The organism is Bradyrhizobium sp. 132 (assembly GCF_023074185.1).
GTDB lineage: Bacteria > Pseudomonadota > Alphaproteobacteria > Rhizobiales > Xanthobacteraceae > Bradyrhizobium.
On sequence record NZ_JADPKY010000112.1, the window covers coordinates 55,990 to 112,900 of the forward strand.

Below are 56,911 nucleotides of genomic sequence, written 5' to 3' on the forward strand. Positions count from 1 at the left end.
TGTCGTATCTGCGACATCATGAAGCGGCCGGTGTCGTGGGGGTAACCAATGTCGAACAGGTTCACGCAATACATTCTGGCGGCGATGGCTCTGGGCATCGTCATGGGCTCGGCGATCTACAATTTCATGCCGGATACGCGCGGGGACTGGGCCTCCTCCATCAATCTGATCGCAGTGATCTTCCTGCGCCTGATCAAGATGATCATCGCGCCGCTGGTGTTCGCGACCCTGGTCGGCGGCATCGCCCATATGGGCTCCGGCTCCAAGCTCGGCCGCATCTTCGCCAAGACCATGGGCTGGTTCGTCAGCGCGTCCTTCGTCTCGCTGATGCTCGGCCTCGTGATGGTCAATCTGCTTCAGCCCGGCGCCAATTTCCCCGGCACGCTGCCGGACAAGGGACAGTCTACGGGCTTGCCGGTCTCGGCGTTCTCGATCGAGAAATTCCTGACCCATCTGATCCCGACCTCGATCGCGGACGCGATGGCGCAGAACGAGATTCTCCAGATCGTGATCTTCGCCGTGTTCTTCTCGGTGGCGATGGGCTCGATGCCCGAGCGCTCCAAGCCGATCCTGGCGCTGATCGACGATATCGGCCACATCATGCTCAAGGTGACGAGCTATGTGATGCTGTTCGCGCCGATCGCGGTGTGGGCCGCCATCACCGCGACCGTGGCCAAGAACGGCCTGCTGGTGCTCTGGAAGCTCATCGTCTTCATGGGCGGCTTCTATCTCTCGCTCATGATCCTGTGGGGCATCCTCGTGGTGGTCGGCTTCATCGTGATCGGGCCGCGCTACAGCCATCTGCTGAAGCTGATCCGCGAGCCGCTGATGATCGCGTTCTCCACCGCGAGCTCGGAAGCGGCGTACCCGAAGACGCTGGAGGGGCTGAACAAGTTCGGCGCCTCCTCGCGAATATCGAGCTTCGTGCTGCCGCTCGGCTATTCCTTCAATCTTGACGGCACGATGATGTACTGCACCTTCGCCAGTATCTTCATCGCGCAGACCTATCATATCGAGATGTCGCTCTCGACGCAGCTTGCGATGCTGGCGACGCTGATGATCACCTCCAAGGGCGTCGCCGGTGTGCCGCGCGCCTCTCTCGTGGTGATCGCCTCGACGCTGTCGCAGTTCGGCATTCCCGAGGCGGGTCTGCTGATGATCATGGGCATCGACACCTTCCTCGACATGGGCCGCAGCGCCACCAATGTGATCGGCAACACGCTCGCGACCTCGGTCGTGGCGAAGTGGGAAGGCGAACTCGGCCCCGAGCACGAGCTTGGAGCGGGCGACGCCGTGCCGGGGGACATGATCCCCGGCGAAGTGCCTGCTATGGCCGGCCATTGACGGGAGGTGCATCATGCGCCCTTCAACGGTGATTTCGGGCGGCCTGTTGCTGACAGCGTGCCTGCTGGCAACGGGTGCCTCCGCCCAGACCGGCGGCAGCGAAGGGCTTAGCCCGACGCTGTCAGCCATCAAGAGCAGTCACACCGTGCGGCTCGGCTATCGCGAAAGCTCGCCGCCGTTCTCCTTCCTCGACCAGGCCAACCGGCCGATCGGCTACAGCCTCGAACTCTGCGAAGCTATCGTCGAGGAGATCGGCGTCGAGGTCGACGATCCCAATCTGAAGATCGGCTACGTCAAGGTCACCTCGGACGACCGCATCGACGCCGTGCTCCAGAACAAGATCGACCTGGAATGCGGCTCGACCACGGCCAATGCGGAGCGCGGCAAGCGCGTCGCCTTCTCGCCGCTGATGTTCGTCGCCGGTACCAAGCTGATGGTGCCGAAGGCATCAAGCGTCCAGTCGTTGACCGATCTGAAGGGCAAGACCATCGTGGTGACGAAGGGCACCACCAACGAGCAGGCGATCCAGGCGGCCGACAAGAAGTCCGCGTTGGGACTGACCATCGTTGTCGGTGCCGATCACGAACAGTCGTACCAGATGCTCGTCGACGGCAAGGCCGATGCCTTCGCGACCGACGATATCCTGCTGTCCGGCCTGATCGTGCGCCACAAGGCGCAGGACAGGTTCCGCGTCACCGGCGATTATTTGTCCTACGACCCCTACGGCATCATGTTCCGCAAGGGCGAACCGCAACTGACGGTCGTGGTCGATCGCACCTTCCGCAAGCTGGGGTCCAACCACGACCTCGTCCCGCTCTACAACAAATGGTTCACCGCCAGGCTTCCGACCGGCGAACGGCTGAACGTGCCGATCTCGCTGCAACTGGAGGAAGCCTTCAAGGCGATGGACGATTCCGCGAGCGCGAATAATTAGGGCATGTGCGACGAGCGCCGTGTCCCGCGAATGGAGAGAACCCCTCATCCGGCGCTTCGCGCCACCTTCTCCCACAACAAGGGGAGAAGGATTACAGCGCGCGGGGGCGCTCAGCGTTCGTCGCCAAACACCCGATCCAGCGCCGCATCATACGTCGCCTGCACCAACTCCGGATGCAGCTTCGCCAGCGCCTCCATCATCACGCCGGAATTGATCTCGAGCACGATCCACGCGCCATCGACACGGACCACGTCGATCGACGCGAAGCGGATGCCGATCGCGTTGGCTGCGTCGATGGCAAGTTTTCCGCAGGCCGCGCGGACCTCGCCATTCTGCGCCAGCACGGGCTTTGCGCCGGCATCGAGATTGTGCCGCCAATCCGAGCCACGCTGCTTGCTGTAGATCACACGGGGCACATCATCCAGCAGCACCACACGGACCTCCTCCTCGATCGCGACGTAGGGTGAGATCACGAGCCCGGCGCTCATCGAAAAAATCTCGCCAACCGCGTGGTCGAGCTCCGCCTGCGTCGCCACCCTGAAGACGGATCGTCCCGACGTCCCCTCGTTCGGCTTCACCACCACGCCCTGCGAATTGTCGCGAAGCAGCCCAAGCATTGCCTCCTGCCAGCCGGCGCCAACAACATTCATGCCCAGCTTCGGATTGAGGAAGAGGTGATGCGGAATGCAGGGCACGCCCACAAGCGTCAGCGCCTCGGCGGTCGCCGATTTGTCGTTGGCGATGCGATGCGCAATCGCGCTGTTGAGGCCAACGTCGTAGCCGAAGGCGAAGTGGTGCTGCGCGCCCCGGCGCATCGCGAGCAGCCAGCCGCCGGCGCGGACATCGAGCGCGATGCCATGGTTCGCGCAATAGCGCCTGATCGCCTGGACGAAGATCCGCTCGCCGCTCGCCGCCATGTGTCGGTCGCCAGTTTCCGTCGTTCCTGTCGCCAAAAGCCGCAAAAATGCGGGAAACGGCGCCAATCCAGGGTGAAAGTCAGAGCTATTCTTAATGAAATTATCGCGAGCGCGACGGAAATTAAGTGCTGCAATGAGGCCTTGGAAGGAAAAGAAATTGCCCTTCGCGCGTGCCCGGCAGCAGATTCACTAATGATGCGGCCATTTCCGCTGCAAACGCCGGTTTGACCGGCATCAATTGCATCCGGAACGAGGTTGATTATTGGTCTCAATGGCGTAGATCACACACGAGAAATCCTCCGCCATGGCAATGGTGTCCGCTCCGCTTTCAGGGGCCGGGCAATGCTTTTGCCCTAAAACCGCAATTATTCGGAATATCGAAAAATCATGAGCGCGTTTTACCGAGAGAAAGTTCTTTCCGTCCAGCATTGGACCGACACCCTGTTCAGCTTTCGCGCCACCCGCGATTCCGGCTTCCGCTTCCAGAACGGCCAGTTCGCGATGATCGGCCTCGAAATTGAGGGCCGCCCGCTGCTGCGCGCCTACAGCATGGCGAGCGCCAATCACGAGGAGGAGCTCGAGTTCTTCTCGATCAAGGTCCAGGACGGCCCGCTGACGTCGCGTCTCCAGAAGATCAGGGAAGGCGACACCATCCTGGTCGGCCGCAAGGCGACCGGCACGCTGATCACCGACAACCTCATCCCCGGCAAGCGGCTGATGCTGCTCTCGACCGGCACGGGCCTGGCGCCCTTCGCCAGCCTGATCAAGGACCCCGAGGTCTACGACCAGTTCGACAGCATCGTGCTGGTGCATGGCTGCCGTCAGGTCTCCGAGCTCGCCTATGGCGAGAGGCTCGTCGCCAGCCTTCGCGAGGACGAACTGTTCGGGGAGTTGCTCGCGGACAAGCTCATCTACTACCCGACCGTGACCCGCGAGCCCTTCAAGAACCGCGGCCGCATCACCGATCTCATCAGCTCCGAGCAGATCTTCAACGACATCGGCCAGGGCCCGCTCGACATCGCGACCGACCGCGTCATGATGTGCGGCAGCCCGGGGATGCTCGAAGAGCTGAAAGTGATGTTCGAGGGCCGCGACTTCGTCGAGGGCTCCGGCAACAAGCCCGGCCATTTCGTGATCGAAAAGGCGTTCGTCGAGCGGTAGGCCCTTTCGGTGTCGTCCTGGCTTTCGTCAGGACGAAGGCTATGGGTAAAGCGCCTTGACCGGTTAATGGTCCGTCCTCCCCAGCACTTCTGCTGCACTGCAAAAGTCCGCCCATCGGGCTGATTGATTTGTCTCCCCCGAATTCGCTAGCCTGAAACAAGGGCCGCGTCATATCCGTATGACGGGCGCGGGCGTATCGTATCGCCTCATGCTGGCGAGAGGATGGGAATCGTGGCCGACGACAACACAACGCAGGAATCGTCCAAGCACTTATCGCCCAAACGTCTGGCGCTGGCGGAAGAGGGGATCATGGAAACCCTGCTGCTGCCATTCTCCCCACGCTTCATCATCCTGACGATCTGCGCGGTGGTCACCGCGTTGCTGATCGGCATCGGCATCGCCGACCGCAAGATCTTCGACATCCTGCTGATCCCGATCCTGATCTTCGGCGCGTTGACGGCGCTTGGCGTCCGCGACCTGATGCAGAAGGGCCATGCGGTTCTGCGTAATTACCCGATCTCGGCGCATATCCGCTTCCTGCTCGAAGAGATTCGTCCGGAAATGCGGCAGTATTTCTTCGAGAGCGAGAAGGACGGCATGCCGTTCTCGCGCGACATCCGTGCGGTGGTCTATCAGCGCGCCAAGATGCAGCTCGACAAGCGTCCGTTCGGCACCCAGGAGGACGTCTACCGCGAGGGCTACGAGTGGATGCATCACTCGGTCTCGCCGAAGACGCATGCCGATGAGAAATTCCGCGTCACCATCGGCGGGCCGGATTGCGCGAAGCCCTATTCCGCTTCGGTGTTCAACATCTCGGCGATGAGTTTTGGCGCGCTCAGCCCGAACGCCGTGCGAGCGCTGAATGCCGGCGCCAGGAAGGGCGCCTTCGCGCATGACACCGGCGAGGGCGGCGTCAGTCCCTATCATCGCGAGATGGGCGGCGACATCATCTGGGAGATCGGCTCGGGTTATTTCGGCTGTCGCCATCTCGACGGCAGCTTCGATCCCGAGGCGTTCGCGCGCGTCGCGACCCAGGACCAGATCAAGATGGTCGAGCTCAAGATCAGCCAGGGCGCCAAGCCCGGCCATGGCGGCGTGCTGCCGGCGGCGAAGGTTTCGGAAGAGATTTCCAAGATCCGCGGCGTCGCGATGGGCGAGGATTGCATCTCGCCGGCTTCGCACCGCGCCTTCTCGACGCCAATAGGCATGATGCGGTTCATCGCCGAGATGCGCCGCCTCTCCGGCGGCAAGCCGACGGGATTCAAGCTCTGCATCGGCCATCCCTGGGAATTTCTGGCGATCTGCAAGGCCATGATCGAGACCGGCATCTATCCTGATTTCATCGTCGTCGACGGCAACGAGGGCGGCACCGGCGCGGCGCCGCTGGAGTTCATGGATCATCTGGGCATGCCGATGCGCGAAGGGATCAATTTCGTCCACAATGCGCTGATCGGCATCAATGCGCGCGACCGCATCAAGCTCGGCGCCTCCGGCAAGATCGCCACTGCGTTCGACATGGCGCGCGCCATGGCGATCGGTGCCGACTGGTGCAATTCGGCGCGCGGATTCATGTTCTCGCTCGGCTGCATCCAGTCGCTGAGCTGCCACACCGACCGCTGCCCGACCGGTGTCGCAACCCAGGATCCGACGCGTGCCCGCGCGCTCTATGTGCCGCTCAAGATCGACCGCGTGCACAACTACCACCATGCGACGCTGCACTCGCTGAGCGAGCTGATTGCCGCGGCCGGCCTTGAACATCCGCAGCAATTGCGCCCGATCCACTTCAGCCAGCGGACCTCGACGACCCAGGTGAAATCCTTCGCACAGCTCTACCCGTCGCTGCGCCCGGGTGAGTTGCTCGAAGGCACCGAAGACCCGCGCTTCCGGGACGCCTGGCAGATGGCGCGGACGGAGACGTTCCAGCCGGCGCAGTAGGCGCCGGTCCACCGCATGATACCGCCCCACGTCTGACCGCGCGTAAATTTCCCGGGAGCGAGGTTGCAGCTTAACGTCCGTGTCAGCTTCGGGTGTAAACTGGCTCCATGGACGAACGACGCGACAAGGCAAGGCATCGCGTGCTGAAGGCCGGGACGATCGAGTTCGGCGGCGGCGCGATCGACTGCACCGTCCGCAACCTGTCCGGTACCGGCGCCGCGCTCGACGTCTCCAGCCCCGTCGGCATCCCCGACCATTTCACCCTGTTCGTCCAGGTTGACGGCACGCATCTCGCCTGCACCGTGGTCTGGCGCAAGGAAAAGCGGATCGGCGTGAGGTTCGGGTGAGGGGTTCTCTCCGCGAGCGCTTCTCTTGTAATCGAGTTTCGCGGAGACAGGCAGCATCTTATCCTGTCTCGACTTCGCCGATCCGGCTCGCCAAAATCTTGTCGATCCGCCGCCCGTCGAGATCGATCACCTCGATGTGCCAGCCGCCGAGGTCGAAGGCGTCGCCGACATCAGGCAGCAGGTTGAACTGCTGCAGCACGAAGCCGGCGACCGTGTTGTAGCGGTGCGGCGGCAGTTCGATGCCGAGCAGCTCGCCGAACTCGTCGACCGGCATCCAGCCTGAGATCAGCAGTGAATCGTCCGCGCGCTTGACGTAGGCCGGTTCCGGCGGGCCTTCCTCGGAATGGAAGGCGCCGACGATCGATTCCAGAATGTCAGCCGTCGTCACGATGCCTTCGAAGGCGCCGTATTCGTCGTAGACGAGGCCAACATGCACCGGCGCAGCCTTCAGGATCGCGAGCACGTCGCGGGCATCCGCCGACGCGGGAATGCCCGGCGCCTCGCGAACCAGCGCGCGCAAATCCGGCGTGCGCTCGTTCATGTAGGCGACCAGCAGGTCCTTGGCCTGGAGCACGCCAATCGGCTTGTCACGGTCACCGTCGGACACGGGGAAGCGCGAATGCGGACTCTTCGCGATGGTCGCTTGAATGTTCTCCGGTGCATCGCGCAGGTCGATCTCGTTGACCTCCGTGCGCGGCGTCATGATTGCGCCGACCGGCCGGTCGCCAAGCCGCATCACGCCTGCGATCATTTCCTTTTCGCCCGATTCCAGCACGCCCGCGCTTTCGGCCTCGCTGACCAGATGATGGATCTCGTCCTCCGAGACCTTCTCCTCGGCCTTGCCGCCGCGGCCGAGTAGCGAGAGGATCAGCTTGCCGGAGAGATCGAGCAGGAAAACCAGCGGCAGCGAGACCCGCGCCAGAACGTGCATCGCGGGGGCGACCTTGACCGCGATGCTCTCGGGGTCGCGCAGCGCCACCTGCTTCGGCACCAGCTCGCCGACGATCAGGGTGGCGTAGGTGATGAGCGTGACCACGATGCCGACGCCGACGATGTCGGCAATCCCTGCGGACAAGCCGAGTTCGAGCAGCCATTGCGTCAGCCGCTGCCCGAGCGTCGCGCCCGAGAACGCGCCGGAGAGCACGCCGACCAGCGTGATGCCGATCTGCACCGTCGAGAGGAATTTGCCGGGATCGGCCGCGAGCGTCAGCGCCCGCTCGGCGCCGCGTACGCCCTTGGCGGCAAGTATGGACAGCCGTGCCGGGCGCGAGGAGACCACCGCCAGCTCGGACATGGAGAGCAAACCGTTGATGACGATCAGGACGACGACGATGGCGAGTTCGACGGAGAGCATTGACGTTCCGAGGTAATGGAGTGTGGCCAGACGGCGGCGCAAGCATTGATATAGGTATTCGGGGAAGAAATGCCGACGATTCTGTCGCATCCGGGCCGAGGGAACCTCTCGCGTCACTGAACGCTAGCGACGCCGGCACCCCGCGCAACTACGACCAACGACCATGTCGGCGAGCTCGCCAAGGCTGCCGGCCGGATCGGCGACGTGGTCGAGCTCATCAGCCAGATCGCGGGCCAGACCAATCTACTGGGACTCAACGCGACCATCGAGGCGGCGCGCGGCACCCAGCAGGTCTCCGCCAGCATCGTCGACGTGCAGCGCGGCGCGAGCCAGACCGGATCGGCCTCCTCCAACGTGCTTGCGTCAGCGAGGTCGCTGTCCGGCGAGAGCAGCCGCCTCAAGGTCGAGGTCGGAAAATTTCTCGACGCCATCCGCGCTGCATAGGAAACGCGTCGCGGGCAGCGCTCAGAACTCGCCGTGCAGCCGGCCCGAGAACACCGACACCGGCCCGCGATCGGCGTTGTAGGCGGGATTGACGATCAGCTGGTAGTCGGCGGTGAAGGTGAGATTCTTGTTCAGCGCGTAGGCGTAGTAGGTTTCGAGGATTCGTTCCCTGCGGTAGTTGAGCGCGCCGTCGCCGATGAGAACACCGAGGCCGCCGGCGGCCAGGAAGTCGCGATAATCCTGCGAGATGGCATTGACGGCGCCGCCGACGCCGATCACGTCATCGGGCCGGCCCCATTTCGTGCCCTTGATCGAAAGACCGCCGGACAGGCTGCGGTTGATATCGGTGAAGGCGAGCGTTTCGCTCTTGCCGTCATTCCAGCTCCAGCGGCCGAACAGCCCGACATCGTCCGTGATCGCCTGTTCGAGATTGACGACGTAGCCGACCTTGATGCGGCCGCGCCGGGTCTGGGCGATGTCGAGATTGAGCGCGGGATTGTCCAGCGTTTCGCGGAAGCTGCCCATATTGGCGCTGTCGAGCCAGCCCATGGTCCTGAGCTTGCCGGGTCGGCCGAACAGCGAGAAGCGCGTCTCGATCTCGACCACGTACTGGCCACGCTCCCCGGCCTTGGTGTCGAAATGATTTGAATTGGGCTCCGCCACCATCAGGAAATAACCGCCGCGCAGCGCCCATTGCTTCTGGTTGAACTCGGCGGTGACGCCGTAGGTGAGGCCGACCTTGTCGGCCGAATAGTCGAAGGCGCCCGGCGCCCACAGCGACCAGTTCATGAAGTCCTTGCGGGTGTCCTTGGCGTAGGCATTGCCGTCGAACACGTCGATCACCGCGAACTTGCCGGCCTGCACCGTGAGCCTGGAAACGTCGACCTTCTGCCCAAGCTGCAGCTGGCCGCTCGCGAGCTCTTCCTGCTCGCCGCCAAAGCCAAACGTCTGGCGCACGAACAGGCGCGAGGTGTTGTAATGCGGATAGGGAAAGTTCGACTTTTGCGCTTCGCCATTCGGAAAGCCCGCGGCGCCAACGGTGTCGTTCAATCCAAATCCCTGCAGCAGCTCGGGATTGTAATAGACCTCGCCACCGTCCCACAGCCGCGCGTTCAGGAACAGGCTGTTGCTCCACGTCGCCTTGGCCTGCGCCGACGGCGAGAGCGAGTTCGGCCCGGTGTAGAGAGCAGGGAACGACGGATAGCCTTGCGGCAGATAAGTGCTCTGGCCGTGAATCTCCCAGCGATCCGATTCAGTGTCGATCAGCGAACTGATCGCCGAACTCTTGGGGTTGTAGCTCGGCATGCCCGGCCAATCGACCTTGCGGTTGAGGCCGAGCCGGATCGACTGGAAATCGAGCGACGAGGAAGTGTACTGGGCGCCCGTGGAGAAGGCGACATTGGCGCTGTCGAAGCGGCTGTAGAGATATTCGACTCGCGCGCTCCAATGCGGCGCGAAGCCGTATTCGATGCCGGCACCGGCGATCCAGCCGGGCCGCGTGTTCAGGATTTTCGGGACGTCACCTGCGGCCGGCGTGTCGAAATAGCGCTCGCCCATCCATGCAAAGCCGCCGGTGGCATAGACCAGCCACGGACCACTGGTGTAGCCGAGGCGGCCGCGCAGGCTCGCGGTGTAGTCCCATTGCTGCGTGACGGTGTTGGCGGGTGTCGCCAGGAAGGAGACGATCGAGTTGGACGTGATGTAATTGGGAAACGAAAAATCGCCTTCGGCGCCCACCAGCCAGCCGGAGTTGAGCCGGTAATTGTAGCCGGCCTGCACGCCACCGATCATGCCGCTGAAGACGCCGCTGTCGTTGATCCCTGTGCCGTCGTTCAGCGCAAAGCGCGACGAACCCAGGCTATAGCCGGCGTGTGCACCGATATACAGGCCCGTCCAGTCGTAGACCGCCTTCAGCGCCGGCGCCTTCAGCGGCAGGTCGGCCGCGTTGCCGGTGGCGGGAAAAGCCAATACGCCCGAGGCAATCGCCGCGGCCGTCCGCAAGTACAGCTGTCGGTGACCCCTCAACGCCAAAACGCACGCCCCCAAACGCGAATGTGTCCCACCCGCCGCGATATCCCTGCCGATTCGCGGCGACCCTGTCATCAGGTCTTGGGTGCTCCCGCGATCGGACGAGATGATCTCGATCCGGCGCAGTTTCTTCCCAAGCCCCTGAGCCCGTTGCAAACCTTATTGCAATTAATTCGCAATAGCAACTGATGCGGATTGCCGCGGAGGATAGTTCGCACCTCGGTGTGACGGGACTGCAACAAATTCCCGAGGCCTGAAAACGGATGACCCCGCCCGGGGGGACATCCGGGCGGGGTCGGGGCACGACACGGGGTGGATGAGGCGCCCGTGTCGGACGCAGGATCCACGTGAGATCGGCCTCAGGTACTCAAATCAGTAGCAGCTACGAACGCGGCCAACGTACTGGCCGAAGGCGTTGTACCGGGCGACCCAGCCGCAGCGGTGATAGCCGTAATAGGGATCGTTGCTGGCGGCGATCGCGGTGCCGACGACGGCGGCGGTAGCGATACCCAGGCCGACACCGACGCCCCAGCCGAGCGGCTTGGCTTGCGCCTGCGAGGTGGTGGCCACGACGCTGCCGGTCAGGGTGAGCGCGGCGAAGGCAACTGCGAAAATCTTGGTCTTGATCGACATTTGAAACTCCATCCGGGTTGAGGCGGTCCGTTGTGGCCCGCGTGCCCAGTTGGACGGAGGCTCCTCGAATCCGGTTCGAAGGCCGCGAATTCAGTCGCGCAGTTCGAATCCTTCCTGAATGATTACAATGAGATACGAGCTAGCCGAGGGGGCCTTTGGCGAGCCTGTTCACGTCGAAGTTATCGACCTCGGCAAGCAGTTCGCAAAAGGCGCGGGCGCCCTGGTCGATCAGCTGCTCGCCCTTCGCGGCCACGGCCAGCGTCGCATTACCGACGGCACCGCTCGGGTGGAGATCCTGCGCCTGCCAGGCGAAGGGCGCGGGCCGCTGCGTCGACAGCCAGCGATATTGCTTCTCCAACGCGATGCTGCTCGCGGGGAAATCCGCGATTGCATCGGCGCGCACCTGATCGGGATAGCGCGCCAGCATGATCGAGGTCTCCACCGCGCCGCCATGAATGCCGTGGCGCACTTCGTCGGCCGGGAACAGCTTGTCCGCGGCTGACAGCCGCGACCACGACGTCGTCACCACCAGCAGCTTGTGATGCGCGCGAAGATCCTGAGCAATCAGCATCATCGCGGCGCTGTTGCCGCCGTGGCTGGTGATGATGACGAGCTTCTTCAATCCGCGCCGCGCGACGTCCTCGCCGATTCCTGTCCATCTCTTCAGCGCGATTTCGGTCGGCAGCGTCTGCGTGCCCGGATAGTCGATATGCTCGGTGGAAATCCCGACCGGCTCAACAGGCAGGAAAATCGCCGGAATGTTCGCGGGCAACAGCTCGTGCATGCGCGCGAGATAGGCGTCCGCAATCAGCACGTCGGTTGTGAGCGGCAGGTGCGGGCCGTGCTGCTCGGTCGCCGCCAGCGGCAGCACTGCGATCCAGCGCGACACGTCGGTGAGGCCAGCTTCGGACCAGCGGATATCGGTCCAGTCGCGGGAGGGCGTCATCAAGGTTTCTTTGGAGGTTTCTTTGCCCAAATTTGTCACGTAGTTTGGGGTTATGGAGGGGACGCGGACTCGGCCGGCTTGCGTCCCCGATTGCCTTGTTATCATGGGCCGGAACGATCGACGGAGTCCAATCATGCGTCTCATCCATCTCTGGCGAGCGTTAACGGGGGCCTTGGTGGCCGCATCTCTCGCGGCCCTGCCCGTGCGTGCCGAAACGCTCGACAAGGTCACCTTCGGCACCAATTGGGTTGCCGAGGCCGAGCATGGCGGCTTTTTCCAGGCCGTCGCCGACGGCACCTACGAGAAATACGGCCTCGACGTCACCATCGTCCCCGGCGGGCCCAACGAGAACAACCGGATGCTGCTGATCGCCGGCAAGATCGATTTCTTCATGGCCGCGAACACGCTGATGTCGTTCGACGCGGTCGCCAACAACGTCCCGGTCGTCACCATCGCCGCGGTGTTCCAGAAGGATCCGCAGGTGATGCTGACGCAGCCCGACGCCAAGGTCGCCAAGATCGAGGACCTCAAGCCGCTGACGCTGTTCGTCTCCAAGGAGGGCATGACCAGCTATTTCCAGTGGCTGAAGTCCGAATACGGTTTCAGCGAGAAGAACGTTCGCCCCTATAATTTCAATCCGCAGCCCTTCATCGCCAATCCCAAGAGCGCGATGCAGGGTTACGTCACCTCCGAGCCCTTCGCGGTCGAGAAGGCGGCCGGCTTCAAGCCCAATGTGCTGCTGCTCGCCGATTACGGCTTCAACACCTATTCGACCCTGATCGAGACCCGCCGCGACGTGGTCGAGAAGAAGCCCGACCTGGTGCAGCGCTTCGTCGACGCCTCCATGGTCGGCTGGTACAATTACATCTACCGCGACAATTCCGCGGGCAACGCCATGATCAAGAAGCTCAATCCGGAGATGACCGACGAACTGCTCGCCTATTCCGTCGCCAAGATGAAGGAATACGGCATCGTCGATTCCGGCGAGTCGCTGAAGAACGGCATCGGCGCGATGAGCGACGATCGCTACACCTCCTTCTTCAACAAGATGGTGAAGGCGGGTGTCGTGAAGCCGGACCTCGACTTCCGCAAATCCTATACGCTGCGCTTCGTCAACAAGGGCGTCGGCGTCGAGCTGCGCCCCAGCAAGCCGTAGCGCAAGGTCGATGTCGTCAGTCAAAACTACGGCGGGGGTCGAGACCGGCCTGACGGCCCTCGCCGTCAGCCTGCGCGGCGTGACGAAGGCCTATGACAACGGCGTGATGGCGCTCGGCCCGCTCGATCTTGCGGTACGCAAGGGCGAGTTCATCTCGCTGCTGGGACCGTCCGGTTGCGGCAAATCCACCGCGCTGCGGCTGATCGCGGAGCTCAGCGCGCCGTCGTCCGGGGTCGTGCGGTTGGCGCGTCAGGAGAGCAAGGCGCAGCCGGGCCATGTTCAGCCAGGTCATTTTCAGCCAGGTCACGGCATCGGCTTCGTGTTTCAGGAGCCGACCCTGATGCCCTGGACCAGCGTGCGCGAGAACGTGCGGCTGCCGCTGAGGCTCGCAGGCGTGCCGAAGGCGGACGCGCGCGCGCGCGCCGACGAGGCGCTGGCGAGCGTCGGGCTTGTTGATTTCGCCGAAGCCTTTCCGCGCGAACTCTCCGGCGGCATGAAGATGCGGGTGTCGCTGGCGCGTGCGCTCGTCACCGACCCTGATATCCTCCTGATGGATGAACCGTTCGCGGCGCTCGACGAAATCACGCGCTTCCGCCTCAACAACGATTTGCTTGCGCTGTGGCGCAGGCTCGGCAAGACCGTCATCTTCGTGACCCATTCAGTGTTCGAATCTGTCTATCTGTCGCAGCGCGTGGTGGTCATGTCGGCGCGGCCGGGCCGCATCCAGGCCGACATCCGCATCGAGACGGTCGAGCCGCGCGGCGAGGGGTTTCGCACCTCGGCTGCCTATTCCGATTATTGCCGGACCGTGTCGGCCGCGCTGGCGCCATCCTATTCAGGGCAGTCGACGCTATGAATGCGCAAGCGACCGTCGCGGCAAAGCCGTCCGGCGCAAAACGCGCGTTGCGTTTCGTGCTGCCCGTCATCGTATTCGCGGCGGGACTCCTCGCCTGGGAACTCGTGGTCCGCATCAAGGACATCCCGCCTTACGTGCTGCCGGCGCCCTCGGTCATTTTTTTGACGCTGATCAAGGACTGGGCGGTGCTGTCACAATCGCTCGCCGCAACGTTGCTGACCACGCTTGAAGGTTTTGTGGCAGCCAGCATCGGCGGCATCGCGATGGCGCTGCTGTTCAACCAGTCCAAATGGGTGGAAGCTTCACTGTTCCCCTATGCCGTAGTGCTTCAGGTCACGCCGGTCATCGCGATTGCGCCACTGCTGCTGATCTATCTGGAGCAGCAGACCGCGGTCGTGGTCTGCGCCTTCATCGTCGCCTTTTTCCCGGTGCTGTCGAACACCACGCTTGGGCTCAATTCGGTCGATCGCAACCTCGCCGGCCTGTTCCAGCTCTATGGCGCCTCGCCACAGCAGACCCTGCGCTTTCTCAAGCTGCCAGCGGCGCTGCCCTATATTCTCGGCGGCCTGCGCATTGCCGGCGGCCTGTCGCTGATCGGCGCGGTCGTGGCCGAGATCGCGGCAGGAACGGCCGGAGCCGGCTCCGGGCTCGCCTACAGGATCGCCGAATCCGGCTACCGGTTGAACATACCCCGCATGTTCGCAGCGCTGCTGTTGCTGTCGCTGGCCGGGATTGTCATCTATGGGGTGCTGGCGCTAGTTTCGCACCTCGTTTTACGGCGCTGGCATGAGAGCGCGCTTGGAAAGGACAACTGATGACCACCGGTTCGATTTCGTCCGAAAAGATCGACCTTCTGATTTATGGGCCGGTCCGGCCGATCCTCGAGAACGGGTTTTCCGATCATTTCGTCGTGCACAAGGCGGAGACGCGGGGCGATCTCGAGCGGCTGACGCCGGCGATCCGCGAAAAGATCCGCGGCGTGGCGGTGACCTATCACACCGTGCGCGCCGACAAGGATTCGCTGTCGCAATTGCCCAAGATCGAGATGGTGGCGAGCTTCGGCGTCGGCTACGACCACATCGACTCCAAATACGCCGCCGAGCACAACATCATCGTCACCAACACGCCCGACGTGCTGACCGAGGAGGTCGCCGACGTCGCCATGGGCCTTCTGATCTCCACCGTGCGTGAGTTCATCAAGGCCGACCGTTATGTGCGCTCCGGCCTCTGGCAGACCCAGAACTATCCGCTCAGCGTCGGCTCGCTGCGCGACCGCAAGGTCGGCATCGTCGGCATGGGCCGGATCGGACAGGCGATCGCGCGCCGGCTCGATGCCTCGCTGGTGCCGGTGGTCTATCACACCCGCAATCCGTCCAAGGAGGTCTCCTACAAGCACTACCCTGACCTGATCGAGATGGCGAAGGCGGTGGACACGCTGATGGTGATCGTCCCCGGTGGCGCCAGCACCAACAAGATGATCAACGCCGAGGTATTGAAGGCGCTCGGACCGCGCGGTGTGCTGGTCAACGTCGCGCGCGGCTCCGTGATCGACGAACCGGCGCTGGTCCAGGCGCTCAAGTCCGGCACCATTCTGGCGGCCGGTCTCGACGTGTTCGCGGCCGAACCCACCGTGCCGGACGAGCTCAAGACCATGCAGAACGTCGTGCTGTTGCCGCATATCGGCTCGGCCTCTGTGGTGACGCGCAACGCGATGGACCAGCTCGTGGTTGACAACCTCAAATCCTGGTTCGCCGGCAAGGCGCCGTTGACGTCGGTTGCGGAGACGCCGTTCAAGGGACGCTGATGAACGCGCTTCGCCTCGCTGCGTGGGTGGTGGCGGCGCTTGTCGCCGCCTCGACGCTCGCGCAGGCGCAGGATACGACGACCCTGAAGAAGGAAATGGTCGGGCAGTGGGAGCTCTCGACCACCGAGCGCAGCAAGACCTGCGTGATCACGATGAAGGGCGAGGCAGCCGGGCAGGGTTTCAAGCTCGAGCTGGAGCCGGCCTGCAAGGCCGCGCTGCCCTTCACCAAGGGCATCGTCGCCTGGAGCGTCAGGGGTCTCGACATCGTCCGTATGCAGGATGCGAGCGGTGAAGCCGTGATCGACTTCACCGAGGTCGAGGCCGGTATCTTCGAGGGCCTGCGGCAAGGCGAGGGCGTTTACATCCTGCAAGACCTCGCCGCCGCCCGCTCGATGGCGAAGTCGATGGACCAGATGATCGGCGACTGGTCGATGGTGCGGAGCAACGGCCAGCCGGTCTGCGCGCTGACGCTGACCAACACGGAAGCCGGGCCCGACAATTTCCAGGTCTTCCTCAAGCCGAAATGCGACGCGGCCATCGCGCAGTTCAACCCCACGCAATGGCGGCTCGAGCGCGGTCAGATCATTTTGATGTCGAAGGCCGGCGACGCCTGGCAGTTCGAGGCCGACGACAACGCGCAATGGCGGCGCGTTCCCGATACCGCCGATCCCCTGATCATGCTGCGTCAGTAGGCGCCGCGAAATGCGACCTCATCCTGAGGGCCCGCCATAGGCGGGCGTCTCGAAGGATGACCGCAGGTTACGTCGTCGCCTTCGGCGGCGGCGCGGTGCCTTGGGCCCACTTCTCCAGCTTGCCGAGCACGCCCCAGGCCGTGAGTGCCAGGGAGATCGGCATCGCGAACTGGCCGAGGCCAGGCACGGCGGACACGATCGTCCCGAGCAGCCCGGCAATACCGCCCGCGTTGGGGCTCGCCGTCACCGAAGAGAGCAGCGCCGTGATCAGCGAGCCGCCGATGCCGAGCGCAGTCTTCTTGCCGTCGAGCATCTTGCCGATGGTGTCGCCGAGCGCGCCGTTGACCTGGCCGAGGACGGGCTTGCCGTCCTTGTTGAGCAAGGTACTGAGCAGGTCGACGACCTGCTTCAACTGATTGACGGGGGCGGGGCTGGTCGGGGTGACTGGTCCTGGCATGGGAGCTGTCTTGTTGACGAGGGAAAGGAGCCGTTCGAACAGGCTGATCGGATCGTTGGTGGCGGGCAGCGTGTTGCCCGATGTCGTCGTTCCCGGCGTCACACCGCCGGCCGGTGGCCGCAGCAATTGTGCGAGGTCCTCAAGCCGCTTCATGATCTGGGACACATCGCCGGTCGGTCCGGTGGGGTCCGACTGCGCCGTGCGCGTGAGAGCGGCGACCGTGGCGCCGTCGAGAAGTCCGGTATCCCTCAGGCCGTTCCGCTGCTGAAACTGCGAGACCGCGGTCTTCGTCTTCGGTCCACTGATGCCGTCCTCGTCGAGCGGCGGATTGGCGCCGAGCTTGTTGAGCGCCTGCTGCATGAGAACGATCGTCGATGCCGAGTCGTCCTCCGGTTCCACGCGGCTCGCGAATTGCGGGTTGCCGTCGAGCGTGATCGAGGAATCGAGCGACATCATCGCATGCAGGATCACGGCGGTGCCGAGCTGGGAATCGACGTGGTTCGAATCGAACACATGGTCGCGGACGAACTTGCCGGCCCTTGCCTCGGGCGGGCCATACAATGTCGAACCACCATAAAGATAGGGCGAATTGCAGCCCTTGGCGTGATAGCCGAAGCCGTTGAACGCCTCGAGCCGGAACAGAATCCGCGCGATACCCCAGTCGTGAGCGCCGACGAAATTTTCGATTCTGAATGCATCCACGGCGCCGTCCACGAACGTGGCAAACGGACCGCGCCCTTTCGGAACGACGGTCGTGGCGCGATGAAGCGTTTCCCCGTTGCCGAGATAGGTGTCGAAATCGAAATTGGACTCGCGGTAATGACAGAGGGCAGCGAAATACCAGGGGACGCCGGTCAGCCGCTCGACCTGCTGATAGGTCGCCTTGCCGTTAATGGCCTTGCGTGCGACCCCGTTCGCGTCGGAGAGGCGTGGAGGCCGGATCTCGAGATTGGCCCAATTCCGCTCGTATTCGCTTTTCAAACTCTCGAATGAGACCATTTTCCGCTCCTACAATGAATGAATTATCGCAACTCCGTGTCAGTCCAAGTGAACCAGGTGCCGTGATCAGGGCGTGACGGCAGCGTGATCTCCCAAATCTGGCAGGCCGCCGGCGCGGCGCGTGTGAACTGGGTTACAGCCTCGCCGGGAAAATGAGCGGCGGCACCGGGATCGACGCGGTCGCCCCCGAGGGAACCGGCAGGGATCCTCCTCCGTTAGCGGCGCGAGGCAGTCCCGCAAGGAGCCCTGCATGACCAAGCGCGTCCTCGCGATCGGCATCGAGCCCGGCAATGCGGACTACAGCGCATTCCCGCAGCTCACGCCGGAACTCGTGCGCGACTACATCGATGCGCAGCTGCTGCGCCTGCGCGATCTCGGTTACGAGGTCACGAGCTGCCTGATCGACCTCGATGCCGCGGCGGAAGCCGGCGTCACGGCGGCGCTGCGCGACGAGAGCTTCGACTGCATCGTGATCGGCGCGGGCCTGCGCGAGCCGAAGGAGCGCCTGCTGCTGTTCGAGAAGGTGCTCAACCTCGTCCACCGCCTGGCGCCTGACGCCGCGATCTGTTTCAACACCACGCCCGCCGACACCGCCGAGGCCGTGCAGCGCTGGGTCGATGCTTGAGATGAATCGGCAAGCCCGTGCATCGCAAGCGGCATCATTAAAGCCGCCGTTGCGCTACGCCTCCGGCGCCACCGCATGACGTGATGAGGCGCGGCGTCGGCAATTTGTCTGGCCCGAATCCGCTTCCGGCGCTATGACTCGCCTGGCCACAGGGGAGGGCGAGCATGCTTCGAGGTCTTCGTATTGGAAGTTTCGCAATCGCGGCATGTCTGACGGTCGCGATGGCGATGCCGGTCCACGAGGCGGCGGCGCAGGACGCAATTGGCGGTGCCATCCTCGGCGGCGTCGGTGGAGCGATCGTGGGTGGCGCGCTCGGCGGGGGCCGTGGAGCCGCCATCGGCGCCGTCGTCGGTGCCGGCACGGGCGCTGCGATCGCCTCCGAGGGCGAACGCCGCCGCTCCGGCTACTACGCCTATCAGCGCGGTTGCTACATGCAGCGCCGGGACGGCTCCTACGTCCCGGTCGATCCCCGATACTGCTACTGAGATCGAGACGAGCTGTCGCGCCTCAACTTTTCGCCGCTGACTCCGGCATGATCTGGAGCAGCGGCTCCGGCCGGATCGAGACCTGGCCGGCGAACGGCCGGTCGTGCGCGGCGATCAAGAGAACCGAGGTCGCGACGCCGGTCGCGAACAGGCCCATCGCGATCGCCGATCCCAGCCGGTTGTCGCAATGGACGAGGCCGATCACGAGCAGCGCGCAGGCCGCCTGGAGATACAGGCACCACCATTTGACCGAATTCACCGCGGCGAGGCTGACGATGATCCGCTGCCGCCGCGCATCCAGCGCCTGCTGGAGCGCGCTGATGATCTCGTGCTGCACGGTCTCCTGATTCCGGCCCTGCGGCGCCATCGCGACGACGAGCTGCAAGGCTTCGGCGAGCGCGGGCGGCGTCACCTTCAGCGACGCCTCCTGATGCGCCATCATCGGCCATTCCACCGTGACGGCCTGCTCGACATAGTCGCGCACCAGGCCGCGCAGCCTTGTCTCCTGCTCTGCCGGTAGGCCGGCGGCGAGCAGCACGGCGCTTCGCAGCGCGCTGGCCTCACGGCTCACCGCGGCGCCGGCGCGGTCGCTGTCGCCCCAGACCTGCGCCGCGGTAAAGGCGACGAACAGGCCGAAGATGATGCCGAGCACCGGCAGCATGCCCGGTGAGATCGCCTTCAGCGATTTCGCGCGCTCCCCCGTTGCGACAAGCGCGACGGCCGCGAAGATGGCCATCGCCACCAGATAGGTGAAACCGAAGACCACCAGCGCCATCCAGGGCAGTGGCAGATTGTGCAGCCAATCGCTCATGCTGTCCTTGTCATGTGATTCGATAGCCTAGATCAACCGCAGCCCACGCAGGCTGGCATGGCCGCCTCGGCCCACGATGATGTGGTCGTGCACGGCGATACCGAGCGGCTTTGCGATGTCGATGATTGCCTTCGTCATCTGGATGTCGGCCTGCGACGGCGAGGGATCGCCGGAGGGGTGGTTGTGGACCAGGATCAGCGCGGTCGCGGATAATTCCAGCGCGCGCTTGATCACCTCGCGCGGATAGACCGGGGTGTGGTCGACGGTGCCGGTCTGCTGCACCTCGTCGGCGATGAGCTGGTTGCGCTTGTCGAGGAACAGCAGGCGGAATTGCTCCTTGTCGGCAAACGCCATGCTGGTGCGGCAATAGTCGATCACCTCGTTCCAGGACGACAGCGCGTTGCGGTTGTTGACCTCGCCCTTGGCGACGCGGTGCGATGCCGCCGCGATCAGCTTGAGCTGGTGGATCGCGGGCTCGCCGACGCCGTCAACCTCGCGCAGGCGCGCCACCGGGGCATGGACGACTTCGGCGAACGAGCCGAATGTCTTGATGAGCGTCTTCGCCAGCGGCTTGGTGTCGCGCCGCGGCAGCGCCGGAAACAGCGCCATTTCCAGCAGCTCGTAGTCGCTGAGCGCATCCGCACCGGCGCTGTAGAAGCGCTCGCGCAGCCGCTCGCGATGGCCGAGATAGTGCGGCGCTTCCTCCGGCTTGCTCTTGTCGTGGTCTGACTTGGCGGGCATCGGCCGCCAGCATTGCCGCGGACCAGCGCTTTTGCAACCGTCAATTGCGGGACGGCGCGCAGGCCCTGGCATCTGGCTTTGAAGATGGTGACTCAGCCCGCCGGTCTCCTGGCGCCGTGCGCTGGTGCGGGCACCGTGACCGCCACCACACCGGCGAGAATGAACAGCATTCCGGCAAGACTGGACCAGGTAAATTGCTCGCCGAGCCATGCGGTACCGAGCGCCACCGCGAAACCGGCGCGCAGATAGCTTCCGCTTGTCGTGCCGAGCGGACCGAGCGTGTGGATCAGCCGGAAATAGATCACCATCGCGAAAGCCGTGCAGACCACCGCGAGCGCGATCACCGCCGCGATCGCCTGCACCGGCGGCGGCGGCAGTGTCCACGGCTGTTCGAGAGCGGCGGCGATCGGGAGCATGAGAAGCGCCGCGCAACTCATGGCTCCGGCCGCCGTGACGATCGCGGGACGGCCCGAGAAGCGCTGCCCCCATATCGGTGCGAGCGCATAGCAGAGGCTCGCGCACAGTACCGCTGCCTGGCCCAGCGGAGCGGCCGTGCCGATCCCCGCAAACGCATCGGTACCTATGGTCACGGCGACGCCCGCGAGACCGAGACCGACGCCGATGATCTTCTGGCCGTTGACGGTCAGCCGCCCGCGCATGGTCATCATCGCGATCGCGAGCACAAACATCGGCGGGGTTGCATTGAGTACGCCGGCGAGACCGCTTGCGATATGTGCCTCGCCCCAGCTGATCAGGGTGAAGGGCAGCGCACTTTGCAGTAGCCCTTGCACGAAGAGGGCCGCCCAGTCCGATCCTCGGCGGGGAAGGGCGTGTCCCTGCGCGAGAGCGATCAGGATCAGGATAATGGCCGCGATCGTCACCCGCGCGGCGACCATCGTGAAGGGCGGAATCGTCTGGATCGCGACCTTGATCAGCGTGAACGAGCTGCCCCAGATCAGCGAGAGCAGCAGCAGGAGCCCGATCTCCAGCGCGAGAGTGGTCTTGCTTCGCGTCGTTTGTTGCCCTTGCATGCTCATGCGATTTGCTCCTGAAGCGATCGACACCATGATCCGGAGCGCCGGGAGAGGCTGGCTGAATTCGGACCTCATCGCCCGATCGAGTCCGATTTCAGCTACTCGGCGTGCAGCGCGGGCATTATTATCGCGCAATGGCGACAGGCTCGGCGCATCGGCAAACGCTGCCACCGCATCTCGACTGGGAAACCTGCGATCGGGCTCGGCTGGCCCGTGCGCGCGCTTTCGACGGACTGTTCTTCTCCAGTGTCCGCTCGACGCGCATCTATTGCCGGCCGGTCTGTCCGGTTCGTCCTGCTCGCTCCGAGAACGTCACCTTCTATGCGACAGCTGCCGCCGCCGAGCGGGCCGGTTTTCGCCCGTGCCTCCGCTGCCGGCCGGAAACGGCGCCGGGGTCGCCGGCCTGGATGGGAACGGCGAGCACCGTGGCGCGCGGGATGCGTCTGATCCATGACGGTTTTCTGGATGAGGCGTCAATGACGGAGCTCGCAGAAGCCCTTGGCGTCGGGCCGCGCCACCTGCTTCGCCTGTTCATGCGCCACGCCGGGGCGAGCCCGAGCGAGATCGCAGCGACGCGGCGGTGCAGGAAGCCAAGCGCTTGATCGACCAGACCAGCATGACATTGGCGGAGATCGCCTTCGCCGCAGGTTTCGGCAGCGTTCGCAGATTCAACGATGCCTTTGCCGCGACCTACAAGCGGCGGCCGTCGTCATTCCGCCGGCCGCGATAGGCGCGCGTCGGCGCTTGCGCCGCCATCACCCGATCTGCTTCTCGCCGTGCCGCTCGGACAGCGTAAAAATCTCGACGCCTGTCGCGGTGACGCCGACCGAATGCTCGAACTGCGCCGACAGCGAGCGGTCGCGGGTCACCGCGGTCCAGCCGTCCGAGAGGATCTTCACATGCGGCTTGCCGAGATTGATCATCGGCTCGATGGTGAAGAACATGCCCGGCTTGAGCTGCACGCCTTCGCCCGGCCGGCCGATATGGATGATGTTCGGCTCGTCGTGGAACATGCGCCCGAGGCCATGGCCGCAGAAATCGCGCACCACGCTCATGGCCTGCGGCTCGACGAAGCTCTGGATGGCGTGGCCGATGTCGCCGGTGGTGGCGCCGGGCTTCACCGCGGCGATGCCCCGCATCATGGCCTCATACGTCACTTCGATCAGCCGTTCGGCCTTGCGCGCGATCGGGCCGACCGCATACATGCGGCTGGAATCGCCATACCAGCCGTCGACGATGAAGGTGACGTCGATGTTGACGATGTCGCCCTCTTTCAACGGACGGTCGCCGGGCATGCCGTGGCAGACCACGTGGTTGAGCGAGGTGCAGGTCGAGTAGCGGTAGCCGCGATACATCAGCGTCGCCGGATAGGCATTGTTGCTGAAGGCGAAGTCGCGGACGAACTGGTCGATGCGCTCGGTCGGCACGCCGGGCCCGACGATGTCGGTGAGCTCGTCGAGGCACTTCGCCACCAGCGCTCCCGCCTTGCGCATGCCGGCAAAGGCGCTCGGTCCGTGCAGCTTGATCTGTCCGGTCTTGCGCAGGGAGGTATCGGAAGCTTCGACGTAACTCATGCGGGCGCTATCTTCTGGGGTGGGCTCGATATCGGCGGAAAGGCTTGATTTCACGCTCCAATTTAATGATTGCGAGCCTTCATGCAAGTCAGACGTGCCTGCCTTGCGCCCGTAAGCGGGCCTAATTCGGGACTTCTACGGTGGTTTCCACCGGCAGGGCGCCGCCGCGGATGCGGATTTCGCGGACGGGATAGGGAACCCGGATGCCCTCGCGCTTGAAGGCGTCCCACAGTGACAGCATCACGTCGCTCTTGACGTTGTCCATGCCGTCGGGGTCGGCGATCCAGAAGGTCAGCGAGAACTTCATCCCGGCTTCCGCGAACTCGGTCAGGATAGAATTCGGCGGCTTGCCCTTCTGCGCGCGGGGATGAGCGGCCGCGGTCTCGGCGGCGAGCTTGCAGACCAGCCGCGGGTCGGCGTCGTAATTGGTGCCGAAGGCGATCTTCACCAGCGTGTTCTTGTCGGTGTAGGTCCAGTTGACGACCTTCTGCGTCACCAGATCCTCGTTGGGGACCAGGAATTCGCGGCCGTCGCCGGCGGCGACGGAAATATAGCGCGTCTTCATCGCGCTGATCCGCCCGGTGTTGTCGCCGATGGTGACGAGGTCGCCGGGCTTCACCGATTTGTCGGCGAGCAGGATGATCCCCGAGATGAAATTGGCCACGATCTTCTGCAGGCCGATACCGATGCCGACGCCGACCGCGCCGGAGAACACCGCGAGCGCGGAGAGGTCGATGCCGACCGCGCCGAGCGCAATGACAATTGCGATGGCCAGAAGTCCGATGCGGATGATCTTGATCAGCAGCACCTGCACCGACGGGGTCAAATCGGTGGTCGAATTGATCCGGCTCTCGGCGAAATTGCTGGCGATATTGGTGGCCCAGAGCGCGATGAGCAGCAGCGCGCCGGCCTTGATCACCAGCAGCGGCGTCAGCCGCAGGCCGCCGAGCACGATGGCGAAGGAATCCAGCAAATCCACCGTCGCATTGAGCTGGCCGAGGATGGAGAGCGCGGCGACAAACCAAGCCGTGATCGACACCAGCTTGACGATGAAGGCGTTGCGCAGCATCGAGGTCAGCAGCCGGATCGCGAGCCAGGCCAGCCCGAGCTTGGCGGCGACCATCAGCAGATAGCTGCGGCTCGGCCAGGTCGCGTGATACATCACCACGCGGGAGATGATCACCAGCAGGGTGAACACCGCCGTCGAGGCGCTGCTCACCATGACGCGGGCGAAGTGCCGGAGCGGCAGCGGCCAGTGCATCGCCAGCGATGTCATGTCGACGCGGTGGCGAACCCCGGCTTCCGCGGCATAGGCGATGCCGGCCGCAGCCAGGATCAGGCCGAATTGCAGGTAGAACCAGGGTGAGGAGATCTCCGCCCCGACGCTGCGTGCGGTGGTCTGCACGAACTCCATGAAGTCTTTGAGGTCCATGTCCATCGGTCTCGTCGGGAAGCGGGCGGGAGGATTTGATTCGAGGGCGCCGCAGAATCCCACAAAGGGAGCGGCCGGGCCACCGATACACCGCTAAGTGAAGTGCGTTAAGGCCGCAAAATACGGGCAGATTGCCGCGAGCGGGAGAAAATGGGTTGGCGCGGGAGTCCGCCGACGATAAGGATGCCATTCCAGCGAATTCGTACCCGGAAGGTGGATGGCCTCCCTCGACTCTGTCAGCCTCGCCATATTGCTCGGCGCCGTCCTGGTGTTGGCCGGCATCCTGTCGAGCCTGCTTGCACTGCGCTTCGGCGCGCCCTTGCTGCTCGTCTTTCTTGCCATCGGCATGCTCGCGGGCGATTCCGGCCCCGGCCAGCTTCAGTTCGACGACGTCCGCACCACCTATCTGGTCGGCTCGGTGGCGCTTGCCCTGATCCTGTTCGACGGCGGCCTGAAGACGCGCTTTGCCAGCATCCGCACCGTGCTCGCGCCATCCGTGGTGCTCGCCACCGTCGGCGTGCTTCTGACTGCGCTGATCACGGCGCCGTTCGCCAAATACGCACTCGATCTCAACTGGACGGAGTCGCTGCTGGTCGGCGCCGTGGTGGCCTCGACTGATGCCGCCGCTGTGTTCCTGCTGGTGCATACCCAGGGCCTGCGCCTGCGCCCGCGTGTCGGCGCGACGCTGGAAGTGGAATCCGGCACCAACGATCCCTTCGCGATCTTCCTCACCTTGATGCTGGTCGAATACATCTCCCTCGGAACGGGCACGGCCGGGCATGTGATGATGGAGTTCTTGCTGGAGGCGGTGCTGGGCGCCGTCGTCGGCTTCCTCGGCGGACGTCTGGTCGTCGTCGCGCTCAACCAGGTGGCGCTGCCGCAGGGCCTGCATGCGCCGTTTGTCACGACTGCGGCGCTCGTCATCTTCGGTGGCTCGCAGATCATGCATGCCTCGGGTTTTCTCGCGGTCTATCTCGCCGGCATCATCATCGGCAACCGGCCGACCCGTGCGCATAATTCGGTGGTGGCGTTCCTGGATGCTGCGACCTGGCTGGCGCAGATCGTGATGTTCGTGCTGCTCGGCCTGCTGGTCTCGCCGAGCCGGCTTGGCGCCAGCGTGCTGCCGGCGGTCGGGATCGCCTTCGTGCTGATGCTGGTGGCGCGGCCGATCGCGGTGTTCGTGTGCCTGGCGCCGTTCCGCTTCAACTGGCGCGAGAAGATCTTCATCGCCTGGACCGGCCTGCGCGGTGCGGTCGCGATCTTCCTGGCCTCGATCCCGATGCTGGTCGGGCTGACGAAAGCATATCTCTATTTCGACGTCGCCTTTGTTGTCGTCATCATCTCGCTGCTGCTGCAAGGCTGGACGCTGGCGCCGGCCGCGCGCAAGCTTCATGTCGCGCTGCCGCGCGCCGAGCGCGGCCCGCGCCGCGTCGAGCTCGATCTGCCCGGCCAGCTCGAGCAGCAACTCGTCGGCTATCCGGTGCGGCCCAAGAGCCTGTATTTCCGCCGCGGCCTGATCCCGTCCTGGTCCAAGCCGACGCTGGTGATCCGCAACGAGAACATTTTGACGCCGGTTGAAGCCGAGCCGATCGCGCCGGGCGACTACATCTATCTGCTGGCGCCGCCGGAAAAGGCCGAATCGCTCGACCGCTTCTTCGTCGACATGCAGCCGAGCTCGGCGCCGGACCCGCATCTGCTCGGCGACTTCATGGTCTCCGGCGAGCACACGCTCGCCGAGCTCGCGGAGATCTACGGCGTGAAGGCCGGCGAAGACGAGAGCAAGCTGACTTTGGCCGATTATTTCGACGTCCATCTCGACCGCGCGCCGAAAGAGGGCGCCGAGCTCGCGCTGGATCCGATCGTGCTCGTCGCGCGCTCCATCTCCGGCGGCCGAGTCAACGTCGTTGGCCTGCGCCTGCCGGAAGACGAGGAAGCGCCCGCGCCGCTGACGCGCAGGCAAGCGCTGCGCCGCAAGCTAGCGGAGCTGTGGACCTCGGTGGCGGGGGTCTAGTCATCTCGTTGTCACTCCGGAGCGCGCGCTAGCGCGAACCCGGTGTGACGAAAATGAGGAGCCGCCACCAAATCGCCGCAACCGCCAAAGATTTGCGCCTTCGTGATCCCTGTGTCCGGAACGCTCCGCGACGCCGCTCGTTCTTAGCCGCGTAAACGTATCTGACAGGAGCAACCTATGCGAAATCTCATCTTGCCGGCCGTCGTCGCGATCGGTCTCGGATCGGCGGCCCCGGCGGTGGCCTATGACACCGGCGATCAGATCTCGATGCAGGCCGCGCTCGACGTCGCGAGCGATATTGGTGTCATGACCATTTCGCAAACCGAGTTCGCCGGCGACGAATGGCAGATCGAAGGCCGTGACAGTGTCGGCCGCTGGATGGAAGTCGATGTGGACGCCCGAACGGGCGAGGTGCGCAACGTCGATCGCGGCTGGTAGACGGGCTGTAAGTTAGAGCGAGGCGGTTCGTCGAAACGCGATCGCCTCGTCGCTACGTCAGCACCTTCACCCCACCAAACGACGTCACCCGCCCCTGCTTCAGCATCACGATCTGCGTGGCGAGCTGGCGCAGCTCGGCGACGTCGTGGCTGACATAGACCATGGGGATATTGGCCTCGTCGCGCAGCCGCACCAGATAGGGCAGGATCTCGAGCTTGCGGCCCTCGTCGAGCGCGCCGAGCGGCTCGTCGAGCAGCAGCAGGCGCGGCTTCGACAGCAGCGCGCGGCCGAGCGCGACGCGCTGGCGTTCGCCGCCGGAGAGTTTTCCGGGGCGGCGATCAAGCAGCGCACCGATGTCGAGCAGGTCGATGACGCGCGTGTGCTGGGCCGGGTCGGACGCAAGGCCGCTCATGCGCCGGCCGTAATCGAGGTTTTGCGCCACATTGAGATGCGGAAACAGCCGCGCGTCCTGGAACACATAGCCGATGCGGCGGCGATAGGTCGGCACATGAATGCCGGCCGCGGTGTCGTCGACGGTCTCGCCGTCGATCACGATGGTGCCGCGATCCGGACGCAACAGCCCTGCGATCATGTTGACCAGCGAGCTCTTGCCCGCGCCGGAGGCGCCGAACAGTCCGATGACGCGGCCCTCGCTGGTGAAGGACGCGGACAGCGAGAACTCGCCGAGCTGCTTTTCGATGTCGACGCGCAGCATGGTCAATTCCCGTGCAGGCGCTGCGTGGCGCGGCGGGCGAACCACTCGGCGGCGATTAACGCGCCGAGCGCGAGCACGATCGAGACGATCACCAGCCGCCCCGCGGCCGCGTCGCCGTCAGGCGTCTGGATCAGCGAATAGATCGCGGACGAAATCGTCTGGGTCTCGCCGGGAATGTTGGAAACGAAGGTGATGGTGGCCCCGAACTCGCCGATCGCTTTGGCAAAGCCAAGCACCATGCCGGCGAGGACGCCGGGCAGCGCCAGCGGCAGCGTCACCGTGAAGAACACTTTCCACGGTGCCGCGCCGAGCGTTTCGGCGGCCTGTTCGAGCCGGCTGTCGATCGCCTCGATCGACAGCCGTATCGGGCGCACCAACAGTGGGAACGACATCAGGCCGCAGGCGAGCGCAGCGCCGGTCCAGCGAAAGGCGAAGACGATGCCGAGCGTATCGGCGAGGAAGCCGCCAACGAGGCCGCGGCGTCCAAACGTCAGCAAGAGCAGATAGCCGGTGACAACAGGCGGCAGCACCAGCGGCAGATGCACCAGCGCATCGAGCACCGACTTGCCCCAGAAATCACGCCGCGCGAGCAGCCACGCCAGCGCAATGCCGAACGGCGTTGCGACCAGCGTTGCGACGATCGCGACCCTGAGCGAGAGCAGGATCGCCGTCCATTCGGCGGGAGAAATCTCGGACATCAAGTCGCAGATATCACGTCGGAGATACTAAGTCGTGGGGCTGACTAGGTACTTGAAGCCGTATTTCTCCAAAATGGTCTTGGCAGCGGTCGAGCGCAGGAAGGCGAGGTAGTCACTGGTCTCGCCCTTCGCGACCGTGGTCGCAGCAACCGGATAGATGATCGCGGGGTGCGAGTCCGCCGGAAAGGTGCCGACGATCTTCACGCCTGGCTCGACCTTGGCATCGGTGGAATAGACGATGCCGAGATTAGCCTCGCCGCGGGCCACCAGCGTCAGCGCGGCGCGCACGCTCTCGGCCATCGCGAATTTCGGCTCGGCGGCCTGCCACGCCCCGAGCTTCTCCAGCGCCGCCTTGGCATACTTTCCAACCGGCACCGACTTGACGTCACCGGTCGCGATCCTGCCGTCGCCGGCGAGTTTTGCGAGGTCGAAGCCTTGCGCGATGGTGACGTTGTCGATCTTGGAATCCTTCGGCGCGATCAGCACGATGCTGTTGCCGAGCAGATTGACCCGGGTCGGCTCGTTGATGGCCTTCTTGCTTGTCGCGTAGTCCATCCAATCGGTATCGGCGGAGACGAACATATCGGCCGGCGCGCCCTGCTCGATCTGCTTGGCGAGCACCGAGCTCGCGGCATAGCTGACGCTGAACTTGACGCCGGTTTTTGCGGTGTAGGCGGCATCGACCTCGTCGAGCGCGTTCTTCATCGAGGCGGCGGCGAACACGGTGATGGTCTTGTGCTCGGCGGCGGCAGGCGAAAGGCTCGCGGTCAGAACGAGCAAAACCGAAAAAAGCGCGGAAAGGCGGGACATCGAAAGCGCTCCATGCGCACGCTCAGGGCACGTGAGGCGGCGCGCGCAAGACGGCGTTGGTTGAGTCAGGCTGCGACCGGCGGAAGCGCTGTTCCGGCAAGCCCGCCGGACTTACGGTCCGGCAAGCGATCGCTGGTGCGACCATAACAGGCTGGCGAAACAGGTCAAAGCCGACGTTTGGTCCGATCCAGCTCCGATCCCGCAAGGCGAGGAGGACAGCCGGCTAAGGCTTCGCGTCCCTCGCATGCAGCACCACTTTGCAGGCCGCCGGCATCTGCGCCAGCGTCATCGGCGGTTTCGGCTTCGGTGGCTCCGGCGGCGGCTTGGGGTGCAGCACGCCATCGCTGAACCAGTAAGCGAGATCGGAGGGCTTGCAGCCCTCGTCCTCGGATTGCGAGGACTGGCCTTCGCATTCGCCCGCGCCCGCCGGGCAGCGCATGCGGATATGGAAGTGATAGTCGTGGCCCCACCACGGCCGTATCTTCGACAGCCAGGAACGGTCGCCCTTGGCCTCACGGCACAGCGCCTTCTTGATCGCGGCATTGACGAAGATGCGCTGCACCGCCGGCTCCCGCGCCGCGTCTCGCAGCACCAGCACATGGCCTGGCGTGAACACTTTTGGATCGATGTCGAGCCGGTCCTGCCGCACCATCATCACCGCCGACATCTCCTCACGCTCCTCGCGCGACAAACGTCGGTCCGGCATCGGCGTCAGCCAGATATCGGCGTCGAGGCCGATCTGGTGACTGGCATGGCCTGACAGCGCCGGCCCGCCGCGCGGCTGGCCGATGTCGCCGACCAAAATGCCCGGCCATCCCGCGTCCTTGTGCACCCTGGCCGCGAGGCGCTTGATCAGCGCGATCATCGCGGGGTGACCGTAGCTGCGGTTACGCGACAGTCGCATCACCTGCCAATTGTCGCCGTTGAGCGGCATCTGCTCGGCGCCGCCGATGCAGCCCTTGACGTAGGAGCCGATGACATGGGCCGGTCCCCTCGACGGCAGCAGCTTTCGCGCGAACAGCTCCCTGGCGCCGATACTGGGATCGTTGGGATTGGTGAGCGGCGGCAGCGGTTTCGGGGTCACGCTGCCTTTGTCCTGGGCCAGCGCGTCGCCGGCGGCCAGGAGCGTCATGACGAGCAGGAGGGGGGTGAGGCGGCGGGGACTCATGCTGGCAACCTTATAACCCAACACCGCGTCGGGGTTAAGAAACAGTCGTTCGGCCAAAATATCGTCCGAAAGTCGCAGTTCCCCGCGCGGAGCCGGTCGTTTTTAACGGCGCGATAACCCTCTCATGCATTGGCCAAAATTCGTGCGGAGGACGCATACTCACTCCGCTCTGCATGCAATCGCGCGCGATCCCGGAAATAATTCAAGGCAGCGCGTAATTTTTGCGCCATCTCGTTCTCCAATGGCGACGATGCGATGCGCTTGGCGCGCCCGTCGGCGCTGCCGCGCCTTGTAAACGGGCAATAACGGCTGACTTCTTGTGGCTGCCAGTCCGTGCGTCCAACCGTCGAACTACCCAAGATTACCTTTTTTTCAGACACTTGCTCCACACCTTGCGGTCGCTGAGTGCGACTGGGACGAGTGAAGTTGAGTTCGGGGTCTCGAAAACCAAAAAAGCGGAAGGGGAGCGTGCTTGGCAGGCTCGGCCTGCACCCGCGCAAGCCGCGTTTTGCGCGCGCGCCTCATCCTCCGTCCGAACGCGACGAGGTTCTGCGCAGCCGCGCCGAGGCGGAAGCCGCGATCGCGGAAGCGCGCAAATCCCATGAGCGTCTGCGTCAGGCCATCGAGATCCTGCCGCAGGGCATCGTATTTCTCGATGCCGAGGGCCGCTACGTCCTCTGGAACAAGCAATACGCCGAGATCTACAGCAAGACCGCCGATCTGTTCGAAGAAGGCGCGCGTCTCGAAGACACGCTGCGCATTGGTGTCGCCCGCGGCGACTATCCCGAGGCTGCCGGCCACGAGGAAGACTGGATCGCCGAGCGGCTGCAAAAACTCTATCAGCCCGGCGCGCGCCACGAGCAGAAGCTGGCGGACGGTCGCGTCATCCTGATCGACGAGCGGCTGACCGGCGACGGCGGCGTCGTCGGCCTGCGCGTCGATATCACCGAGTTGAAGCAGCGCGAGGCCTCGTTCCGCCTGCTGTTCGACGGCAATCCCGTCCCCATGATCGTCTGCGCGCTGGACGATGAGCGTATCCTCAGCGTCAACGATGCGGCGGTCGCCCATTACGGCTACAGCCGCGCCGAGTTCGAGCGGCTGACAATCCGCTCCCTGCAGGCTTTCGAGAGCGAGCCGCCCTGGACCTCAGATCCGACCGGCGAGGAGCAGGCCGGGCGCACCTGGAAGCACGTCAAGGCCGACGGCGCGCTGATCGATCTTGCGATCTATTCCCGCGAACTGAGCTATGCCGAGCGGCCCGCGGTGCTGCTCGCGCTGATGGACATCACCGAGCGCAAACGCGCCGAGGCGCGGCTCGCCTTCATGGCGCAGCATGACGGCCTGACCGGCCTGCCCAACCGCAGTTTGCTGCGCCAGCAGGTCGACGAGATACTGCTGCACACCCGCCGCAGCACCGACAAGGTCGCGCTGCTGATGCTGGGGCTCGACAATTTCAAGGCGGTCAACGACGCGCTGGGACACGCGGTCGGCGACAAGCTCTTGCGCGGAGTCGGCAAGCGGCTGCGCTCGACCTTGCGCGAGGAAGACGCGCTGGCCCGGCTGAACTCGGACGAGTTCGCGATCGTGCAGAGCGGCCTGACGCGCCCCGAGGACGCGGTGTTGCTGGCGAAGCGCCTGCTTGAAGCCATCGCCGATCCCTATCTGCTCGACGGCCATTCCGTGGTGATCGGCGCTTCCATCGGCATCGCGATGGCGCCGGGCGACGGCGATGATTCCGAGAAGCTGCTCAAGAGCGCCGGCATGGCACTGTCGCGCGCCAAGCTGGATGCGCGCGGCACGTTTGCGTTCTTCGAGGCCGCGCTCGACGCCAAAGCGCAGGGCCGGCGCAAGATCGAGGTCGAGCTGCGCGACGCGATCCAGAGCGACGTGCTGCGTCCGTACTACCAGCCGCTGATCGACCTCCAGAGCGGCCGCATCACCGGCTTCGAGGCGTTGGTGCGCTGGCCGCATGCCGATCGCGGCATGGTCTCGCCGGCCGAGTTCATTCCGGTGGCGGAAGAAACCGGGCTGATCAACCCGCTCGGTGGCTTGATGCTGCGCCGGGCGTGCCTGGACGCCGCGACTTGGCCCGACGACGTCCGCGTCGCCGTCAATCTGTCGCCGCTGCAGTTCCGCAGCGGCAATCTGCTTTCGGTGGTGACGGACGCGCTGAAGCATTCCGGCCTGCCGCCGCGGCGGCTCGAGCTCGAGATCACCGAGACGCTGCTTTTGGAGAAGAGCGCCCAGGTGCTGGCGACGCTGCATGCGCTGCGCGCGCTCGGCGTACGCATCTCGATGGACGATTTCGGCACCGGCTATTCCAGCCTCAGCTATTTGCGCAGCTTCCCCTTCGACAAGATCAAGATCGACCAATCCTTCGTGCGCGATCTCGGCGCCAACCGCGAGGCCCAGGCGATCATCCGCTCCATCGTCAGCCTCGGCAAGGGGCTCGGCGTCATCATCACCGCCGAGGGTGTCGAGACCGAAGCCGAGCTGAGCTGCCTCCGGGCCGAAGGCTGCGACGAGGGTCAGGGTTTTCTGTTCAGCAAGGCCCGGCCGAACGCCGAGATCGTCAGCCTGCTGGCCGCGCAGCGCGGCATCGACGGATTGGACGAGGACGCCGCGCTGGTGGCGTGATGCTGCAGTCTGATACGGTCGAACCTTGAGCCGTCCGCCGGCGTCTTATGGCTGGATCGGACGAGCGGATGCGACATTGCCATCGCCTCTGACGCCTCAACCCTGACGCCCGGACCGCGCTACGCCCGCTTCTCGCGGCGGCTGAAAGCCATTCTGCTCGACTGGATGCTGGCGATGGCCCTGCTGTTCGGCGCCTTGACGGTGGCGAGCAACGTGCAGAACGACACTTTGTGAGCTAGGCGGCGCCGCGCAGGCCCGCGAGGAAGGTGTCGACGCTCTGCCGGAGCGCGGAGGCGTGCTGGCCGAGTTCACCCGAAGCAACCATGACATTGCTGGCCAGTGCGCGCGACTGGTCGGCGGACTGGCTCGCGCCGGCGACATTGGCCGAGACGTCGGTGGTGCCGGCGGACGCCTGCTGCACGCTGCGGGCGATCTCCCGCGTCGCCGAGCCCTGCTCTTCGACTGCAGCGGCGATGGTGGTGGTAATGCCGCTGATCTCGCGGATGGTGTCGCTGATCCCTGAAATCGCCGTGACGCAATTGCCGGTCGCGGCCTGGATCGCGGTCACCTGGCTTGCGATCTCGTCGGTGGCCTTCGCGGTCTGGCTGGCGAGCCCCTTTACCTCGGCGGCGACCACCGCGAAGCCGCGGCCGGCTTCGCCCGCACGCGCCGCCTCGATCGTGGCGTTGAGCGCCAGCAGATTGGTCTGGCTTGCGATCTCGCTGATCAGCCGCAGCACGTCGCCGATGCGCTCGGCTGCGGCGGCGAGGCTCGTGACCATCGCCGTCGTTTCGGTGGCCTTGACCACCGCGCCGCTCGCGACCTGACTGGAATGGGTGACCTGGCGACCGATCTCGTTCACCGATGAGGCCAGCTCCTCGGTCGCCGCAGCGACCGCATTGACGCTGGTCGAGGCCTCCTCGGAGGCTGTCGCCGCGGCGGAAGCACGCTGCGAGGTGCCGTTGACGCTCGTGGTGATCTCGCCGGCGACGTGTTGCATGCCTTCGGTCGCCTTTGCGACGGCCGACACCACGCCCTTGACGTCGGCCTCAAAACGATCAGCCATCTGGCGCTGCAGCGCCTGTTTCTCCATTTCTGCCCGGGCCTTGTCGGCCTCCTGCGCCTCGCGCATTGCCTCTGCCTCAAGCATGTTGCGGCGGAACACGTCAACCGCCTTGGCCATGGTGCCAAGCTCGTCCCGGCGTTCGCTCCCGGGAATGGTGACGCTGGTATCGCCGCTCGATAGCCGGTTCATGACCGCGGTGATCGCGGCAAGCGGCCGCGACAGGCCGCGGCCGAGCAGGAACGCCAGCACGATGGCGGCAGCGAGGATCGCGACCGTGCCGAGGATCAGATTGCGTTCCGCGGCCGCGAAAGCGGCCTCGTATTCCGTCGTGTCCTTGATGATTTCAAGGACGCCGACCGGCGCGCCGGCGTAGTTCTTGATCGGCCCGGCGTAGACGGCGACTGGATGACCGTCGAGCTCGGCTTCGCGCAGCAGCGGCGCGCCGTCGATCGCGGCTTTCAATTCGTCGGGCTTGGCGACCGCGTTCTCGCCGAAGGTGGACGACAGCTTGTTCAAATTCTTGCCGTCGACGGAGTAGACGGCAAGGTCGATGCCGAAGCGCTTTTTGGCGCGGTCGACGAATTCCTTGCCGAAGGCGGCGCCGACGTCGACATTGGCCAGGTTCTTGCCGTCGCGCACGATCGGCGTCATGCCGAAGATGCCGAGCGCTTCGCGGCCCGGCTCGACGCCGACGATCTGCCGGCCGGTCTTGAGCGCCTCGACCACGGTGGCGCGGCGGGCGGAAACGTCGTCGCCGAAAGTCTTGGGCGCGTGGACGCGGACGAAGGAGATCGCCGGCGGAAGCTGGAAGGTGATCAGCGGGATGCCCTGCGCCTTCAGCGCCTTGTTGGCGTCGCCGAGCAGCGTGAGGAGACTGTCGCGGTCGCCCTTGGCGATGGCATCGCCGACCGGCGGCAGGGCCGCGATCACGGTGGAGACTGCCAGCGCGGCACGTCCTTCATAGTCGATCGCGGCGATCACGCTTTCATATTGCAGCTTGAGCTGCTGATCGAGCGCGAGCCGCGTCAGCGCCCGCTGCTGGCTGATCGAGAAGCCGGAGAGAATGGCGCAGGCCACCGCAACGGTGAGCGCGATGGCGAGAATCAGGCGGGCGGCAATCGACTTGAGTTTGAACATCGAAAATTCCCAGGCATTTCCAAATCTTGCTTTTGCGGAAGGTCCCAGAAATTGCTTAACAACAAGGCCGGCACGTCCTCCGTGTTTCAACGGATTCGTTGCCATCCTTTTGCATGACTCAATGCAGTGAGCGCATGGAGCATTGGTCATTCGTCATAGCGCGAGACAAAGCGCCGCAGCTTCATTCGCCTGAGACTATCGGTTTTCGGCAAGGATCGCCTTGCCGACGTCCTCGTAATGCGTGTCGCGCGCCTGGATCTGCTGGGCGATGGCGTGCATGTCGCGAAACCGCCGCTCGAACGGATTGCCGCGGAATACCGCGGTCGCACCCGCCATGTGATAGGCGGTGTCGACCACGCGCGCCGATTGATGGATGGTCCAGGTCGCAGCCAGCCTGACGGCGCCGCGATGTGCCGTGCTGAACTCGCCGCTCGCGCTGAGATCGCGCCACATCGCATTCGCCGTTGCATAGAGATAGGCGCGCGCGGCGCGCAAATCGCCCTCGGTGCGGCCGATCAGGCCCTGGACCGCCTGGTTGTCGCGCATGGTGTGTGCGGCCAGCGACTGATGCTTTCCACGTGCCAGCGCGATTGCCGCATCCAGCGTCGCGCGCGCCACGCCGAGCGAGACCGCGGCAAAGCCGAGGCTGAAGGTCGAGCCGGTGCCGATCCTGTAGAGCGGGCCGGTCTCGCGCAGCGCGGACGGCACGTCACGAAACGCCGTGAAACGCTCGGGGATGAAGAGGTCGCTCACCTCGTACGCGTCGGTGCCGGTCCCGGCGAGCCCGATCGCCTGCCAAACGTCATGAAGCGTCGCGCTCGCCACCGGAAACAAAATAGTCCGCACCTCCGGCGAGCCATCGGCATTCTTGCGCGGCGTCCCGTCAGCACCGACGATGCGGACATGCGCCCCCAGCCAGCTCGCCTGCCGCGAGCCCGAGGCAAAGTCCCAGCGCGCCGTGACGCGGTAGCCGCCCTCGACCGCCCGCGCCTCATGTGCAATCGCGCCCCAGGCGAGGATGCCGGGGCCCGCGTTGAAGATCTCCCGCGCGGTATCGTGATCGAGCGAAGCTGCGATCATGGCGCAGACCGTGCACTGGCCGAGACACCAGGCCGTGGAGGCATCCGCCTTCGCGATCTCCTCCAGCATCTGCATGAAGGCTTCCGGTGCAGCTTCAGCGCCGCCGAGGCTTTGCGGCAGCAGTGCGCGGTAGAGCCCGTTCTCGATCAGTGCCGAGACGACGGGAGCGGTCAGCCGCCGCGTCCGCTCGATCGCGTCAGCTTCGCCCGAAATGAGCGGCGCAAGTGCGCGGGCACGTTCGACGAGGCCAACTCCGGGAGTTGCGTTCATGCGCGTTTTCCTCGCCCATTCTGCCGTGAGCGGTAAGACGCGATGGTGGTCTATTTGGCAGGGAGGATCAAGGTGGTGCGGTTGTCATTTCGGGGCGCGCGATCGCGCGAAGTGTCTTGCGTCCCGATCTTGATGGCGTGGACCGGACTTAGCACGGGTCATCGAGCACTCGCTCCATGATGATCGTGCGTTCGTCACCATAGTAGCTATCGCGTACGGCATTGAACCCGAGTCGTGCGTAGAAAGTTTCGGCGGTGACCGAGGAAGGAACGGTCAACGCGGGAATGTTCCGTTCGCGCGCCGTACGCTCGATCTGGGCCATCAGCAGCTTGCCGACACCTTGGGCCTGAACGTCGGGAGCGACGAAGACCGTGCGGACGACGCTTCCGTCAAGGCTTGCCGTTCCGACGAGGCGGCTGCCGATGATGGCGACAAAGACAGTACGTTTCCCGATCAGCTTCCGTACGGCGCCTGGACTGAAACTGCGCTCGACCCTCCCTATGATCTCGTCGGTATAGTCTTTCGGATTGGTTTCGCGCAGCGCCCGCAAGATGACCGCGCTGATGGCAGCGGCGTCATCGTCAAGCGCAGGCCTGATTTTGCATTCCATGAACCGCTCCGCTGAAGCCCTTGAGAATGACTGACGCCTGCGTCCCAGATTGGCAATCAGCTTGTCGCGCAACCAGAGTTGATGCTACCGTCTGTAGCACAATCTTGGGAGGCCGCCCACGGGGCACGTCATGAAGGAGCCAACCCGCCGCGGTGTTCGGCCTGCCGCAGCTTCCACAAGCGTCGAGGAGCAGGCCGAGCCAAAGCTCCATGACGCACCCATGAGCGATATCATCAATGCTTTGACCAGTGGACGGGCCACCGCTACGGCGCTGGCCAAAACCTATCTGGCGCGCATTGATGCCTACGACCGTGGTGGGCCCATGCTCAACTCCGTGCGCGAGCTCAATCCCGACGCGCTCATGATCGCCCGCAAGTTAGATGGCATCGTGCCATCGGCCAAGCGGCCGCTGGCTGGCGTACCGATCCTAGTGAAAGACAACATCGCGACCGGCGACAGGCAGCCGACGACAGCCGGCTCGCTGGCGCTGGAGGGGGCGCGCGCGAGGGACGATGCCACGATTGTCAAGCTGCTGCGGGACGCCGGCGCGGTGATCCTGGGCAAGGCAAACCTGACGGAGTTCGCCAACATCCTCGCGATCGACATGCCCTCGGGCTATTCGTCGCTGGGCGGTCAGGTCAGGAATCCCTACGTACCGGCGCTCGCCGACGATCACGGTATCCCGCTCGTGGACCCGGGCGGATCGAGCTCGGGTTCGGCGGTCGCCGTGGCGGCAGGTCTGTGTGCAGCCTCTATTGGCACCGAGACCTCCGGCTCCCTGCTGCATCCGGCGAGCCGGAATGGCCTCGTCACCGTGAAGCCGACGGTCGGACTGATCAGCCGAGCCGGCATCGTGCCGATCTCGCACAGCCAGGACACAGCGGGGCCGATGACGCGCACCGTGCGAGACGCCGCGATGCTGCTGAACGTGCTGGCCGCAAAGGACCCGCTCGATCCGGTGACGGAGCGGCAGCGCAGGCCGGCCGATTACACCGCCGATCTCGCGCGGGATGCGTTAAAGGGTGCGCGCATCGGTGTGCCGAGCGACCCCGCCGACCCGCTGAACGATTGCTACTACGGCAAGTTGCCACCCGACGGGACCAAGCTGATGGCCGACGTGATCATGGTGCTGGAGGATCTCGGCGCCGTCATTGTGCGCGCCAGCATGCCGACCGCCGGCTGGATGAACGGACCAGGCACGATCATGGCCGTGCTCAATCGCAATCCGCTGAGCGCCAACAAGGGCAATCCGGTCGCGCAGCGGATCGTCTTCCTCTACGAGCTGAAGCATGACGTCAATCTCTATCTGAGGGATTGGGCGATCGAGACCGACATCAAGACGATCGCCGACATCGTGGCCTTCAACGACGATAACGCCGAAAAGGCGCTGCGTTTCGGCCAGGACCTGTTGCTCGCCGCCAACGCGACCAGGGGCGATCTCAGCGAGCGCGAATACAAATCCGCACGCGCCATGGATCTGCTCACCGCCAGGACGCGCGGCATGGATGCCTACATGAACCAGCACAAGCTTGATGCTGTCCTATTCCCCGGCGCTATGGGCGCCCCGATCGCTGCCAAAGCAGGTTATCCCAGCGTCATGGTGCCTGGAGGCTTCGTCTCGGGGGCCGACGACAAGGACACGCCGGACTATCCGCTCGGCGTCACCTTCGCCGGCCGTGCCTGGAGCGAGCACAAGCTGCTACGTCTGGCCTACGCGTTCGAGCAGGCGTCACGGACGCACAAGCCGCCCCCCGGCCTACCCGGCCTTTAGCTGGGGCCAGCAGGCAACTTAAGCCGTCTCCGATGTAGCGCGTAGGACGGGGAGAGCGAACGCGAAGCCCATCAAGCTTCAGCCTTACGATCGGATCGAGCTAACAAGAATCACTGCTCCGCATCAGGGTAACGGGTTTTGCCAGGGCTCAACCCATCCGGCGAGCTTGATGCGGTGAGTCCGACTTGACCCAGCCGAGCAACATCATGCTTCCATCAATGGACTGCTTTCGGCCGCGCACCTGGCTTATGGTGCGTACCGAAGCGTTCGACCATTGTGGCGCTGGCCTGGTTGAGCCCGATGATTTCGACTTCGGCGCCGTGGCGACGAAGCTTGAGAACGATGTCATCCAGTGCTCCGATGGCAGTGATGTCCCAGAAATGCGCGTCGCTGACGTCGATTCGGACCCGGCTCGGTACATCGAGATAGTCGAAGGCATCGACGAGACTGTTGGAGGAGGCGAAAAACACCTGCCCTGTCACGAAGTAAGTGATTTCGCGTCCGTCTTCGGATAGCTCCGTTTCGATCCCGAGCAGGCGTGCCACCTTGCCGGCGAAGAACACGCCGCTGAGTACGACGCCCGTGAGCACGCCCATCGACAGATCGCCGGTCGCCACAACCACGACGACGGTGGCCAACATCACAACGCTCGAACTTAGGGGATGGGACCGCAGGTTAAGGAGGGACGACCAGTTGAACGTGCTGATCGAGACCATGATCATCACGGCCACGAGCGCGGCCATCGGGATCTGCTTCACCCACTCGCCAAGGACAACGATCAGGAACAGCAGGAAGGCGCCGGCGAAGAACGTTGATAGACGGGTGCGCGCGCCGGCGGTGACGTTGATGACCGATTGCCCGATCATGGCGCATCCGCCCATTGCACCGAGGAAGCCGGTGACGAAGTTGGCGACGCCCTGGCCTACGCATTCCCGGTTCTTATTGCTGCCGGTATCGGTCATGTCGTCGACGATCGAAGCCGTCAGAAGCGATTCCAGCAGCCCGACCGCAGCCATCGCCAGCGAGTACGGCAGGATGATCCTCAGGGTCTCCAGATTGAAGGGGACTTGGGGGATCGCGAAGAACGGAAGGCTGGACGGCAATTCGCCCATGTCGCCGACGGTACGCAGCTTGATCCCGGACCACAGCGTAAACGCGGTCAGTACGATGATGCTGACCAGGGCGGACGGCACTCGTTTGGTGACGTAAGGGAACAGATAGATGATGGCCAAGCCCGCGCTGACCATGGCGTAGGTTTCCCAGCCGACGTGCGTCAATTGCGGCAACTGAGCCAGGAAAATGAGAATGGCCAAGGCGTTTACAAATCCGGTCATGACCGAGCGGGACACGAACTTCATGAGCAGACCAAGCCGCGCGGCCCCTGCGGCGATCTGAATCAGTCCCATCAGCACCGTCGCGGCGAACAGGTACTGAAGGCCGTGATCGCGGACCAGGGTGATCATCAGCACCGCGGTCGATGCCGTCGCTGCGGAGATCATCGCCGGCCTGCCGCCGACGACGGCAGTCACGCAGGCGATCGAGAATGAGGCGTAAAGGCCCACCTTCGGGTCGACGCCCGCGACAATCGAAAAACCGATGGCCTCCGGAATGAGCGCCAACGCGACGAGAACACCGGAGAGCAGGTCCGTGGAAACGTTTGTCAGCCACTCGCGGCGGAACGTTTGGTAGAACGTCATTTTGCTGAAACCAATAAGACCAGCGAGGCGACGGGCGGCGCCCGGTCGGCCTAAAGTTAAGCTTCGATGTCGCTACGCTGAGAGTTTCCGGGGGATGGGCGCCCGGCCGAGCCACCCGATAAACTCGGGTCCGACGAGCGCTCTCAGTACGATTGCCGCGACGCAACAGCAAGCCAGATCTTGTCGGACGCTAGACGTTCGCCATCGGGAGCAATTCCAGCTTCGCGGATGATTTTTCCAACAGCCGGGCGTGCGCTGCCCGCCGAGCATCATTCCGGTAGTTTTGAAAGTCCGCTTCGGACGTGAAGCTGACGATGTGGATCTCGATGGTGCCGTCCGGATTGCGAAGACGACGCTCCAGAGATCCATTGAACTCAGGCAACAGCGGCAGGACGGCATCCTCGTAGGCTCGAAACGCTTCGACGCCCGCTGGAGGTATCCGGGCTATGAGCACAAACGTGACGGGGGTCGTTTGATAGGACATCACCGTCTGCCGACTGCACCCGCTACCATGATGCCATCATGCCCCTGTTTTGCCCGACAAGTCAAACCGGTTTCGTAAAAATCGAAAAGCGCAACGCCAACAATGGGTCGGCTACTGTGCATGGGGTTGTTTTCGCGTTTTTAATTGTCCAGCCCAAACGTTCCGGACCGGACCTGCCCGACCCCCCGCCTCAGCTATCCACCTTCAGCGCGGCAATGAAGGCTTCCTGCGGGATGTCGACCTTGCCGAACTGCCGCATCTTCTTCTTGCCTTCCTTCTGCTTCTCCAGAAGTTTTCGCTTACGGGTGATGTCGCCGCCATAGCACTTTGCTGTGACGTCCTTGCGCAGGGCGCGAACGGTTTCGCGCGCGATCACCTTGCCGCCGATCGCCGCCTGGATCGGAATCTGGAACATGTGCGGCGGGATCAGCTCCTTCATCTTCTCGACCATGGCGCGGCCGCGCCCCTCCGCGCGGGTGCGGTGGACCAGCATCGAGAGCGCATCGACCGGCTCGTTGTTGACCAGGATCTGCATCTTGACGAGATCGGCCGGCTTATAGTCGGTGAGATGATAGTCGAACGAGGCGTAGCCCTTGGAGACCGATTTCAGGCGGTCGTAGAAGTCGAACACGACTTCGTTGAGCGGCAGATCGTATTTCACCATGGCGCGAGAGCCGACGTAGGTCAGCTCCTTCTGCGAGCCGCGGCGGTCCTGGCACAGCTTCAGCACGCTGCCGAGATATTCGTCGGGGGTGAGGATCGTGGCCTCGATCCAGGGCTCCTGGATCTCCGCGATCTTGACCACATCAGGCATGTCGATGGGATTGTGAATCTCGATCTCGGTGCCGTCGTTGAGCTTCATCTTGTAGATGACGCTCGGCGCGGTTGCGATCAGATTGAGGTCGAACTCGCGCGACAGCCGCTCCTGGATGATCTCGAGGTGCAACAGGCCGAGGAAGCCGCAGCGGAAGCCGAAGCCGAGTGCGGCCGAGGTTTCCATTTCGAACGAGAAGCTGGCGTCGTTCAGCCGCAGCTTGCCCATCGCGGCGCGCAGCGTTTCGAAGTCGTCGGCATCGACCGGAAAAAGGCCGCAGAACACCACCGGAATCGCAGGCTTGAAGCCCGGCAGCATTTCGGTGATTGGCTTTCTGTCGTCGGTGATGGTGTCGCCGACGCGGGTGTCGGCAACCTCCTTGATCGCCGCGGTGATGAAGCCGATCTCGCCGGGGCCGAGCTCGTCGACCTGCGTCATCTTCGGGGTGAAGAAGCCGACGCGTTCGACGTCATAGGCAGCCCCCGTGCCCATCATGCGGATGCGGCCGCCCTTCTTCATCACGCCGTCGACGACGCGGATCAGCACGACCACGCCGAGATAGACGTCGTACCAGCTGTCGACCAGCAACGCCTTCAGCGTGGCGTCGCGATCGCCCTTCGGCGGTGGCAGGCGGGTGACGATCGCTTCGAGCACGTCGGGAACGCCGAGGCCCGTCTTGGCTGAGATCATCACGGCGTCCGAGGCGTCGATGCCGATCACGTCTTCGATCTGCTGCCTGATCTTCTCGGGTTCGGCGGCGGGAAGGTCGACCTTGTTCAGGACCGGCACGATCTCATGACCGGCGTCGAGCGCGTGGTAGACGTTGGCAAGCGTCTGCGCTTCCACGCCCTGGCTGGCGTCGACCACCAGCAGGGAACCCTCGCACGCCGCCAGCGACCGCGAGACTTCGTAGGCGAAGTCGACATGGCCCGGCGTGTCCATCAGGTTGAAGATGTAATCCTTGCCGTCCTTGGCGTGGTATTTCAGCCGAACCGTCTGCGCCTTGATAGTGATGCCGCGCTCGCGCTCGATGTCCATGGAATCGAGCACCTGTTCCTTCCCGGCCATTTCGCGGTCGGTGAGGCCGCCGGTGATCTGGATCAGACGGTCGGCCAGCGTCGATTTGCCATGGTCGATATGGGCGACGATGGAGAAATTGCGAATGTTGGAAATGGGGACGGTCGTCATGGGCGCGGGATACCACTCACATCCCCGTGCGGCAACCATATTGCTGTAATTTCAGGGCCTTTGTTCACGCCAAGCTGATTCCACCAGGTGCCAAAACGCGCTACGCAACGGCCCATGTCCACGACCTCGATCCCGTCTGCCCGAGCGCGCGCGAAGTCCCGGGTGAGCTATGCCCGTTTTCGGGCCTGGCTGGTTGCCAGCGCGATCCGGCCGGAGGCGCGCCTCTGGCTGGTGATCCAGCTCGCCATCCTGCATGCGGTGCTCTGGACCTTCATCCTGATCAACCTGAAGGCCGCGCAGGACGTTCACATGGACGTCGCAGAAGCCTGGGGCTGGGGGCAGAAATTCCTGTGGGGCTATGGCAAGCACCCGCCGCTGTCGGGCTGGGTCGCCGGCGTCTGGTTCATGGCGTTCCCGCCGACGGACTGGGCGACCTATGCGCTGGCGATGGCGACCGTCAGCGTCGGCATGGTGATCTGCTGGCTCATCGCGTTGCGCGTCGTGGATGCGCGGCGCGCGTTCCTGGTCGTGGTGATGGTCGCGCTCTACCCGATCTTCAATTTCAAGGGTTTCAAGTACAATCCCGACCTGCTCCAGCTCGTCACTTTGCCGCTCCTCGTGCTCGCCTATCTCAATGCGTTCGAGAAGCGGAGCTGGCAATCCGGAGTCTTGCTCGGACTTGCCGGCGCGCTGGCGCTGATGACCAAATACTGGGTGCTGACGATGATCGGCGCCATCGGGCTTGCCGCGTTGATCCATCCGGAGCGGATGAGGTTCCTGTCGTCGCCGGCGCCATGGGTTGCGATCGTGACGATGGTGGTGGCGATGATCCCGCACATCGTCTGGCTGGCGGAGGCGCATTTCGTGCCGCTGACCTATGCCGGCGACACCTACAGCCTCGAGGACAGCGGCCAGGTGGATCAGCTCGTGGCCGGCTATGCCCTGCATAATCTCGCGCTGCTGGCATTGCCGGTGGCGCTGGCCGCGCTGGCGATGGCCCTTGTGCCGCATTGGGTCTCGCTGCTCATGCGCGCGCCCTTGCGCATCGTCACGCGGGCCTGGGCGCGCGGCGCGAATCCCGGTGTGAACCTTTCGCAGGCGCGCAACGTCTGGATCATCCAGATCATCGTCGCATTCGGCCCCGCGCTCGGCGCGCTGGCCTTCAGCATCTACATGAAGACCGACTGGGGCATCTCGCTGTTCTTCCTGGTGCCGCTCGCGCTGGTCGCGATCCCGGCGTTGCGGGTGCAGGGTGCTGCGCTGTTCAACATTGTCGCGATCTGGCTCGTGCTCAGCGTCGCGACGCTCGCTGCCTCGCCCTGGATCGCCGCGCGCGAGATGGCGGCCAATGCCGGCAATACGGCGACCTATGGCGCGCGCTCGGATCTCGCGCGCGAGCTGACGCAGGCCTGGCACGCGCGCTTCGCCTCGCGCTGGGCGGTCGTCGCCGGCACCATGGAATCGATCCAGCCGATGGTGTTCTACAGCCCGGATCATCCGGCCGCGTTCACGCCGCTCGAAGCCTGGGGGTCCGGGTTGATCTCGCCCGATGACGTCAAGCGATACGGCTTCATCGGCGTGTTCGATCCGGCCGACGGTCGCTTGCCGGCGTTCGAGAAATGGGTGTCCGATGTTGCGCCGAACGCCGAGCGCATCGTGATGACGACGCGCCGCTTCACTCACGGCAAGGCCGGTCCGTCGATGAGCTGGAATATCTACATCGCGCCGCCGGGGAAATGATCGAGGCGAAGCCGCCTAAATCCCTTCCTCGTTGAATTTGCTTTCAACGAGCTCGGTGATTGCGGCGAGCGCAGCTTCGGCATCGTCGCCGGTGGCTGCCACAGTAATGGTGGTGCCGGGACCAGCGGCGAGCATCATCAGGCCCATGATCGAGGTCCCGCCGACGGTCTCGCCGCCGCGCGTCACCCAGACCTGCGCGTTGAAGCGCTCGACGGCCTGGACGAATTTTGCGGAGGCCCGCGCGTGCAGGCCGCGCTTGTTGATGATCAGGAGGTCTTTGGAGATCGCGCCCGCGGGCACACCCGTCCCGGCTTGCGGCGCCTCGTCGCTCATTTGCCGGCGAGCACGCGGCTGGCAATGGTGACGTATTTGCGGCCCGCTTCCTGCGCCATCGCGATCGCGTCGGGCAGCGGACGCTCCTCGCGCACCTTGGCGAGCTTCACCAGCATGGGAAGGTTGATGCCCGCGAGCACTTCGACCTTCGGCCGGCTCATGCAGGATATTGCGAGGTTCGACGGCGTGCCGCCAAACATGTCGGTGAGGATCGCGACGCCGTCGCCGGAATCGACGCGGTTAACCGCTTCTATGATGTCGCTTCGACAGAGATCGGAATCATCTTCGGCGCCGATCGTGATCGCTTCGATTTGCTTTTGTGGGCCCATGACATGTTCAAGCGCTGCCTTGAATTCGTCGGCAAGGCGCCCGTGGGTCACAAGTACTAGACCAATCATCGGAAAACTCCTCGCGGGCGCTTTTGGTGCACCGCACGAACGCGCCACTTTGACCATCCAGAGCCCCCGCGCAAGAGGGGATGTTGCGTATCTCCCTGAATCTAGACGGATGGATGAGGGGAGCTGCGCCGGTCTATTCGGTCGCGAGTGTGGGGTTCATATGGTTACCATTTCCCTTCAAACAATCGCCTGAAGGGTTAACGGAAGATGAACTCTTGGTAGTGGTCAAGGCGGCGACAACCAAAGGCAGTGGCGAATAGTCGCGGCCAACTGGGATTCGCGGTATTTCGGCACCTAAAATGCTTGTTTTCAGGGATTCGGCTGCTGGCAGCCGCTCCGCGTCCGCTGCATCGAGATCGACCACGAGGCCGACGGTCGCATGCTCCACGAAGTCGCAGCGGCGGATTCCCAGCCCCCGGATTTCGATCAGGCCGGCCAGTGTCCTGCTCGGGCGGACCTCAATTTCGCGGCCGACTGTCGCCAGATGGACACGGTCATCACCGACCAGAACGGCCCTTTCGACCACGCCGCTGCGCCCCGCCATGATCAAATCGAACGCAAGGCGCGACTTGCCGGAGCCGGAAGGCCCGCGGATCAGCACCGCCAGATCTCCCACCTTGACGGCGGAGGCGTGAATGCTGGGACCGCCCTCGCTCATAGCGCCGGCAGCCTCACCACGAAGCGCGCGCCGACAGCGGTAGGCGCTCCGTCCTCGTCCGCCGGGCCAGGGCGGTTCTCCGCCCAGATGCGTCCGCCATGGGCGTCGATGATCTGCTTGGAGATCGACAGGCCGAGGCCGGAGTTCTGGCCAAAGCCCTGATGTGGTCGGTCGGTGTAGAAGCGCTCGAAGATGCGTTGCAGCGCGTCGTCGCGAATGCCGGGACCGTCGTCGTCGACCACGATCTCGATCTCTCCGCGCACGCGGCGGCAGGTGAGGCGCACCTTGTTGCCGGGCTCGGAGAAGGATTGTGCGTTGGCGAGCAGGTTGGAGACCACCTGTCCGAGCCGCGAATCGTGGCCGGTCACGGCGAAACTGTCGGTCGGGCTGCGGCCTTCCAAGCGCGTTTCGACCGCGACGTCATGGCCGAGCTTGGTTTCATTGGCGACGGAGACGAGCGTCGTCAACAGGCGGCGCAGGTCGACCGGGATCGCATCCTGGCGCTGCAGTTCGGCATCGAGGCGGCTGGCGTCGGAGATGTCCGAGATCAACCGGTCGAGCCGCTTGACGTCATGCTCGATCACCTCGAGCAGGCGTGCGCGGCTGTTATCGTTGCGCGCCAGCGGCAGCGTCTCGACCGCGGAGCGCAAAGAGGTCAGCGGGTTCTTCAATTCATGCGCGACGTCGGCAGCGAACATCTCGATCGCCTCGATGCGGCTGTAGAGCGCGCTGGTCATGTCGCGCAGCGCACCGGAGAGATGGCCGATCTCGTCGCGGCGGCGGGTGAAGTCGGGAATCTCGACGCGGGTGTTGATGCGGCGGCGGATGCGCTCGGCGCTGTCGGCAAGCCGGCGCACGGGCCCCGCGATCGTGCTCGCAAGCAGCAGCGACAGCATGATCATGACCGCGGCGGCGACGCCGCCCACTTTGAGGATAGCGAGGCGCTCGGCGGTGACCATCTGGTCGATGTCGTCGCCCTGCGTCGACAGCATCAGCGCGCCGTGGATGGCGCGCGAGCGCAGCACGGGGACCGCGACCGAGACGATCACCTCGCCGCGCGAATTGACCCGCACCATCGAGCGCTTCTGGCCATGGAGCGCGTCGCCCACCTCCGCATAGCCGTTGCCGTTCTCGGGCCCGAGTTCGCGATAGAGCGGCAGGTCGCCGCGGTTCAGCCAGGTGCGGACCGCGACCATGCCGCGTTCGACGATGCCCGGGTTCTCGGCGGAGACCGACGGCAGGGGGAAGCGCACCACGGTCTCGAGGCTGCGGCTGTCGACCAGCAGGCTGCCGTTCGGGTCGTAGATGCGGGCGCGCGTCTTGGTCGGCGAGATCAGCGTGCGCAGCACCGGCGCCACGCGCTCCGGATTGATCGGAAAATCCAGCGGCGAATACTCGTCCGACCCGCCATAGGTCTCGCCCGGCTTGAGGTCGAGCAGCCGGTCGGGATCGATGGTGATGGCGTTGGTCTGCACCGTCGCGGAGGCCGCGATCGCGCCGGCGATGATCTCCGCCTGCACCAGCAGGCTCTGCGCGCGCGCGTCGATCAGGCCGGCGCGGAACTGCGACAGATAAAGGATGCTCGCCACCAGCGCCACAAGGCCGGCGAGGTTGAGCGAGACGATGCGGCGGGTCAGGCTCGAGAAGGACAGCGCGAAGAAGAACTGCCCGGCGCGCGTCAGCCAGTTCAGCGGCCGCCAGCCGTGCACGGCCGGCTTGTCATCGGCCAATTGATCCGGATCGCCGTGGGCGGTGACGTCCTCGGCGTTCTGGTTCTCGTCAGGCTGCGTTCGGTCAAGCAATGCTCACGCCCGCGTTAAGACAACTCGTGCGAAGGTCCTCGCATCCTAGAGCCATCCCGGTCGTGATGGAATCAGAACCGGCGATGCTCTCAGTCTTTGGTGAAGGCGCGTGCGCCTCAGGCTTCCTTGAAGCGGTAGCCGACGCCATAGAGCGTCTCGATCATCTCGAACTCGTTGTCGACCACCTTGAACTTCTTGCGCAGTCGCTTGATGTGGCTGTCGATGGTGCGGTCGTCGACATAGACCTGATCGTCATAGGCGGCGTCCATCAGCGCGTTGCGGCTCTTCACCACGCCGGGTCGGGTCGCGAGCGCCTGCAGGATCAGGAATTCGGTGACGGTCAGCGTCACCGGCTCGTTCTTCCAGGTGCAGGTATGCCGTTCCGGATCCATGCGCAGCAGGCCGCGGTCGAGCGCCTTGGCGTCGTTCTCCTTCGGCGTGACGGTCGGGTCCTTCGGCGCCGACCGGCGCAGCACGGCCTTGACGCGCTCGACCAGCAGGCGCTGCGAGAACGGCTTCCGGATGAAGTCGTCGGCGCCCATCTTGAGGCCGAACAGTTCGTCGATCTCTTCGTCCTTGGAAGTCAGGAAGATCACCGGCAGGTCGGATTTCTGCCTGAGACGGCGCAGCGTCTCCATCCCGTCCATGCGCGGCATCTTGATGTCGAGGATGGCAAGATCGGGTTGGGTGGTGCGGAAACCGTCAAGCGCGGAGGCGCCGTCGGTGTAGGTCATGATGCGGTAGCCTTCGGCTTCCAGCGCGATCGAGACGGATGTGAGAATGTTGCGGTCGTCGTCGACCAAAGCGATTGTGGGCATGAGCCTCTGCTTTCTGCTTTCCGTTTGAATCGTGGCTTAAAACGGCGAGCAATCCAGTGGTGCGCCGCATAGATGGGTGCCGATTTGGCAGTCGAACCTTGTTACCGAGCAATGCAAGCTAGGCTGAAGTGTGACCAAGTTCCACGAAACACGGCAGATTCGCCGTACCTCGACCCATAACCAGGCCCCGGTTTACCCGAAAAATGGCACTCCATGCAACCACCTGAGCCGAGAAAGCCGATGCAACCGACCTCCGATTTCGACCCCGGAAAGCTCGCCAAATCGCTGCTGCGGCGGTCGCGGCAGGGGGCCCTGGCAACGTTGATGGCCGGCAGCGGCGATCCCTATTGTTCCCTGGTCAATCTGGCCAGCCATCCGGACGGCTCGCCCATCCTGCTGATCTCGGGATTGGCCGTGCACACTAGGAACATCCTGGCCGATAGCCGGGTCTCCCTGATGCTGGACGAGCGGGCGGCGGGCGATCCCCTGGAGGGCGCCCGGATCATGCTGTCCGGTCACGCCGAGCAGGCCGATGCCGACAAGGATCTGCTCCGGCGACGGTATCTCGCTGCCCATCCCTCTGCGGAAGCGTTTGTTTCCTTCAAGGATTTCTCCTTCTACCGGATCCGGCCCACGGGAACCCATCTGGTTGCCGGCTTCGGCCGCATCGTCGATCTCAAGCCCGGGCAATTCCTCACGGACCTCACCGGGGCCGAGGATTTGCTGGCGGCGGAGGAGGGAGCGGTCGCGCACATGAATGCCGACCACCGCGACGCCATGGGCCTTTATGCAACAAAACTGCTCGACGCGGCCGAGGGCGACTGGCGCTGCACCGGTTGCGATCCTGAGGGCATCGACATGCAGGAGGGCCAGACCGTGCTGCGGCTGGACTTCCCGGAGCGGGTGGCTGATGGCACGGCGCTGCGCAAGATGCTGGTCCGCCTCGCTGGCGAAGCGCGCACAAAGACGGACCAGAGCGCCAAAATTTGAACGCTGCTGCCCATCGCCGCGACCCGAAGGCGACGGCGAGCTGTTCATGGCAGGATATAATCGACTGGCGCTGGTTGCGGGTTTGGCGCTCTCGATTACCGCATCGCTTGTCACGCCAAGCTTTGCGCAGAAAGGCCTTGCCCAGAAAGGTCTCGCCGCGGAGAGCACGCGGATCAACGCACTCATGAGCGCCGGCAAATATTCGGAAGCACTGCCTTTGGCGCAAGGCATGGTCGCGAGCCTGGAGAAGAGCGACACCGGTCGCGAACTCTCCGCCGCGTTGAACAACTTGGGTGTGCTCGAAGGCTATCGCGGCGCCGCCTGGCTGCTGCGGCGTCAGGCCGTCTCCGTGCTGCCGTCGGTGGTCAGCCTGAAATCGCTGCGCGCCTTCGCGCGGAGGGATCATGGCGTGAAGCCGATGACCGGCTTTGGCGATCCCGTGTTCAATCCTGCGCTTGAAGCGCCCGCCGAGCGGCGCGCCGCGAACGGCAAGGCCGCCGCGCGCAGCATCGCGACCATCGCCTATACCGACTTCTGGCGCGGTGCCGGCGTCGATCGCGCGCGGCTTGCGCAGGCGTTGCCGCAACTGCCGGATACCGCCGACGAGTTGAACGCGGTGGCCAGGGATGTCGGGGCTGCCGAGGCCGATATCCATCTCGGCCGCGACGCCAGCGAGACGACGCTCAAGGGTGCAGCGCTTGCTCAATACGGCATCATCTACTTTGCCACCCACGGTCTCGTTGCCGGTGATATCAAAGGCCTGGGTGAGCCCTCGCTCGCGCTCTCCATTCCCGATCAGCCCACTGAGCTCGATGACGGTCTGCTTACCGCGAGTGAAGTCGCCCAGCTCAAGCTCAATGCGGATTGGGTTGTACTGTCGGCCCTGCAACACCATCGCAGGCGACAAGCCCGGCGCCGAGGCGCTGTCGGGACTGGCACGCTCGTTCTTCTATGCCGGCGCCCGCGCCCTGCTGGTCTCGCATTGGGCGGTGGATTCGGAAGCTGCCACCCGCCTGACCACGACGACTTTCGAGCTGCTCAAAAACGATCCAAAAATCGGTCGTGCCGAAGCTTTGCGCCGCGCGATGTTAACCTATGTTGATGACACCTCGTCACCGCGCAATGCCTATCCCGCGATGTGGGGGCCGTTCGCGCTCATCGGCGAAGGCGAGGCACGATAGGACGGCGTTAGAAATTGCTCAGAGAAACTGTCCTTGGGCATTTGTGCGTCGCAATAACCTTGGGAAACGCCGAAACGTGCATTTGGTTGCGCGATCATTCGTGATTTTTTGATGCGCCTGCTCAGAGCTGACATGCGCGGCGTTTGGTGCGGTCCTTGAATAAACCAAATCCTGCGGGATCAGCTTGGCAACGCCAGCGTTCATCAGTATTAGGTCGCGCAGCCGAGGCCGGATGGCCTATCATTCACGGTGACCGCGACGGCGCTAAAGCATGATCGCGCTGAGAGTCGCGGGTTCTAGGAGGATTTTTCGTGCAAGAGACGGGCGTGCGCAACGGTGCCTTCGGTGCCGACAAATTCGGTTTAAAGAATCTCAAGCAGGTTCACTGGAACCTCGGTGCGCCGCAACTCTATCAATACTCGCTCTCCGCGGGCGAGGCGGTGCTGTCGGCCGATGGCGCGCTCTGCGCCGACACCGGCGAGTTCACCGGCCGCAGCCCCAAGGACAAGTTCACGGTGCGTGACGCCACCACCGACAAGAAGATGTGGTGGGCCGGCAACCAGTCGATCACCGCAGAGCAGTTCGAGACGCTCTACCAGGACTTCCTCAAGCACGCCGAAGGCAAGTCGCTGTTCGCGCAGGACCTCTACGGCGGCGCCGATCCGGCCTACCGCATCAAGACTCGCGTCTTCACCGAGCTCGCCTGGCATTCGCTGTTCATCCGCACGCTGCTGATCCGCCCCGAGGCGGTCGAGTTGTCGAGCTTCACGCCGGAGCTCACCATCATCGACATGCCGAGCTTCCGCGCCGATCCGAAGCGCCATGGCTGCAAGTCGGAAAACGTCGTCGCGATTGATTTCGCCCGCAAGATCGTGCTGATCGGCGGGTCTTATTATGCCGGCGAGATGAAGAAGTCGGTCTTCACCACGCTGAACTACTATCTGCCCGAGCGTGGCGTGATGCCGATGCATTGTTCGGCCAATGTCGGCGCCAAGGGCGATGCCGCGATCTTCTTCGGCTTGTCCGGCACCGGCAAGACCACGCTGTCCGCCGATCCCAACCGCACGCTGATCGGCGACGACGAGCACGGCTGGGGCCCGAACGGTGTCTTCAATTTCGAAGGCGGCTGCTATGCCAAGTGCATCAAGCTGTCGCAGGAAGCCGAGCCCGAGATCTACGCGGCCTCGACGCGCTTCGGCGCGGTGCTCGAGAACTGCGCGCTCGACGAAGACACTCGCGTGGTCGATTTCGACGACGGCTCCAAGACCGAGAACACGCGTTCGGCCTATCCGCTCGAATTCATCCCGAACGCCTCGCGCACCGGCCGCGCGCCGCAGCCGAAGAACGTGGTGATGCTCGCCGCCGATGCCTTCGGCGTGCTGCCGCCGATTGCCAAGCTGTCGCCGGCGCAGGCGATGTATCACTTCCTGTCGGGCTACACCGCCAAGGTCGCCGGCACCGAGCGCGGTCTCGGCAACGAGCCCCAGCCGGAATTCTCGACCTGCTTCGGTTCGCCCTTCCTGCCGCTCGACCCCAGCGTCTACGGCAACATGCTGCGCGACCTGATCGCCCAGCACAATGTCGACTGCTGGCTGGTCAACACCGGCTGGACCGGCGGCAAGTACGGCACCGGCTCGCGTATGCCGATCAAGGTGACGCGCGCGCTGCTCACCGCCGCGCTCGACGGCTCGCTTCGCAACGTCGAATTCCGCACCGACAAATATTTCGGCTTCGCGGTCCCGACCGCGCTGCCGGGTGTGCCGAGCGAGATCCTCAACCCGGTCAACACCTGGAAGGACAAGGACGAGTTCGACAAGACCGCCCGTGCGCTGGTCGGCATGTTCCAGAAGAACTTTGCCAAGTTCGAAGCGCAGGTCGACGCCGAGGTCCGCGCCGCTGCGCCGGACGTGAAGCTCGCGGCCGAGTAGATTGCTTCTGCTTGAATACAAAAGGGCGGCCGCAACGCCGCCCTTTGTTTGTGCGATATCTCTCCACTTGTCATTGCGAGCGCAGCGAAGCAATCCAGAATCCCTCAGCGGAAATAGTCTGGATTGCTTCGCTGTGCTCGCAATGACGAATCCGCGGAAGCGCCTACGCCTTGAAATACGCAAACTGCGTTGTCGTCGCGAGCAGTCGCCCGTTCGGTGACCACAGCTCGGCGTTCTGGTCGGCGTAGCTCTTGTGCATGATCTTTGCGTCGGCCGTCGCGAGCACACGGGTGATGTCCTCGGCCGCGAGTTCTTCGCTGTCCGTGTGAAAATAGGTCGTCAGCGACACCGTGCCGAACGGCACCAGCTCGCGCCGCGCGTGGAAGATGCGGCCGAAGAAGGCGTCCGACATCGACATCAGCGACGGCATGTCGAGCTTGCGTGGCGTGCGGTCGCCGATCCATATTTTTGAATAGGTGCTGGCGAGCTCGGCCTGCGGCGGCCCGATCCTCATCTCGCCCTCGACAAACCGGAATTCATACTGGTTGGCCCAGGACGCCGCGATCTTCGGGAACGGCAGCGTCTCTTCGAACGGCTTAGTGTCAGGATATTGCGCCACCCTGTGCTCCCAGGACGGCCGGCGTTCGGCGAATACGGCAGTGGCGAGCGTTGCGACCTCGCCGCCGCCTTGCGACAGTTCGACGCTCCAGTGCTGGCTGGAGCGGTTGGCCTTCACTAGCCGCAGGTCGAGATCAAACGGCCCCTTCGCGATCGGCGCGCAGTAATTGACGGTAAGCGCCAGCGGATCACCGGCGCGTTCCGGATGGTCGATCAGCGCGCGCAAAATGGTCGCCGCGGTGACGCCGCCGAACGGGCCGACGAAGGCCCAGTAATCGTCACTGGTGTGCCCTTGCCAGCTGCTATCGCCCGCGGTGATGCGGGTGGCGTCGTCGAAAGGGTGCGGAAGCTTGGCGTGCATTGTCATGTCCGGCGCTCAATGACGGACGTCATATCACGTCCGTCGCTGGCCTGTGCAATTACCTCTGGAGTAGCCGATTTCACGCTGCGGAAAATCAGCCGGCCGCGCCGCGCTGGTCCTCCGCGTCCTGGAATGGCGGCGTGATCGGATTGACCGGTACATTCCAGATTTCCTCGGCATATTCGCGGATGGTGCGATCGGAGGAGAACCACGCCATGCGCGCGACGTTGAGGATGGAGGCGCGCGTCCAGGCCGGCGCCACTTGCCAGCGCGCATCGACGCTGCGCTGCGCCTCGTAATAGGAATCGAAATCGGCGCTGACCATATAATGGTCAAGGTAGCGTAGCGCGTGCGCGATGGATTCGAAGCGGCCGGGATCGCCGGGCGAGAACTCGCCGGCGCCGATCGCATTGATGGCGCGCTGGAGCTTTGGCGAATTGCGGATCACGTCGGAGGCGTCCAGCCCCTGCTTGCGCCGCATCATCACGTCGCCAGCTTCCATGCCGAAGATCGCGATGTTCTCCGCGCCGACATGGTCGCGGATCTCGATGTTGGCGCCGTCGAGCGTGCCGATGGTGAGAGCACCGTTCAGCGACAGCTTCATGTTGCCGGTGCCGGAGGCTTCCATGCCGGCAGTCGAGATCTGCTCGGACAGGTCGGCCGCCGGAATGATCACCTCGGCGAGGCTGACATTGTAGTCCGGCAGGAAGACGACCTTGAGCTTGCCGTCGATCGCAGGATCGTTGTTGACGACTTCCGCAACGTCGTTGATCAGCTTGATGATCAGCTTGGCGTAGCGATAGCTCGCCGCGGCCTTGCCCGCAAAGATCTTCACCCGCGGCACCCAGTTGCCGTTGGGGTCGTCCTTGATCGCCTGGTACAGTGCGACTGTCTCGATCACATTGAGAAGCTGGCGCTTGTATTCGTGGATGCGCTTGATCTGCACGTCGAACAGCGCGGTCGGATCAACCTTGATGCCGAGCCGCTCGCCGATCAGGCGGGCGAGCGCGGTCTTGTTGTGAAGCTTGACCGCGCGGAATTTGCGCTGGAATTCGACGTCGCTGGCGCGGGCTTCGATCAGGCTGAGCTGGGTAGGATCGTCGAGCACGGCGTCGCCGCAGGTCTCGCGCAACAAGTCTGTCAGCTTCGGGTTCGCCAGCATCAGCCAGCGGCGGAAGGTGATGCCGTTGGTCTTGTTGGTGATGCGGCCGGGATAAAGATGGTTGAGGTCGTGGAACACGGTCTCGCGCATCAGGTCCGAATGCATCGCCGAGACGCCGTTGATGCGGTGCGAGCCGACGAAGGCGAGCTGGCCCATGCGCACGCGCCGCCCGCTTCTCTCGTCAATCAGCGAGACCGAGGCACGGAAGTCAATGTCGCCGGGCGCGCGCGCTTCGGCGAGCGCGAGATGCTGCACGTTGATGCGGTAGATGATCTCGAGATGCCGCGGCAGCAGCCGCTCGAACAGCTCGACCGGCCAGGTCTCGAGCGCCTCGGGCAGCAGCGTGTGGTTGGTGTAGGATAGCGTAGCGACCGTGATCTTCCAGGCTTCGTCCCAGCGGAAATTGTGCAGGTCGACGAGGATGCGCATCAGCTCGGTGACGGCGAGGCTCGGATGGGTGTCGTTGAGCTGCACCGCGACCTTGCTCGACAGGCCGCGGAGTTGGCCGTCCGACGCAAGATGCCGCTTGATCAGATCCTGCAGCGAAGCCGAGACGAAGAAATATTCCTGGCGCAGCCGCAACTCGCGTCCCGCCGGACTCTCGTCGTTCGGATAGAGGAATTTGCAGATCGCTTCCGCGCGCGATTGCTCGGCGGTGGCGCTGACATAGTCGCCCTTGTTGAAGGCGTCGAGCTTCAACGGATCGGGCGAGCGCGCCGACCACAGTCGCAGCGCGTTGACGTGCTGACCGCGCCAGCCGACGATCGGCGTATCATAGGCGATCGCCTGCACGGTTTCGGACGGATGCCAGATCGCGCGGTCGCGGCCCTTGTCGTCGACATGCTCGATGCCGCCGCCGAAATTGATGTCATAGATTACTTCCGGCCGCTGCAATTCCCAGGGGTTGCCGAAGCCGAGCCATTCGTCCGGATATTCCTGCTGCCAGCCCTGATTGATGATCTGGCGGAACAGGCCGTAATCATAACGGATGCCGTATCCGATCGCGGGGATCGACAGCGTCGCCATGCTTTCCATGAAGCAGGCGGCGAGGCGGCCAAGGCCGCCATTGCCGAGCGCGGCGTCCGGCTCGCATTTGCGCAGTTCCGGCAGCGATACGCCGAGATCGCCGAGCGCGACCTCGAAGATCTTGAGAAGCCCCATATTGTTGAGCGCGTCGGTGAAGAGACGGCCGATCAAAAATTCGAGCGAGAGATAATAGACGCGCTTGCGCCCGGCATCGTAGCTGCGTTTCTCCGCGCTGAGCCAGCGATGCACGATACGGTCGCGCAGCGCCAGCGCCGCGGCCTGGTACCAGTCGTGCCTGGTCGCCATGCCCGCGTCCTTGCCGACGGCGAGGCGCAGCTTCGCCAGGATCGCGCCCTTGATCTCAGCCAGTGCGAGTTCGTCGATGGGCTGGCCGGGTGCGGGTGCGGGAAAATTGGGCTGGAACGATGAATCTTGCAAAGCCGTCACTTCCTGGTCGAAAGACTACTACTCACCCTACGCATCTTGGCACCGTACCGGAACCATCGCTGGCGCGGCCGTGCACTGCGCTGGCGTAAAATTATGCAAGGAACGGGCCGATTTGGGAACCCGGACGCCTACGGGGAAACGTGGAT

48 protein-coding genes, 3 pseudogenes and 1 other annotated feature are annotated in these 56,911 nt (G+C 64.2%); of the genes and pseudogenes, 22 read left to right on the forward strand and 29 right to left on the reverse strand.

Going from position 1 to position 56,911, the window contains the following annotated elements:
• Positions 1-48: 48 nt before the first annotated feature.
• Positions 49-1,344 carry a dicarboxylate/amino acid:cation symporter gene (locus IVA74_RS23630; protein ID WP_247348621.1) on the forward strand — a complete coding sequence of 432 codons (1,296 nt, stop codon included), beginning with the start codon at positions 49-51 and terminating at the stop codon, positions 1,342-1,344.
• Between the two features lie 13 nt (positions 1,345-1,357).
• A complete protein-coding gene (locus IVA74_RS23635; protein ID WP_247348623.1) occupies positions 1,358-2,278 on the forward strand; it encodes an amino acid ABC transporter substrate-binding protein in 921 nt (306 codons plus the stop codon).
• A gap of 110 nt (positions 2,279-2,388) precedes the next feature.
• Here the strand turns inward: IVA74_RS23635 and IVA74_RS23640 are convergent, their stop codons facing one another.
• Entirely contained in the window at positions 2,389-3,195 is an 807-nt protein-coding gene (locus IVA74_RS23640) for a RimK-like protein (RefSeq protein ID WP_247348625.1), read from the reverse strand.
• 387 nt (positions 3,196-3,582) lie between these two features.
• On the opposite strand from IVA74_RS23640, the gene IVA74_RS23645 reads away from it, so the two are divergent.
• From IVA74_RS23645 to IVA74_RS23655, 3 genes are all read left to right on the forward strand, one after another.
• Positions 3,583-4,356, forward strand: a complete 774-nt coding sequence (locus IVA74_RS23645; protein WP_247348627.1) for a ferredoxin--NADP reductase — start codon at positions 3,583-3,585, stop codon at positions 4,354-4,356.
• Positions 4,357-4,578: 222 nt separating this feature from the next.
• Complete coding sequence (locus tag IVA74_RS23650) at positions 4,579-6,291, forward strand: FMN-binding glutamate synthase family protein (protein ID WP_247348629.1); 1,713 nt, start codon at positions 4,579-4,581, stop codon at positions 6,289-6,291.
• Positions 6,292-6,398: 107 nt separating this feature from the next.
• Positions 6,399-6,638 (forward strand): PilZ domain-containing protein, encoded by a 240-nt coding sequence (locus IVA74_RS23655; protein ID WP_247348631.1) that lies wholly within the window; start codon positions 6,399-6,401, stop codon positions 6,636-6,638.
• A gap of 58 nt (positions 6,639-6,696) precedes the next feature.
• On the opposite strand, the gene IVA74_RS23660 is transcribed toward IVA74_RS23655, so the two are convergent.
• Complete coding sequence (locus IVA74_RS23660; protein WP_247348633.1) at positions 6,697-7,992, reverse strand: hemolysin family protein; 1,296 nt, start codon at positions 7,990-7,992, stop codon at positions 6,697-6,699.
• A gap of 141 nt (positions 7,993-8,133) precedes the next feature.
• Between IVA74_RS23660 and IVA74_RS23665 the strand changes: the two are divergent.
• Positions 8,134-8,436 (forward strand): annotated as a pseudogene (locus IVA74_RS23665) (methyl-accepting chemotaxis protein); the annotation flags it as partial.
• A gap of 21 nt (positions 8,437-8,457) precedes the next feature.
• Here the strand turns inward: IVA74_RS23665 and IVA74_RS23670 are convergent.
• The 3 genes from IVA74_RS23670 to IVA74_RS23680 form a co-directional block, all read right to left on the reverse strand.
• Entirely contained in the window at positions 8,458-10,437 is a 1,980-nt protein-coding gene (locus tag IVA74_RS23670) for a carbohydrate porin (RefSeq protein WP_247348635.1), read from the reverse strand.
• 399 nt (positions 10,438-10,836) lie between these two features.
• The gene (locus IVA74_RS23675) at positions 10,837-11,097 is read right to left on the reverse strand and encodes a hypothetical protein (RefSeq protein ID WP_247348637.1); all 261 of its coding nucleotides are present in this window, start codon (positions 11,095-11,097) and stop codon (positions 10,837-10,839) included.
• A gap of 139 nt (positions 11,098-11,236) precedes the next feature.
• Positions 11,237-12,043, reverse strand: a complete 807-nt coding sequence (locus tag IVA74_RS23680) for a creatininase family protein (RefSeq protein WP_247348638.1) — start codon at positions 12,041-12,043, stop codon at positions 11,237-11,239.
• A 133-nt stretch (positions 12,044-12,176) separates the two neighbouring features.
• On the opposite strand from IVA74_RS23680, the gene IVA74_RS23685 reads away from it, so the two are divergent.
• Genes IVA74_RS23685 through IVA74_RS23705 form a run of 5 tightly spaced genes read left to right on the forward strand, consistent with a single transcriptional unit; the run spans position 12,177 to position 16,551 of the window.
• Positions 12,177-13,199, forward strand: a complete 1,023-nt coding sequence (locus tag IVA74_RS23685) for an ABC transporter substrate-binding protein (RefSeq protein WP_247348640.1) — start codon at positions 12,177-12,179, stop codon at positions 13,197-13,199.
• A gap of 10 nt (positions 13,200-13,209) precedes the next feature.
• On the forward strand, positions 13,210-14,055 hold the full coding sequence (locus tag IVA74_RS23690) for an ABC transporter ATP-binding protein (RefSeq protein WP_247348643.1): 846 nt from the start codon (positions 13,210-13,212) through the stop codon (positions 14,053-14,055).
• Positions 14,052-14,870 carry an ABC transporter permease gene (locus IVA74_RS23695; protein ID WP_247348645.1) on the forward strand — a complete coding sequence of 273 codons (819 nt, stop codon included), beginning with the start codon at positions 14,052-14,054 and terminating at the stop codon, positions 14,868-14,870. Before IVA74_RS23690 ends, IVA74_RS23695 begins: the two co-directional genes overlap by 4 nt.
• Positions 14,870-15,859 carry a 2-hydroxyacid dehydrogenase gene (locus tag IVA74_RS23700; RefSeq protein ID WP_247348647.1) on the forward strand — a complete coding sequence of 330 codons (990 nt, stop codon included), beginning with the start codon at positions 14,870-14,872 and terminating at the stop codon, positions 15,857-15,859. The genes IVA74_RS23695 and IVA74_RS23700 overlap by 1 nt, the downstream gene beginning before the upstream one ends.
• Positions 15,859-16,551 carry an AprI/Inh family metalloprotease inhibitor gene (locus tag IVA74_RS23705; protein WP_247348649.1) on the forward strand — a complete coding sequence of 231 codons (693 nt, stop codon included), beginning with the start codon at positions 15,859-15,861 and terminating at the stop codon, positions 16,549-16,551. Before IVA74_RS23700 ends, IVA74_RS23705 begins: the two co-directional genes overlap by 1 nt.
• Before the next feature lie 67 nt (positions 16,552-16,618).
• Here IVA74_RS23705 and IVA74_RS23710 read toward each other — a convergent pair whose 3' ends face one another.
• Entirely contained in the window at positions 16,619-18,007 is a 1,389-nt protein-coding gene (locus IVA74_RS23710) for a peptidoglycan-binding protein (RefSeq protein WP_247348650.1), read from the reverse strand.
• A 250-nt stretch (positions 18,008-18,257) separates the two neighbouring features.
• Here IVA74_RS23710 and IVA74_RS23715 point away from each other — a divergent pair, with 250 nt between their 5' ends.
• Both IVA74_RS23715 and IVA74_RS23720 read left to right on the forward strand, forming a co-directional pair.
• A complete protein-coding gene (locus tag IVA74_RS23715; protein WP_247348652.1) occupies positions 18,258-18,632 on the forward strand; it encodes a hypothetical protein in 375 nt (124 codons plus the stop codon).
• Positions 18,633-18,796: 164 nt separating this feature from the next.
• On the forward strand, positions 18,797-19,117 hold the full coding sequence (locus tag IVA74_RS23720) for a hypothetical protein (protein WP_247348654.1): 321 nt from the start codon (positions 18,797-18,799) through the stop codon (positions 19,115-19,117).
• Positions 19,118-19,139: 22 nt separating this feature from the next.
• Here the strand turns inward: IVA74_RS23720 and IVA74_RS23725 are convergent, their stop codons facing one another.
• From IVA74_RS23725 to IVA74_RS23735, 3 genes are all read right to left on the reverse strand, one after another.
• Positions 19,140-19,928: a DUF4239 domain-containing protein gene (locus IVA74_RS23725; RefSeq protein ID WP_247348657.1), complete on the reverse strand. Its 789-nt coding sequence runs from the start codon at positions 19,926-19,928 to the stop codon at positions 19,140-19,142.
• A 27-nt stretch (positions 19,929-19,955) separates the two neighbouring features.
• The gene (gene radC, locus IVA74_RS23730; protein ID WP_247348659.1) at positions 19,956-20,669 is read right to left on the reverse strand and encodes a DNA repair protein RadC; all 714 of its coding nucleotides are present in this window, start codon (positions 20,667-20,669) and stop codon (positions 19,956-19,958) included.
• A gap of 92 nt (positions 20,670-20,761) precedes the next feature.
• Positions 20,762-21,706, reverse strand: coding sequence for an EamA family transporter (locus IVA74_RS23735; protein WP_247348661.1), 945 nt, complete (start codon positions 21,704-21,706; stop codon positions 20,762-20,764).
• 131 nt (positions 21,707-21,837) lie between these two features.
• Here IVA74_RS23735 and IVA74_RS23740 point away from each other — a divergent pair.
• Positions 21,838-22,433 (forward strand): annotated as a pseudogene (locus IVA74_RS23740) (Ada metal-binding domain-containing protein).
• A 25-nt stretch (positions 22,434-22,458) separates the two neighbouring features.
• Here the strand turns inward: IVA74_RS23740 and map are convergent.
• Positions 22,459-23,277, reverse strand: a complete 819-nt coding sequence (gene map, locus IVA74_RS23745) for a type I methionyl aminopeptidase (protein WP_007597786.1) — start codon at positions 23,275-23,277, stop codon at positions 22,459-22,461.
• Between the two features lie 121 nt (positions 23,278-23,398).
• On the reverse strand, positions 23,399-24,715 hold the full coding sequence (locus IVA74_RS23750; RefSeq protein ID WP_247348662.1) for a mechanosensitive ion channel domain-containing protein: 1,317 nt from the start codon (positions 24,713-24,715) through the stop codon (positions 23,399-23,401).
• A 211-nt stretch (positions 24,716-24,926) separates the two neighbouring features.
• On the opposite strand from IVA74_RS23750, the gene IVA74_RS23755 reads away from it, so the two are divergent.
• Positions 24,927-26,720, forward strand: coding sequence for a potassium/proton antiporter (locus IVA74_RS23755; RefSeq protein ID WP_247348664.1), 1,794 nt, complete (start codon positions 24,927-24,929; stop codon positions 26,718-26,720).
• 177 nt (positions 26,721-26,897) lie between these two features.
• The gene (locus tag IVA74_RS23760) at positions 26,898-27,158 is read left to right on the forward strand and encodes a PepSY domain-containing protein (protein ID WP_247348667.1); all 261 of its coding nucleotides are present in this window, start codon (positions 26,898-26,900) and stop codon (positions 27,156-27,158) included.
• A 52-nt stretch (positions 27,159-27,210) separates the two neighbouring features.
• Here IVA74_RS23760 and modC read toward each other — a convergent pair whose 3' ends face one another.
• From modC to IVA74_RS23785, 5 genes are all read right to left on the reverse strand, one after another.
• On the reverse strand, positions 27,211-27,873 hold the full coding sequence (gene modC / locus IVA74_RS23765) for a molybdenum ABC transporter ATP-binding protein (RefSeq protein WP_247348668.1): 663 nt from the start codon (positions 27,871-27,873) through the stop codon (positions 27,211-27,213).
• A 2-nt stretch (positions 27,874-27,875) separates the two neighbouring features.
• Positions 27,876-28,571: a molybdate ABC transporter permease subunit gene (gene modB / locus IVA74_RS23770; protein WP_247348670.1), complete on the reverse strand. Its 696-nt coding sequence runs from the start codon at positions 28,569-28,571 to the stop codon at positions 27,876-27,878.
• Between the two features lie 27 nt (positions 28,572-28,598).
• The gene (gene modA / locus IVA74_RS23775) at positions 28,599-29,381 is read right to left on the reverse strand and encodes a molybdate ABC transporter substrate-binding protein (protein WP_247348672.1); all 783 of its coding nucleotides are present in this window, start codon (positions 29,379-29,381) and stop codon (positions 28,599-28,601) included.
• Between the two features lie 223 nt (positions 29,382-29,604).
• Positions 29,605-30,549, reverse strand: coding sequence for a penicillin-insensitive murein endopeptidase (gene mepA, locus IVA74_RS23780; protein WP_247348674.1), 945 nt, complete (start codon positions 30,547-30,549; stop codon positions 29,605-29,607).
• A gap of 122 nt (positions 30,550-30,671) precedes the next feature.
• A complete protein-coding gene (locus tag IVA74_RS23785) occupies positions 30,672-30,929 on the reverse strand; it encodes a hypothetical protein (RefSeq protein ID WP_247348676.1) in 258 nt (85 codons plus the stop codon).
• An 88-nt stretch (positions 30,930-31,017) separates the two neighbouring features.
• Between IVA74_RS23785 and IVA74_RS23790 the strand changes: the two genes are divergently transcribed.
• Positions 31,018-33,186 (forward strand): EAL domain-containing protein, encoded by a 2,169-nt coding sequence (locus IVA74_RS23790; protein ID WP_247348679.1) that lies wholly within the window; start codon positions 31,018-31,020, stop codon positions 33,184-33,186.
• A gap of 235 nt (positions 33,187-33,421) precedes the next feature.
• On the opposite strand, the gene IVA74_RS23795 is transcribed toward IVA74_RS23790, so the two are convergent.
• From IVA74_RS23795 to IVA74_RS23805, 3 genes are all read right to left on the reverse strand, one after another.
• Positions 33,422-35,389, reverse strand: coding sequence for a methyl-accepting chemotaxis protein (locus IVA74_RS23795; protein WP_247348681.1), 1,968 nt, complete (start codon positions 35,387-35,389; stop codon positions 33,422-33,424).
• A 195-nt stretch (positions 35,390-35,584) separates the two neighbouring features.
• On the reverse strand, positions 35,585-36,739 hold the full coding sequence (locus tag IVA74_RS23800) for an acyl-CoA dehydrogenase family protein (RefSeq protein WP_247348683.1): 1,155 nt from the start codon (positions 36,737-36,739) through the stop codon (positions 35,585-35,587).
• Between the two features lie 148 nt (positions 36,740-36,887).
• On the reverse strand, positions 36,888-37,349 hold the full coding sequence (locus IVA74_RS23805; RefSeq protein ID WP_247348685.1) for a GNAT family N-acetyltransferase: 462 nt from the start codon (positions 37,347-37,349) through the stop codon (positions 36,888-36,890).
• A 130-nt stretch (positions 37,350-37,479) separates the two neighbouring features.
• Here IVA74_RS23805 and IVA74_RS23810 point away from each other — a divergent pair, with 130 nt between their 5' ends.
• A complete protein-coding gene (locus tag IVA74_RS23810; RefSeq protein WP_346730974.1) occupies positions 37,480-39,120 on the forward strand; it encodes an amidase family protein in 1,641 nt (546 codons plus the stop codon).
• Between the two features lie 215 nt (positions 39,121-39,335).
• On the opposite strand, the gene IVA74_RS23815 is transcribed toward IVA74_RS23810, so the two are convergent.
• From IVA74_RS23815 to lepA, 3 genes are all read right to left on the reverse strand, one after another.
• Positions 39,336-40,817, reverse strand: a complete 1,482-nt coding sequence (locus IVA74_RS23815; RefSeq protein WP_247348688.1) for a SulP family inorganic anion transporter — start codon at positions 40,815-40,817, stop codon at positions 39,336-39,338.
• An 81-nt stretch (positions 40,818-40,898) separates the two neighbouring features.
• Positions 40,899-40,952: a sequence feature (sul1 is cis-regulatory element that is thought to sense ions involved in sulfur or methionine metabolism; They are found in Alphaproteobacteria), on the reverse strand.
• A gap of 55 nt (positions 40,953-41,007) precedes the next feature.
• The gene (locus IVA74_RS23820) at positions 41,008-41,301 is read right to left on the reverse strand and encodes a hypothetical protein (RefSeq protein WP_247348690.1); all 294 of its coding nucleotides are present in this window, start codon (positions 41,299-41,301) and stop codon (positions 41,008-41,010) included.
• Positions 41,302-41,491: 190 nt separating this feature from the next.
• Positions 41,492-43,303: a translation elongation factor 4 gene (gene lepA, locus IVA74_RS23825; protein WP_247348692.1), complete on the reverse strand. Its 1,812-nt coding sequence runs from the start codon at positions 43,301-43,303 to the stop codon at positions 41,492-41,494.
• A 114-nt stretch (positions 43,304-43,417) separates the two neighbouring features.
• Between lepA and IVA74_RS23830 the strand changes: the two genes are divergently transcribed.
• Positions 43,418-45,043 carry a glycosyltransferase family 39 protein gene (locus IVA74_RS23830; RefSeq protein ID WP_247348694.1) on the forward strand — a complete coding sequence of 542 codons (1,626 nt, stop codon included), beginning with the start codon at positions 43,418-43,420 and terminating at the stop codon, positions 45,041-45,043.
• Between the two features lie 15 nt (positions 45,044-45,058).
• Here the strand turns inward: IVA74_RS23830 and IVA74_RS23835 are convergent, their stop codons facing one another.
• From IVA74_RS23835 to IVA74_RS23855, 5 genes are all read right to left on the reverse strand, one after another.
• A complete protein-coding gene (locus tag IVA74_RS23835) occupies positions 45,059-45,376 on the reverse strand; it encodes an HPr family phosphocarrier protein (RefSeq protein WP_247348696.1) in 318 nt (105 codons plus the stop codon).
• Entirely contained in the window at positions 45,373-45,774 is a 402-nt protein-coding gene (locus IVA74_RS23840; RefSeq protein WP_007597752.1) for a PTS sugar transporter subunit IIA, read from the reverse strand. Before IVA74_RS23840 ends, IVA74_RS23835 begins: the two co-directional genes overlap by 4 nt.
• A 133-nt stretch (positions 45,775-45,907) precedes the next feature.
• A complete protein-coding gene (locus IVA74_RS23845) occupies positions 45,908-46,432 on the reverse strand; it encodes an HPr kinase/phosphatase C-terminal domain-containing protein (protein ID WP_247348698.1) in 525 nt (174 codons plus the stop codon).
• The gene (locus IVA74_RS23850) at positions 46,429-48,234 is read right to left on the reverse strand and encodes a sensor histidine kinase (protein WP_247348700.1); all 1,806 of its coding nucleotides are present in this window, start codon (positions 48,232-48,234) and stop codon (positions 46,429-46,431) included. Before IVA74_RS23850 ends, IVA74_RS23845 begins: the two co-directional genes overlap by 4 nt.
• Before the next feature lie 116 nt (positions 48,235-48,350).
• Positions 48,351-49,052 (reverse strand): response regulator transcription factor, encoded by a 702-nt coding sequence (locus IVA74_RS23855; RefSeq protein WP_007597749.1) that lies wholly within the window; start codon positions 49,050-49,052, stop codon positions 48,351-48,353.
• A gap of 240 nt (positions 49,053-49,292) precedes the next feature.
• Between IVA74_RS23855 and IVA74_RS23860 the strand changes: the two genes are divergently transcribed.
• The 3 genes and pseudogenes from IVA74_RS23860 to IVA74_RS23870 all read left to right on the forward strand — a co-directional run bounded on the left by IVA74_RS23860 (position 49,293) and on the right by IVA74_RS23870 (position 53,151).
• The gene (locus IVA74_RS23860) at positions 49,293-50,042 is read left to right on the forward strand and encodes a DUF2470 domain-containing protein (RefSeq protein ID WP_247348702.1); all 750 of its coding nucleotides are present in this window, start codon (positions 49,293-49,295) and stop codon (positions 50,040-50,042) included.
• Between the two features lie 298 nt (positions 50,043-50,340).
• Positions 50,341-51,223 (forward strand): annotated as a pseudogene (locus tag IVA74_RS23865) (CHAT domain-containing protein); the annotation flags it as partial.
• A 311-nt stretch (positions 51,224-51,534) separates the two neighbouring features.
• Positions 51,535-53,151, forward strand: a complete 1,617-nt coding sequence (locus tag IVA74_RS23870) for a phosphoenolpyruvate carboxykinase (protein WP_247348704.1) — start codon at positions 51,535-51,537, stop codon at positions 53,149-53,151.
• Between the two features lie 163 nt (positions 53,152-53,314).
• Here the strand turns inward: IVA74_RS23870 and IVA74_RS23875 are convergent, their stop codons facing one another.
• Positions 53,315-54,130 (reverse strand): thioesterase family protein, encoded by an 816-nt coding sequence (locus tag IVA74_RS23875; protein ID WP_247348705.1) that lies wholly within the window; start codon positions 54,128-54,130, stop codon positions 53,315-53,317.
• 94 nt (positions 54,131-54,224) lie between these two features.
• On the reverse strand, positions 54,225-56,756 hold the full coding sequence (locus tag IVA74_RS23880; RefSeq protein ID WP_247348707.1) for a glycogen/starch/alpha-glucan phosphorylase: 2,532 nt from the start codon (positions 56,754-56,756) through the stop codon (positions 54,225-54,227).
• Positions 56,757-56,911: the final 155 nt, after the last annotated feature.

Coding starts and splice junctions, on each gene's coding strand:
- IVA74_RS23630 (WP_247348621.1), top strand. CDS start 49: ATGTCGAACAGGTTCACGCAATACATTCTGGCGGCGATGGCTCTGGGC.
- IVA74_RS23635 (WP_247348623.1), top strand. CDS start 1,358: ATGCGCCCTTCAACGGTGATTTCGGGCGGCCTGTTGCTGACAGCGTGC.
- IVA74_RS23640 (WP_247348625.1), bottom strand. CDS start 3,195: ATGGCGGCGAGCGGCGAGCGGATCTTCGTCCAGGCGATCAGGCGCTAT.
- IVA74_RS23645 (WP_247348627.1), top strand. CDS start 3,583: ATGAGCGCGTTTTACCGAGAGAAAGTTCTTTCCGTCCAGCATTGGACC.
- IVA74_RS23650 (WP_247348629.1), top strand. CDS start 4,579: ATGGGAATCGTGGCCGACGACAACACAACGCAGGAATCGTCCAAGCAC.
- IVA74_RS23655 (WP_247348631.1), top strand. CDS start 6,399: ATGGACGAACGACGCGACAAGGCAAGGCATCGCGTGCTGAAGGCCGGG.
- IVA74_RS23660 (WP_247348633.1), bottom strand. CDS start 7,992: ATGCTCTCCGTCGAACTCGCCATCGTCGTCGTCCTGATCGTCATCAAC.
- IVA74_RS23675 (WP_247348637.1), bottom strand. CDS start 11,097: ATGTCGATCAAGACCAAGATTTTCGCAGTTGCCTTCGCCGCGCTCACC.
- IVA74_RS23680 (WP_247348638.1), bottom strand. CDS start 12,043: ATGACGCCCTCCCGCGACTGGACCGATATCCGCTGGTCCGAAGCTGGC.
- IVA74_RS23685 (WP_247348640.1), top strand. CDS start 12,177: ATGCGTCTCATCCATCTCTGGCGAGCGTTAACGGGGGCCTTGGTGGCC.
- IVA74_RS23690 (WP_247348643.1), top strand. CDS start 13,210: ATGTCGTCAGTCAAAACTACGGCGGGGGTCGAGACCGGCCTGACGGCC.
- IVA74_RS23695 (WP_247348645.1), top strand. CDS start 14,052: ATGAATGCGCAAGCGACCGTCGCGGCAAAGCCGTCCGGCGCAAAACGC.
- IVA74_RS23700 (WP_247348647.1), top strand. CDS start 14,870: ATGACCACCGGTTCGATTTCGTCCGAAAAGATCGACCTTCTGATTTAT.
- IVA74_RS23705 (WP_247348649.1), top strand. CDS start 15,859: ATGAACGCGCTTCGCCTCGCTGCGTGGGTGGTGGCGGCGCTTGTCGCC.
- IVA74_RS23710 (WP_247348650.1), bottom strand. CDS start 18,007: ATGGTCTCATTCGAGAGTTTGAAAAGCGAATACGAGCGGAATTGGGCC.
- IVA74_RS23715 (WP_247348652.1), top strand. CDS start 18,258: ATGACCAAGCGCGTCCTCGCGATCGGCATCGAGCCCGGCAATGCGGAC.
- IVA74_RS23720 (WP_247348654.1), top strand. CDS start 18,797: ATGCTTCGAGGTCTTCGTATTGGAAGTTTCGCAATCGCGGCATGTCTG.
- IVA74_RS23725 (WP_247348657.1), bottom strand. CDS start 19,928: ATGAGCGATTGGCTGCACAATCTGCCACTGCCCTGGATGGCGCTGGTG.
- radC (WP_247348659.1), bottom strand. CDS start 20,669: ATGCCCGCCAAGTCAGACCACGACAAGAGCAAGCCGGAGGAAGCGCCG.
- IVA74_RS23735 (WP_247348661.1), bottom strand. CDS start 21,706: ATGAGCATGCAAGGGCAACAAACGACGCGAAGCAAGACCACTCTCGCG.
- map (WP_007597786.1), bottom strand. CDS start 23,277: ATGAGTTACGTCGAAGCTTCCGATACCTCCCTGCGCAAGACCGGACAG.
- IVA74_RS23750 (WP_247348662.1), bottom strand. CDS start 24,715: ATGGACATGGACCTCAAAGACTTCATGGAGTTCGTGCAGACCACCGCA.
- IVA74_RS23755 (WP_247348664.1), top strand. CDS start 24,927: ATGGCCTCCCTCGACTCTGTCAGCCTCGCCATATTGCTCGGCGCCGTC.
- IVA74_RS23760 (WP_247348667.1), top strand. CDS start 26,898: ATGCGAAATCTCATCTTGCCGGCCGTCGTCGCGATCGGTCTCGGATCG.
- modC (WP_247348668.1), bottom strand. CDS start 27,873: ATGCTGCGCGTCGACATCGAAAAGCAGCTCGGCGAGTTCTCGCTGTCC.
- modB (WP_247348670.1), bottom strand. CDS start 28,571: ATGTCCGAGATTTCTCCCGCCGAATGGACGGCGATCCTGCTCTCGCTC.
- modA (WP_247348672.1), bottom strand. CDS start 29,381: ATGTCCCGCCTTTCCGCGCTTTTTTCGGTTTTGCTCGTTCTGACCGCG.
- mepA (WP_247348674.1), bottom strand. CDS start 30,549: ATGAGTCCCCGCCGCCTCACCCCCCTCCTGCTCGTCATGACGCTCCTG.
- IVA74_RS23795 (WP_247348681.1), bottom strand. CDS start 35,389: ATGTTCAAACTCAAGTCGATTGCCGCCCGCCTGATTCTCGCCATCGCG.
- IVA74_RS23800 (WP_247348683.1), bottom strand. CDS start 36,739: ATGAACGCAACTCCCGGAGTTGGCCTCGTCGAACGTGCCCGCGCACTT.
- IVA74_RS23805 (WP_247348685.1), bottom strand. CDS start 37,349: ATGGAATGCAAAATCAGGCCTGCGCTTGACGATGACGCCGCTGCCATC.
- IVA74_RS23810 (WP_346730974.1), top strand. CDS start 37,480: ATGAAGGAGCCAACCCGCCGCGGTGTTCGGCCTGCCGCAGCTTCCACA.
- IVA74_RS23815 (WP_247348688.1), bottom strand. CDS start 40,817: ATGACGTTCTACCAAACGTTCCGCCGCGAGTGGCTGACAAACGTTTCC.
- IVA74_RS23820 (WP_247348690.1), bottom strand. CDS start 41,301: ATGTCCTATCAAACGACCCCCGTCACGTTTGTGCTCATAGCCCGGATA.
- lepA (WP_247348692.1), bottom strand. CDS start 43,303: ATGACGACCGTCCCCATTTCCAACATTCGCAATTTCTCCATCGTCGCC.
- IVA74_RS23830 (WP_247348694.1), top strand. CDS start 43,418: ATGTCCACGACCTCGATCCCGTCTGCCCGAGCGCGCGCGAAGTCCCGG.
- IVA74_RS23835 (WP_247348696.1), bottom strand. CDS start 45,376: ATGAGCGACGAGGCGCCGCAAGCCGGGACGGGTGTGCCCGCGGGCGCG.
- IVA74_RS23840 (WP_007597752.1), bottom strand. CDS start 45,774: ATGATTGGTCTAGTACTTGTGACCCACGGGCGCCTTGCCGACGAATTC.
- IVA74_RS23845 (WP_247348698.1), bottom strand. CDS start 46,432: ATGAGCGAGGGCGGTCCCAGCATTCACGCCTCCGCCGTCAAGGTGGGA.
- IVA74_RS23855 (WP_007597749.1), bottom strand. CDS start 49,052: ATGCCCACAATCGCTTTGGTCGACGACGACCGCAACATTCTCACATCC.
- IVA74_RS23860 (WP_247348702.1), top strand. CDS start 49,293: ATGCAACCGACCTCCGATTTCGACCCCGGAAAGCTCGCCAAATCGCTG.
- IVA74_RS23875 (WP_247348705.1), bottom strand. CDS start 54,130: ATGCACGCCAAGCTTCCGCACCCTTTCGACGACGCCACCCGCATCACC.